The following is a 51,431-nucleotide window of genomic DNA, read 5'->3' as shown; positions in this document are numbered from 1 at the left end:
ATATTTATCAAGAACAATCGTGATCGGGTGGGCTCCGATGGTGCGTGCGCGGCGGTCACGGGACTGCGCGGGGCACCCCCCTTTGTCATTCCGGGGGCGGCCCCGGGATGACAAGCGTTGTGGCTCGTACATTCCACCAGCTGTCCCACGATCGCTGTCCACCCGCGTTCGGAGCCCCGCCCGCAGGGCCAGTCCATTTGACAAGCCGCCGGCCGTGACCCACTTGTCCCCGGCGCGACGCCCCTCCGCCAAGGGCTGATGTCGCCGATGCGTCACTCCCACAATCTCAGTCGCGGCTGGCTCTGACGAGAGGCTGAACCCCTACATGAAAGTCGTCGTCGTCGAGTCGCCGGCCAAGGCCAAGACGATCAACAAGTATCTTGGCCGCGGCTACGAGGTGCTCGCCTCCTTCGGCCATATCCGCGACCTTCCGGCCAAGGACGGCTCGGTCGATCCCGAGGCCGATTTCCGCATGCTGTGGGAGCTCGAGGAGCGCGGCTCGAAGCGCGTCTCCGAGATCGCGCGGGCGCTGAAGGGCGCCGACGGCCTCATCCTGGCGACCGACCCGGACCGCGAGGGCGAGGCCATCTCCTGGCACGTCGTCGAGGCGCTGAACAACCGCAAGGCGCTCAAGGGCATCCCGGTCGAGCGCGTCACCTTCAACGCGATCACCAAGGCCGCGGTCGACACCGCGATGCGCCAGCCCCGCCAGATCGACCAGGCCCTGGTCGACGCCTACCTGGCGCGCCGGGCGCTGGACTACCTGGTCGGCTTCAACCTCTCGCCGGTGCTGTGGCGCAAGCTGCCGGGCGCCAAGTCGGCCGGCCGGGTCCAGTCGGTGGCGCTGCGCCTCGTCTGCGAGCGCGAGGCCGAGATCGAATCGTTCCGGCCGCGCGAGTACTGGTCCCTCGTCGCCACCCTGGTGACGGCGGAGGGCGCGACGTTCGAGGCCCGTCTCGTCGGCGCCGACGGCAAGCGCATCCAGCGCCTCGATGTCGGGAACGCCGAGGAGGCCGCCGCCTTCAAGCGCGACCTCGAACTCGCGACGTTCCAGGTGGCCTCCGTCGAGGCCAAGCCCGCCAAGCGCCACCCCGCCCCGCCCTTCACCACCTCGACGCTCCAGCAGGAAGCCTCGCGAAAGCTCGGGATGGCGCCGGCCCAGACCATGCGGGTCGCCCAGAAGCTCTACGAGGGGATCGACCTCGGCGGCGAGACCGTCGGGCTCATCACCTACATGCGCACCGACGGCGTCGACATGGCGCCCGAGGCCATCGCGGATGCCCGTCGCGTGATCGGCAAGGAATACGGCGACCGCTACCTGCCGAACGTGCCGCGCAAGTACAGCACCAAGGCCAAGAACGCGCAGGAGGCCCACGAGGCCGTGCGCCCGACCGACATGGGCCGGCTGCCCAAGCAGGTCGCCCGCTCGGTCGATGCGGAGCAGGCCCGGCTCTACGAGCTGATCTGGACCCGCACCGTGGCGAGCCAGATGGAATCGGCCGAGCTCGAGCGCACCACCGTCGACGTGACCGCGAGCGTCGGCCCGCGCCGGATCGAGCTGCGCGCCACAGGCCAGGTCGTGAAGTTCGACGGCTTCCTCACCCTCTACCAGGAGGGCAAGGACGACGAGGAGGACGAGGATTCGCGTCGCCTCCCGCCGATGAAGGCGGGCGATCCGCTCAAGCGCGAGCGCATCGTCTCGACCCAGCACTTCACCGAGCCGCCGCCGCGCTACTCGGAGGCGAGCCTCGTCAAGCGCATGGAGGAGCTCGGCATCGGCCGGCCCTCGACCTACGCCGCGATCCTGCAGACGCTGCGCGACCGCGAGTACGTCAGGATCGAGAAGAAGCGCCTCGTGGCCGAGGACAAGGGCCGGCTCGTCACCGGCTTCCTCGAGAGCTTCTTCAAGCGCTACGTCGAGTACGATTTCACCGCCGACCTCGAGGGCCAGCTCGACCGGGTCTCGAACGCCGAGATCGACTGGCGCGAGGTCCTTCGTGAGTTCTGGCGCGATTTCTCCGCCGCCATCGGGGGCACCAAGGAGCTGCGCGTCACGGAGGTGCTGGAGGCCCTGAACGGGCTGCTGGGCGCCCACATCTTCCCCGAGAAGGCGGACGGCTCCAACCCGCGCACCTGCCCGACCTGCGGCTCGGGCCAGCTCTCGCTCAAGCTCGGCAAGTTCGGATCCTTCGTCGGCTGCTCGAACTATCCCGAGTGCAAGTACACCCGCCAGCTCGCGGCCTCGGGCGTCGAGGGCGACGGCGAGGGCACGTCCGAGAACGGCGGCCAGCCCGGCACGCGGGTGCTCGGCGACGACCCCGTCACCGGCCTGCCCGTGAGCTTGCGCGACGGCCGCTTCGGCCCCTTCGTCCAGCTCGGCGAGGCCTCCGCCGAGAAGGGGGCCGAGAAGCCCAAGCGCTCCTCCCTGCCGAAGGGCCTCAGCCCCGCGGCCGTGGATCTGGCCAAGGCCCTGGCGCTCCTCGCCCTCCCCCGCGAGGTCGCGCGCCACCCCGAGACCGGCGAGCCGATCCTGGCCAATCTCGGCCGCTTCGGGCCCTACGTGCAGCACGGGAAGACCTACGCCAATCTCGGCCGCGACGACGACGTGCTGGAGGTCGGGCCCAACCGCGCCATCGACCTCATCGTCGCCAAGGAGCAGGGCGGCGGGCGCCGCGGCCCGGCCTCCGATCCCGGACGGGCGCTCGGGCCGCACCCCGAGTCCGGCAAACCGATCGTGGTGAAATCGGGCAAGTACGGCCCCTACGTCACCGACGGGACCACCAACGCCACCCTGCCCAAGACCCTCTCGGCCGACGAGATCGCCCTGCCCCAGGCGCTCGAACTGATCGCGGCCCGCGAGGCCGCCGGCGGCGGGGCGAAGAAGCGGGCGCCCGCGCGCAAGGCGCCGGCGAAGAAGGCCGCGGCGAAGCCCGCCGCCAAGCCCAAGGCGGCGGCCGCCAAGAAGGCGCCGGCCAAGGCACCTGCCAAGTCTGCGGCGAAGCCGGCGGCGCGCACCAAGCCCTGAGACGGGTGCGTCGCGGCCCGGTACGGGGTCGCGGTGTCAACAAGGTTTGATCGGCCGCTCCCTTGTCCCGCGCGTTGGGGTTGCAGCATTGTATCAAACTAGACAAAGGGGTCCCCGCGCGACTTCGAGCGCCACCGAACCCATGACCGATGCAATCGGAACCGGCTTGAAGCGTGATCGGCAGAACGGGCAAGGCACAGGCGCACGCCTCCAGGGCGTCGCGAGGAAACCAGACCGTCATGGTGCTCGAGGACAATCTCCTCACGCGGCACGCGATCAGCGAAGCCCTGAGGCACGACGGGTTCAGGGTCCTCGAAGCCTATAACGCCGCCGAAGCCATGGACCTCCTGCGGACGGCTCCCGTCGACGTGCTCTTCGCCGACCTCAACCTGCCGAGCGACGACGAAGGGCTGATCGCGGCGCTCTACGCCCAGATCCAGCAGCCCGGCGTGAAGGTCATCCTGACCTCGGCGCGGCGCCGGGAGGAGGACGGGCGCCTGGACGACGACTTCGGACCCTTCGTCCCGAAGCCCTACCTCATCGCGACGGTCGTCGAGCTGATCCGCGACCATGCGCGGCGCAGATCGGCGGAGCGGGCCCTCCGCTCGCATCCCGTCGGGCTCCCGCCGATCCTCTGGAGCGATTGAGCCGCGGCGCGCTCAGGCCGCGACCCCGAGGCGCCCCGCGATGAAGCGGCGCTCCTGGGTGAGGCCGCCGAAGCCGTAGGCGTCGGCCGAGACCTCGTCCACGTGGACGTAGCTCTCCGGGTGCAGGTCGCCGAGGAGGTCGCCCATGCCGGCGAAGATCTCGGCGATGAAGGCCTCCTTCTGCTCCTTGGTGTTGGTGCCGTCGACGACCTTGATCTCGACGAAGACGCTCGACCGTCCCTGCGCCGCCAGCGAGGGCCCGCCGACGAACCAATGGGCCGGGTCGATCTGCCGGACGACCACGGCGGTGAGCTCCGGCCGCTTGCCGAGGCGCTCGGTGGAGGCGCGGACCGCGATCGCCGCCGCCCTCTGCTCGAGGTCGGAGACGGGATCCCTGGGCGAGACCAGAACGGTGATGATGGGCATGTCGGCGACTCCTCGCGTGTGGCAACGAGGCCGTTCTCGCCCGCGCCGCATCATTTGAGAAACGAGTTTTTGCACTTCCAGAGATTTGCGATACGAATGACGGAATGCGCAGCCTCGACCTCGACCAGCTCCGCGCCTTCGTGGCGGCGGCCGACCTCCGCAGCTTCACGGCGGCGGGCACCTGCCTTGGCGCCACGCAATCGGCGATCTCGCTGCGCATCGCCCGGCTGGAGGAGCGCGTCGGCCGCCGCCTGATGGCCCGCACGCCGCGCGCGGTCGGGCTGACGCCGGAGGGAACGCGCCTTCTCGCCCATGCCCGCACGATCCTGGCCGCCCATGACCGGGCGGTCGCGGAGATGGAGGGCGGCGCCGGGCGCTCGACGATCCGCCTCGCCGTCAGCGACCACGCCGCGGGCGGCCGCCTCGCCGCGGCGCTGACGGGCTTGCGCAGCGCCCTGCCGCTGCTGGCGCCGGACGTGGTCGTCGGGCTCTCGAGCGCGATGCGGGCGGCCTACGACCGCGGCGAGGCCGACGCGGCGATCGTCCGGCAGGAGAGCGGCCGGCGCGACGGAACGGCGCTGTTCGAGGATCCCCTCGCCTGGGCGGCGGCCCCGAGCCTGGACTGGGACGAGCGCGAGCCCGTCCCCCTCGTCGCCCTGCACGGTCCCTGCGGCGTGAAGACCGCCGCGACCGGCGCCCTCGACGCGGCGGGGCGCCCCTGGCGCCAGGCCTTCCTCGGCGGCTCGGTCTCCGCGCTGCAGGCGGCCGTCGCCGCGGGGCTCGGGATCGGCACCTTCGGACGCCGGCATCTGCCGGAGGGCTGCGTCGCCGTCGACCACGGCCTGCCGCCCCTGCCGACGGGGCGGGTGGTGCTGCTCAGCCGCCTCGACGGACCGACCCGCCGGATTCTCGCGAGCGCCTTCCGCGCGGCGGGCGAGCGCTGATCCGGTCGCCGTCATGCGCGTGCCATGCAGGCGTTTTAGTCCCAGGTCGATCGAGGAATGAGACAGTGAGACTGACGCGATGACCGAGCCGATGCGCACCCGCTCGCAGGCCGCCGAGGACGGCGAGGATATCGGCGCCAACCCGAGCGCCAACCCGACCTTCGGCGACGTGGTCGCGGCCCGGTTCGACCGGCGCGACCTGCTGCGCGGGCTTCTCGGCGTCGGGGCCATCGCGGCGGTGGTGACGCCCCGCGCGCTCGCCGCCGGCGCGGCCCAGGCCGCCGACGGCGCGCCGGCCCCGCTCTTTCCCTTCACGGAGCTGAAGGCGGGCACCGACGAGCGCCACCACGTCGCGCCCGGCCACGACGCCGAGGTGCTGATCCGCTGGGGTGACCCGGTGCTGCCCGGCGCGCCGGCCTTCGATCCGCAGAACCAGTCGGCCGAGGCCCAAGCCAAGCAGTTCGGCTACAACAACGACTTCGTCGGCTACTTCCCGATGCCGGGCGCCGCCGACCCTGCCGCCCACGGCCTGCTCGTCGTGAACCACGAATACACGAACGAGGAGCTGATGTTCCCCGGCCTCGGCCGGCAGGACACCAAGGGCGTCGCCTTCAAGGGCATGAACCAGGCCCTCGTCGACATCGAGATGGCCGCCCATGGCGGCTCGGTCATCGAGGTCCGCCGGGTGGACGGCAAGTGGGCGGTGGTGCCCGATTCACCCTACGCCCGCCGCATCACGGCCATGACCCCGATGACGATCTCGGGCCCCGCCGCAGGCTCGGAGCGCATGCGGACCCAGGCCGATCCGGCCGGCCGGACGGTGCTCGGCATGATCAACAACTGCGCCGGCGGCACAACGCCTTGGGGGACGTGGCTCACCTGCGAGGAGAACATCAACTACTACTTCTCCGGCAAGCTGCCCGAGGACGCGCCCGAGGCGAAGAACTACAAGCGCCTCGGCCTGCCGGCCAACGCCTATGCCTGGGGCCGCTTCCACGAGCGCTTCGACGTGACGAAGGAGCCCAACGAGGCCAACCGCTTCGGCTGGGTCGTCGAGATCGACCCGTTCGATCCGACCTCGACGCCGGTGAAGCGCACCGCCATGGGCCGCTTCAAGCACGAGGGCGCGGCGGGCATCGTCGCCAAGGGCGGCCGATACGTCGTCTACCAGGGCGACGACCAGCGCTTCGACTACGTCTACAAGTTCGTCACCGAGGCCGCCGTCGCCGCGGACCCGAAGGCCAACCGCGACATCCTCGATCGCGGCACCCTCCACGTCGCCCGCTTCGACGCGGACGGGCGCGGCACCTGGCTGCCCCTCGTCCACGGCACCGGGCCGCTGACGCCTGAGAACGGCTTCGCGAGCCAGGCCGACGTGCTGATCGAGACCCGCCTCGCCGCAGACCTGCTCGGCGCCACCAAGATGGACCGGCCCGAGGACGTCGAGGCCAATCCGAAGACGGGCAAGGTCTACGTGATGCTGACGAACAACGTCTCGCGCAAGGCCGACCAGGCCGACGCGGCGAACCCGCGCGGCGACAACCGCTTCGGGCACATCGTCGAGTTCACCCCCGACGGCGGCGACCACGCGGCCCGGGGCTTCGGCTGGGAGATCCTGGTCCGCTGCGGCGATCCCTCCATCGCCGCGGTCGGCGCGACCTTCTCCTCGGCGACGACGCGGGACGGCTGGTTCGGCATGCCCGACAACTGCTCGGTTGATGCGCAGGGCCGGCTCTGGGTGGCCACCGACGGCAATTCCGCCTCCAAGACGGGCCGCGCCGACGGCGTTTGGGCGATGGAGACGGAGGGCGCGGGCCGGGGCACCTCCAAGCACTTCTTCCGGGTACCCAACGGCGCCGAGCTGTGCGGCCCCTACTTCACCCCCGACGACACCACCTTCTTCGTCGCCATCCAGCACCCCGGCGAGGCCGACGAGGAGGACCCGAACGCGGCGCCCGCCACCTTCGAGGCACCCGCGACCCGCTGGCCGGACTTTCGCGACGGCGTGCCCCCGCGCCCGGCGGTGGTCGCGATCACCAAGCAGGGCGGCGGCCGGGTCGGGACCTGACCGGAGCGTCCCCTCCCCCTTGTGGGGAGGGGTAGGGGTGGGGGTGGTTCCGCTGGCCGCTGCAGCAGGGTCACCCAGCCACCCCCACCTCCAACTCCTCCCCACAAGGGGAGGAGAGGCGCTAAGCCAACTTCCGCTTCAGCGGCGCGTCCAGCCCGCCGACGCGGAACCAGTGATAGCCGTAGCCCTCCATCAGGATGCGGTGACGGCCGCGCTCGGCCTCGCTGCGCTTGCCCGTGAGGAGATCGATGAGCAGCGCGCCGTCCGGCCCGGCGGCGGAGGCCGACAGCGTGATCTCAACGGGGTTGGTGTCGAGGTTGTGCAGGCAGAGGACGGCGCTGCCGCGCCACTCGTAGCGCAGCCCGAGCACCGCGTCCGCGCCGGTCTCGACGACGGAGAAATCGCCCCAGCCGATCTCCGGCACCTCCTTGCGGGTGCGGATGATGCGCTCCATCCAGTTGAGGAGCGAATCCGGGTCGTGGCGCTGGGAGGCGACGTTGACGTGGGGGTAGCCGTAGGCGCCCTCCGCGATGAGCGGCATCGTCGGGCGGGCGCTCGTGGTGAAGCCGGCTTGCGCCTCGCCCGTCCATTGCATCGGCGTGCGGGCGCATTCGCGCTCCTTCAGCGTGAGGTCGTCGCCCATGCCGATCTCGTCGCCGTAGCGCATCACCGGGGTGCCGGGCATCGTGAACATGAGGCTGTAGGCGAGTTCCAGCCGGCGCTGGTCGCCGCCCAGCATCGGCGCGAGGCGGCGTCGGATGCCTCGGTCGTAGAGCTGCATGTCGGGCTCCGGCCCGAAGGCCGAAAACACCGCCTCGCGGCGCTTCTCGCTGAGGCGGCCGAGGTCGAGCTCGTCGTGGTTGCGCAGGAACATCGCCCATTGCGTCGAGGCCGGACGGTGCGCGGTCTTCTTCAGCGCCTTGACCAGGGGATCGTGGTCGCCCATGGCCAGCGCGTAGAACAGCCCCTGGTTGACGGGGAAGTTGAAGAGCATGTGCAGCCGGTCGGCATCGTCGCCGAAATAGTCCATGTCCTGGCGGGGCAGGATGTTGGCCTCGCCCAGGATGATGGCGTCGCCCTGCCGCCATTGCAGGAACTCGCGGAATTCGCGCAGCATGTCGAACTGCTCGATCGGCTCGCCCTTCACCTCGGGACCCTTCTTCGCGATGACGAAGGGCACCGCGTCCATCCGGAAGCCGGAGACGCCGAGCTCGATCCAGAAGCCCATGATCTTCAGGATCTCGGCCTGCACCGCAGGGTGGGCGGTGTTGAGGTCGGGCTGGAAGGGCATGAAGCGGTGGAAGTAATAGGCTTTCGCCCGCTCGTCGTAGGTCCAGGTCGTGGTCTGGACGCCGGGAAAGACCATGCCCTCGTCGGCGCTGGCCGGCTTCTTGTCCGACCAGACGTACCAGTCGCGATAGGGTGAGTCCGGGTCCGCGCGGGCCGCCTTGAACCAGGGATGCTGGTCGGAGGTGTGGTTGACCACGAGGTCGATCATGACCCTGAGGCCCCGCTGCTTGGCCGCATGCGTGAAGGCGACGAAATCGCCGAGCGAGCCGTAATCCGGGTCGACGCCGTAATGGTCGGCGACGTCGTAGCCGCCATCCCGCTTGGGCGAGGGCTGGAACGGCATCAGCCAGACCGCGGTGACCCCGAGCCCCTGCAGGTAGTCGAGCCGGCGCTCCAGCCCCTCGAAATCGCCGATCCCGTCGCCGTTGGAATCCTGGAAGCTGCGCACCGACAGGCAGTAGACGATGGCGTTCTTGTACCAGAGATCCTTGATCATGCAGGCGTCCCCCGAGGGCACGGAGTGCGCCCGGGGCACAACGCGGCAGCGGGCGATTGGGTCGAGCGGGTTCGCTCGCGCCGTGATCGCCGGCATGGTTTCGCGCTACCCGACCCGCCGAGGCGCGTCCCCTCCCCCTTGCGGGGAGGGGTTCGGGGTGGGGGTGGTTCCGCCTGGTGAGCGGCAGGGTCACCCCGCCACCCCCACCTCCTACGCCTCCCCACAAGGGGGAGGAGAGAGCCGCGGCGGCGGACATGCGCCATCGCCGGCGGTATGGGCGCCCGCCTCCGCCCAAGCGAAGCTTGACTTTATCGCGAGCGCGGCATGACCCTGCCGGGCGTCGAGACGATCGGGGGACCAGGATGTCGGGACTGAAGCGCGGTCGGGCCCTGGCCCTCCTCCTCTGCCTCGGGACCGCCGCGGGCGGCGCCCAGGCCGGCGGGTCGGGCGGCCGGATCGAGATCGGCAAGCCGGCGGCGGGAGCCCCGACGCTCGCGGAGATCGACGCCCTCGACCGCGCCGTGACCGAGGCCTGGGAGAAGATGCCGCTCACGCAGCGGCGCGCCCTCTTCGTGAGCGCGCCGGCGAGCCTCTATGGCGGCTACGCCGAGCGTCCCACGAACGTCTTCGCGCCCGGCGAGAAGCTCCTCACCTACGTGGAGCCGGTCGGCTACAGCTGGAAGCCGGGCGCGGACGGCACCTACCAGTTCGGGCTCACCCTGGACTTCGCGATCAAGTCGGCGGACGGCAAGATCCTCGGCGGCCAGGACGCCTTCCAGAGCTTCGATTTCACGAGCCGCTTCAAGAACCGGGAGCTGTTCCTCAGCGTGACGATGTCGATCAGCGGTGCCGAACCGGGCAAGTACATCCTGGTCTACACGCTGCGCGACAAGGGCAGCGCGAAGACCTCGACCTTCGAGCAGCCGTTCACGATCGCGCCGAAGAGCTGAGACGAGTTCCGATTGATTGGCTCGGTCGTGCGCGTACCCCTCTCCCCGCCGGGCGGGGAGAGGGCTTTGACGACCTTGTCGTCGGCAAAGCAAGGCGACAGCCGAGGGTGAGGGGGTGTTTCCGGACGAGCCTCACGCGGAGGGCCCCCTGACCCTCGCTCCACTCGCTGCATGGACGACGGGGTCCATGCAGCCCTCTCCCCGCCCAGCGGGGAGAGGAGGACGCGCACCGAACCGCGGCGATCAAGCGGATGCGGCATGAGATGCCCACCACGCGGTGACTCTCCATAAAACAGCCGCCTTGTGCACCCCATGTTCATGGGCGCCGCTCCATGAGGATGGCACGCCCGCGTCCGTGACACCGGTGCCTTGAGGCTCGATGAACGCCATCCTGATCAAGCTGTTCGCCACCGCGCTGACGCTGAGCCAGGTCACGACGCGGCCGGACGCGGTGAAGACCGCCTTCGATCCGGCCAAGGATGCGGGGGAAGTCGTGCAGATCCTGCGCGACGGCTGCGCCCACATGCGCAAGGCCTTCGACATCGAGGACATCAACCTCGACGACCTGATCTCGACCGCGATGGAGGACCCGACCGCGGTGGCGGGAGCGGGCGCGCCGAAGCTCCTGCACGGGCTCGACATCGCCGAGCTCAACACGAGCTACAAGCAGTTCTGCAAGGGCGAGAACCCGGCGAACTCGCCCTTCGACGCGGCCGAGGTGATCGCCTTCTACAACAAGGCCGCCGCCGACCTGCCGGCGGCCGAGACGCTGAAGGACCCCAAACTCCCCGGCGCCAGCCTCATCCTCGACGGCGCGGGAAAACGCTACGCCGAGGCCTTCGAGGCCAATGGCCGCCGCCTCGTGGTGCCCATCGCCGAGGTCCCGGCCATGGTGCAGAAGGCCTTCGTCGCGGCCGAGGACAAGCGCTTCGAGAGCCACCGCGGCATCGACGAGCGCGGCGTGATCCGGGCCTTCATCGGCAACCTCGCCGCGCCCGGGCGCCCGGCCGGCGGCTCGACCATCACGCAGCAGGTCGTCAAGAACCTGATGGTCGGCGACGACGTCACCTACGAGCGCAAGATCCGCGAGATGATCGTGGCCGCGCGCCTGGAGCGCGTGCTCACCAAGCCCCAGATCCTCGGGCTCTACCTCAACGCGATCTATCTCGGGCGCAATTCCTACGGCATCGAGATGGCCGCCCGCTCCTACTTCGGGAAGTCGGTGGGCCAGCTCACCGTGCCGGAGGCGGCGCTGATCGCGGGCATGCCCAAGGGGCCGAACTTCTACAGCCCGGACCGGCACCCGGAGCGGGCAAGGGAACGCCGCGCCTACGTGCTTGCCCGGATGAAGGACGAGGGCGTCATCACCGACGCCCAGCTCGCGGAAGCCGCCAACGCCCCGCTCGGCCTCAAGCCCGTCGAGACCGCGCGGCGGGACAGCGGCTACTACGTGGTCGATCACCTCGCCCGCGAGGCGCGCACCTTCGCCGGGCTCGAGTCCGTGACCTCGGCCTCCTACACCCTGCGCTCGACGATCAATGCCGGCCTCCAGCGGGCGGCCGAGACGGCCCTTCAGGACGGGCTCGCCAATTACGAGCGGGCGACGGGGCGCCAGGTCTACGAGGGGCCGGAGTTCAACCTCGCCGAGGCCGTTCGCAAGCTCGAAGGCGCCGCGCCCGCGGCGGAGGGCGCGGTGGCCGGCGTGCCGCTGATCGTCGGCGGTGAGGCGAAGGCGCCCGAGGCCAAGCCTGCTGAAGTCAAGCCTGCTGAAGTCAAGCCGGTTGAGGCCAGGCCGAGCGAGTCGAAGGCGGCGGGCGGACGCAAGGCGGCCAAGGTCGTGGCCAAAGCCGCCGAGCCCAAGACCCCCGCCCCGAAGCCCGCCTGGCAGCGCGCTCTGGGGAGCGCCCGGCCGCCCCTCTACGACGTGCATTGGCCCCTCGCCGTGGTGCTCGATCCGGGCCAGGGCCGCCCCGCGAAGGTGGGGCTCGCCGACGGCCGCACCGCGAGCCTCGATCCCGGCCCGGCGCGGGGCCGGCTGCAGCCCTACGACGTCGTCCGGGTGAAGCTGCGCGACCCGAGCGCGAAGACGCCGCGGGCCGAGATCCGCCTGCGTCCCGTCGTCCAGGGTGCGGCGCTCGTCATGGAGAACCGCACCGGCCGCATTCTCGCGATGGCCGGCGGCTTCTCCTACCCGGCGAGCCAGCTCAACCGGGTGACGCAGTCCGTGCGCCAGCCCGGCTCGACGCTGAAGCCCCTCACCTACCTCGCGGCGCTCAACGCGGGCCTGCAGCCCAACACCCTCGTCCTCGACACCGGCGTCACCCTGCCGCCGATCGGGGGCGTGGGCGATTCCTGGTCGCCCAAGAACTACGATGGCGGCGGCTCCGGGGCGACGACCCTGCGCCGGGGCCTCGAATTCTCGAAGAACCTCGTCACCGCCCGGCTTCTCCAGGGCGGCATCGCGGCCACCGCGCCGGCGAGCCTGCAGCGGGTCTGCGACCTCGCGCTGGAGGCGCAGCTCTACGCCGAGTGCGAGCGCTTCTACCCCTTCGTGCTCGGCTCCCAGCCCGTGCGGATGCTCGACCTCGCCGGGTTCTATGCCGCCGTCGCCAACGAGGGCGGCCGGCCCGCGCCGCACGTCCTCGAGGGGGTCGAGCGCGACGGCAAGCCCGTCTACCGGCGCGAGCCGCGCGAGCCCGTCCGGATCGGCTCGGCCGACCGGGTCGCCTTCTACCAGCTCAAGACCATGCTCCAGGGCGTCACCCATCACGGCACGGCCGCCGCGCTGAGCCGATCCTCTCCCTACGTCGCGGGCAAGACCGGCACCTCCGAGAACGAGAACGACGCCTGGTTCGCGGGCTTCACCAACGAGGTCACGGTGGTGGTCTGGGTCGGCTACGACAATGCCGACGGGGTTCGCCGCACGCTCGGCCGCGGCCAGACCGGCGGCAAGCTCGCGGTGCCGATCGCCGGCGCCATCCTGCAGGCGGCCTGGGCGAACGGCGTGCCGCGCACGCCGCTCGCCCCGCCCTCGCCCGAGGCGCGCCAGTACCTGGCCGACCTTCCGATCGACGCGCGCAGCGGCGAGCGCCTCGCCGACGGCGGCTTCCTGGAGCATTTCCGGATCAAGGACGGCCGCATGGCCGACACCCAGTACAAGCTTCTGCCTCGCGAGACCGAGATGGCGATGCGCTCGGAGCCCGAGGACGGCGACCTCGACGAGCCCGGTGCCGACGCCTCCGGCGACCTCTACGACAATCTCACCGGGCGCCGCGGGCGGCAGGCCGACATCTTCGATCCCTTCGGCGACGACGGGGCCGCGCGCCGCGACCGGCGCGCGCAAGGGTATGGCGGCTACCAGCCCTGGCCGGGCCAGACCCAGCGCTCGCCCTTCGGCGACGAGGAGACCTATCCGCGGCCGCGCCGCCGCGACCCGGACTACCTGTTCGGCGACGACCCGCGCTACTGACGCGGCGTCTCCCGACCGCCTTCGGGATCGCGCATCTCTCCTCCCCCCTGTGGGGAGGAGTTGGAGGTGGGGGTGGCGGGGCGACCCTGCCGCGGAGGCAAGCGGAACCACCCCCACCCCGGACCCCTCCCCACAAGGGGGAGGTGACAGGCTCAAACGGTGAGCAAGGTACCCACGTGCAGAGAAAACTTCCGGCAATCCTCCTTTGCCTCGCCCTCGCCTCCGCCGCCTCGGCCCAGGAGGGCATCAAGCTGCAGGCGCCCGACCGCATCCGCGACGTGGCCTCGATCGAATCGGCGGACCTGGCGACCCTGAAGCCCGGCACGGTCCTGTTCACGGACCACCGCGACAATCCCTCGAACCCGGAGAGCGGGCTCGTCCCCTATCTCGACTGGGGCAAGCTCCGGCCGGCCGAGCGCGCGGTGCTCGCCCCCCATGCGGCCTATGCCGAGCCGAACTACACGACGATCGTCAACGGCGTTCCGAAGCCACGACACGAGACCCTGAAGGTCTACGTGGCGCAGGGGCGCTTCGTGGTCCCCAAGCCCGCGAGCGCGATCGACCTCTCGGCCTACGCGACCCTGCCCTTCGTCTCGAAGATGGACCCGGTCATCAAGCACAAGGCCCTGAACCCGGCCGACGTGACGCCGACCAAGGACCCGGCCGCCGCCTTCGCCCGGCGCCCGGACCGGTCCTGGTGCGCGGACGGAACGGTCTGCATCGAATCGCGCTACGACCTCGAGGGCAAGCTGCCCCTCGGCGTGAAGCTCGCCAACAAGCTCGAGGAGGGCGCCGCCAAGAAGGTGGCCGAGTTCGTCTCGTTCCAGAGCGAATTGCGCGTCCTGCCGCAAGCCGAGGCGGCGGGGCTCGGCACCCTGACGAAGCTCGACACGCCGGTGGCGGGCGGGCTCGAGCAGACGATCTTCTGGGTCAACCAGATCCTGCGCTTCGGCAAGTTCCTGGCGGTCCTCCAGCCGATGCCGGGCGACGCGAGCAAGACCGTGGTGACGACCTACATGGCGCTCGCCATCAAGGCCGACGTGCTCGACCGCAAGCAGGAATATGCCCGGGTGCCGGTGCTCAAGAACCTGCTGCCGGCCCAGGTGCTGATGGGGAACTCGTCCTTCAACACCGGCACCTCGATCAGCGCCGGCCTGCCGGTCTATGCCCGCAACCGCACGGCGGCCTTCGCCGACGCGCTGGCGAAGTGAGGCCTCAGCGCGGGAAGAAGTGCAGCCCGTCGTCGGGCAGGAGGTTGCGGGCGGGCCCGCCGGTCTGCTGGCCGCGGCCCTGCTGGTAGTATTCCAGCTCCGGGCGCCGGTCGTTGTCGCTGCCCGAATCGTATTCCCAGGGCTGGCTCCAGGGCGCGCGGCCCCCGACGCTGCCGGTGGCGTCGATGTCGTAGCGCGGGCGCAGCTCGCGATAGGGCCCGGCCGCGGCCGCGAGGGGCGTGCCGGCCAGGACGATCACGAGAAGGAGCGACGGGGTTCTCACGGGGCGGCCTCGCGGGTGGGTGGCTCGGGAACGTACCCGATAACGGCAACGCTTGCCCGGGTGTTCCGTTTCGAGGCCGCACCCTTCGGCAAAGCAACAAAAAACCCGCCTCCGTTGCCGGGGCGGGTTTGTGTCGGCCGGCGAGGGCCGGTCAGTGGAGGGCGGCGCTCGATGCCGCCGTGGCGCGGGGCGCCTTCGGGCGAGCCGCCTTGGGAGCCGTCAGCTTGGGGGCCGCCTTCGGTGCCGCCTTCGCCTTGGCCTTGCCCGTCTCGGCCGCGACGGCCTTGGTGACGGCGCTCTTCACCGCGGCGCTGCGGGCGCGGTTCGCCTTGGGCTTCAGCACCTCGGCCGGGAGCGGGGCCTGTACCGCCGCGGCGGGGGCCTGGACTACCCCGCCGGAGGCCTGGACCCGGTCGGCGCGGAGCTCGGCCTCGGCCCGCAGCCAATGCGCCTCGGCGTGGCCGAACACGCGGCCCTCGCCTTCCCAGATGTAGTAGGCGCGCTCGCGCACCTGTTGCTCGAAGGGTCTCATGAGGCTCTCCTTTCGTCCCGATCCGAGGCGACGATGGGAGGGTATGGTTAATGCGGGGTTAACCTTGGCCGGACCCGCAAGACGGCGTCAGTCGAAGGAGCGGCCCTTCGCGGCGGAGCCGCCGAGGCTGATCTTCTTGGGCTGCGGGGCGGCCGCGGGCGCGGGCGTCGCCGCCTTGGGAGCCTTGAGCTGGGACTGGCCGTGGACCACCGACCCGATCTCGCCCGCGACCCGGACGAGGTCGTCGCGGCTGCAGGCCCGGGCCACCGTGAGGCCGAGCTGGTGCATGTGGCTCTTGCCGTAGAGGTAGACCGCGAGCTTCGCCCGGGTCGTCGCCGGAATCGCCTCGAGGATGCCGGGCAGGTCGTAGGCATCGGCGCGGTAGACCTCGCCCAGGAGGTCGAGGGAGACCGGGCAATCCGGGTCGGCGACGGGGCCGCTGGTCGGGTGGGCTTGCGTCATGGGGCACCTGTCTCGGCGGAGGGGGAAGCGTCGGAGGGTCTCTCGGCCGGCACCGGTAGCAGGCATCCGGTGCAGACCGAAGCGATGGCGATTCGCGCACGCTCGTGGCTGCGGGTCCAGACCGCCTCGCGCGCGGCGAAGGCGGCCTCCGGCGAGGCCGGCCGGATGCGCAGGAAGAGCGGCTCCTGCGCCTGCGCCGCGGCCGGTGCGGCGAGCGTCAGGATCGCCGCAAGGCGCAGGCTGGGAAGGCGCAGGATGGGGCGGCTCGGCACGGCTTCCTCCGCCTCCGGGACTGCGAGCGCGGCAGGATCGAGCCCATAGGGTTAACAGGCGGTGAAGCGGCCCGGCCCGGGGTGCGCACATGCCGCAGCGACGTGACGCCGGATCGACCGGGGAGCCGGACCCGGCCTAGTTGCGGCGATGGACACCAGCGCCTTCCTCGTCATGGCCGCCGCCCTCGCCTATTCGGGCTTCGTCGTGATCGCGATGCGGCGCTGCTGAACGGCCTGCCGTTTCAGCGCCGCTCGTCCTTCTCGATCACCGCGCAGGCCGTGACGAGCCCGACCGCCGCCTTGACCACGGAACAGGTGACCAGGGCCGAGCCGGCATCGACGTGGCTGTGTCGCGTCCGCGCCGCGTTCTCGCGCGCGAGCTTGGCGGCCTCGGTGATGGATGCGGTCTCGATCCCCGTGACGACGCGGCCCGCGCGCCCGACGAGCGGGAAGTAGGCTTTCGGCAGCGCCTCGCCCCGGAACTGCACCCCCACCGCGGAGAGGCCGCCGCAGGCGAGCGTCATGGTGATATCGTCGCTCGCCGCGAGCTCGGCGAAGTCCGCGCTGCGCTTGACCAGCCGCGCCTCGGTGCCCGCCACGACGCGGTCGATCAGGTCGCCGCAGGAATCGGCGCGCGCCGGTGCGGCGAGGACAAGAAGCAGGGCTGCCGGGAGGATGGTGCGCATGGCGGGAAACTAGGCGGTGGCCGGGCGTTGTCGAGGCGGTCACTCGCGCGGGGTCGCGCAGGAGGAATCAGCATGACGGATCGAGTGGAGCCGCAGGCCGGCGACCCGGACACGGTCAGCCTTAAGGAGCCGCGGTCCCGCGCCTTCTGGGCCCGGCGCTTCGAGGTGCCCGTCGAGCAGGTAGAGGCAGCCGTCGCGGCGGCCGGCAACGACCCGGCGAAGGTCGCGGCCCATCTCGGCAAGCCCTGGCCCTACGACAAGAGCGGGATCGTCTGAGGCCACGTTCGGTCGAGCGGGTCCCGCTCGCGCCCCAAGCCCGACGCTTGTCATTCGGGGGCCGCATAGCGGAGCCCGGAACCCAGAACCATAAGGTCGTTCTTCAGCTTGCCAGGCCAGCGTCTCTAGGTTCCGGGCTCGCCTGCGGCGCCCCGGAATGACGAGCGTGGGTGGGCAACAGCCCCCTTCACGACACGTGCCGCGAGATGGACGAACGCGACGGCCCGAAGGGGCGATATCAGTCTCGTCCCGGCCCCTCGCGCGCCGTCCCGGCCCTCCCCGCAGCGGTGGCCTCCCGCTCGGGCGATTCCGCCTCGGCCTGCGACCCGTCGGGCACCTGCCATCCTCTCAGCCACAGCGCGTGCTCCTCCGACCCTTGCGGGTGAGGGTTGGCGCTCTCGGGGTCGCCGCGGTAGCGGGCGCCGCGCCCCTCGTCGAGGATGGCCGTCGGCGAGGTCGAGGGGAAGGCCATTCAGCCGCCGCCGATCGGTGTCGTGACGTGGCCCGTCCCGGCGCAGTCCGGGCAAGGCTGCGCGTCGATCGTGCCGGCGCCGCGGCAGCGGCGGCACACGTTCTCACCGGTGCCCGGCACGCCGGGCGGGGCTTCGTCTCCGGGTTTGGCAGGGTCCGGCTCGGCCATGGCGCTCTCCTCCGCCCCTCGTCTCGGGAGAAGGAGAACCGCCGTTCCGGACCCTCCGTTCCCGGTCAGGGCGCGGCGCGGCGCGAGAGCGAGATGGCGTAGGTCGGCGAGCGGATCGCGAACATCGGATCGTCGGCCGGGCCGGCCACGCCCTCGGGCAGGTCGGCGACGGGATCGAAGGTGTTGGCGTCGCAGGTGGCGTTCGGCTCGATCGCGCTGACCGCGATGGTGCCGAGCTTGACCGACTTGCGGTTCTCCTCCGGCCACGTGGCCGTCGAGTCGTTCGTCGGATCGCCGGCCTCGCCCAGAACAGCGACGAGGTCGAAGGTGGCCGGGCCCTTGGCGAGGCGCTCCTTGAGCTCGTCGGCGTAGAAGCTGTCGGGCTTGGCCTTCAGCTCGTCGTCGATCAGCCCGAGCTGGCCTGCGGTCGCGACGGTCTTCAGCTTCACGATCTTGGCAGCCCCCTTGGCGTCGGTCAGCGTGTAGGCCTGGACCCCCCAGTAGTCGACGCCCGCGAAGCTCGCCGGGACGGGGCGGGCGTTGAGCCAGGCCGCCTGCTTGGTCGTCTCGGGATTGGCCGTCCCGAACGCCTTGATCTTGTCGGCATCGGGCTTGCCGTCCGGGCCGGGTGCGCGCACCCGGGCGAATTCGAGAAGCTGCTGGGGCGTCTTCGTCGAGAAGACCGGCGCCGAGATGAAGACGAAGACCATGTCGCCGGTCGTGTCGGTGAAGCGCATCGCGAAGCCCCGCGTCACGGGCTTGGCCTTGTCCGAGATGCCCGGGTTGCTGCCGCCCATGGAGAACCGCATCGTCATCGGCACCGCCTTGGCGAAGTGCGGCGCCTTGGTGAGGCTCGGCGCCTCGGCCGACGGGGTGAAGGTGCCCTTGGCGCAGACGCCCTTGGCACCGCTCGCCCGGACGCCGGGCTTGTTGCCGCCGGCGGCGAAGAGCGCATCGACGATGGCCTGGGCGTCGGCCTCCTGGGCGGAGACGGGCCCCGCGAGAAGGCAGGCGAGCGCCGCGGCACAGCCCGCGGTCATACGTGTCGACATCATGATGCCTCGTCTCCGGTGCGCGTCGTGCGTCAGGTCGGTTGATTGGATCGATTCCAGATAGACCGTGAGCACGACCGACGCACGAAGAAAAGCTTGGCGGTCACTCAAGCGTGACCCTTGGGTGGCGGGCTCGCCAGGAAGGGCGCCTGCCGCTCCCCGGCGCGCCGCGCCGCCCGGGCGTGACGGCCTCGGGGCTCCGCGAGGCCGTGCTTGACGGCGAGGAGATCGGGATCGCCCCAACGGGTGAGCAGGGCCTGGAAGGCGTCGTGGCGGGCGCGATCGAACGGCATCGGCCGGCCTCGCGCATCCCGGCATGGGTGGGGCGGATGAATCGCGGCCACCGGCACGAGGCCCGCCGGGATCGGCGCCGTCGCGGCATGGGTGCGGCCGGCGCGCAGGATCTCCGGGACGAGGTAGGCGCGCGGCCCGTCCGGCCGGGGCTCGGCGGCAAAGACCTCGATGCGGCCGATGCGGGCGCAGAGGACGCGGTCCGCATTCAGGGCGAGGAGCGCCGACGCGAGCGCGGTTCCCTGATCGAAGAACGGCCGGCCGCAGGCGGCGCGCAGGCGGGAGGTGGTCTCCGGATCGCGCGAGCGCAGGCAGGCATCGATCGCCCGCAGACGGAGACCGAGGTCGAACAGCACGCCGCCCCGATCCGCTGGGCGGGCCGCCTCATGGTCCGGGCCGAGCTCGGTGAGCAGCGTCCGGCCGTTCATGGCGCACGCGGCATCCGGCAGGCAGAGCGCGAGGGCGTGGCTCCAGCCCGAGCGGAACGCGGTCTCGTAGGCGACGGGCCGCAGACCAGGCCGCGGGTGCAGGGCGATGGCGCCGCGCCCAGTGGCAATCCCGAGGCGTTCATCGGTCAAGGCTGTTGCGGCCTCGTCCGGTTCACGTCGGAACTCTGCGAGCGCGCCGAAGCTGCCGAGGCTCAAGGAGGTCTCGGGATCGGCGAGCGCCGCCCGCAGCAGGGCGGCCACGGCATCGGCGTCGGGCGTCGTCATCGGCTGGCGCGCGTGTGGTAGGGGAAATCGGATGCCACCACTACCCCATGAGGTCGGCCCGCGCCTCTCCGCCCAGGCGGGCCAATGCCTCCGGCCTCGCGGACGAACCGCGGGTCCCCTCTCCTAGAGGGAGAGGTTGAGGGGCGTGCCTTATCCGGAGAGTTCGCGCCCCTCACCCCAACCCTCTCCCCCTGGGAGAGGGAGTCCGGCGTGGTTCGCATGTGCGCCGACGAGTCGTCGTGTGAGGCTGGCGATCGGCCAGAGGGACCGCTGTTGAAGCGATCCGAGGGATCAAGCGAAGGCCGTGTCAGCCGGCATTTCCCCGAGCGGCGCCCGGTTTGCCGCTCAGCCGCAGCCAGCGCGTCACGAGCAGGACAGACACCACTAGCAAGCCGGCGCAGAACCCCGCCCAGATCCCCTGGCCGCCGAAGCCCGCGCCCCAGGCGAGCGCTGCGCCCAGCGGTACCCCAACGCCCCAATAACCGCTCAGCGCGATGATCATCGGCACCTTGGTGTCCTGCAGCCCCCGCAAGGCGCCGAGCGCCACCGATTGGACGCCGTCCGAGATCGCGAAGAAGGCCGAGAAGATCAGGAAGCCGATGGCGACGGGAAACACCTCCGCCGCGCCGGGCGCCCCCGCATCGAGGAACAGGCCGATCAGCGTCCGCGGCGCCAGGAGCTGGAGCAGCGCGCAGAACACCATGAAGCCGAAGCCGAGGGAGAGCGCCACGGCGCCCGCCCGGCGCAGGGCCGGCCGGTCGCCGGCGCCGAGGGCGCGGCCGACCCGCACGGTCGCCGCCTGGCCGATGCCGTTGGGCACCATGAAGCAGGTCGCCGCGATCTGCAGCGTCACCGCATGGGCCGCGAGCGGGATGGTTCCGAAGGTGCCCATCGCCACCGTAGCCGCCTCGAACAGCCCCGCCTCGGCGATGCCGGTGATTCCCATCGGCAGGCCGACCCGCACGACGCGGCCGAGCCGCTCGGGATCGAAGCGCCAGAGGTCTGCCAGGAGGCGGTGGCGGCGCAGGTCGCGGTCGAGGCCGATGATCGTCACGAGGGCGAAGAGCGCCAGGAACTCGGTCACCACCGTGCCCAAGGCCACGCCGACGATGCCGAGCTTCGGCGGTCCGAACGCGAGGAAGGCGCCGAGGCCGAGATTGATCGGGAGTGCCGCGAGGCTCACGGCGAGCGGCGGTCCTGCCCTCTGCAGCGCGGCGAGCGCCCCCTTCAGCACCATGAAGGCCAGGGCGGGAAGCATCCACCATTGCAGCACCCGCATGTAGGCGCCGGCCTCCCGGGCCACGGCGGGTTCCTGGGCGAGCCGCAGGAGCAGCGCCTCGGCGTTCCACAGCAGCGGCATCAGCGCGCCCGTGACGATGAGGCTGAGCCACAGGCCCGCCTGCACCGTGCGACGCGCCTCGTCCCCGGCGCCCGCGCGATTCTCGTCCGCCGTCCGGCCGATCGCCTCCGCCACCAGGGGCGCCACCGCGGAGGTGAGCCCGATGCCGCCGATGAAGAGGAGGAGGTAGAGGCCGGTCGCGAGGGCGCCGGCGGCGATCGGCTCCGCGCCGAGTCTTCCGAGCAGCACCGTGTTCGAGGCGATCAGACCGTGCTGCGCGAGGTTGATCAGGACGAGCGGCGCCGACAGCCGCAGCGTCGCGCGCACCTCGTCCCGCCAGGGCGTGGCCGGCCGCTGCCCGAACTGGGTCGCCGCGAGGCTCGATGTCGGTGTCATTCCACCCGGCTTCCGTGCCGCGGCTCAGGAGGCCGCGGCCGGCGCCCGGTCTCCCAGGAAGCCGCCGGACTGGCGCTGCCAGAGATCGGCGTAGAGGCCGCCGCTGCGGATCAGCTCGGCATGGCTGCCCTCCTCCACGATCCGGCCGCGATCGATCACGATGAGCCGGTCGAGCGCCGCGATGGTCGAGAGGCGGTGGGCGATGGCGAGCACCGTCTTGCCGCCCATCAGCGTGTCGAGCGCGTCCTGGATCGCCGCCTCGACCTGGCTGTCCAGCGCGCTCGTCGCCTCGTCGAGGATCAGGATGGGGGCGTCCTTGAGGATGACGCGGGCGATCGCGATGCGCTGGCGCTGACCGCCGGACAGCTTCACGCCGCGCTCGCCGACATGGGCGTCGTAGCCGCGACGGCCCCTGTGGTCGGAGAGATCGAGGATGAACTCGTGGGCGTGCGCGAGCCGCGCGGCCCGCTCGACCTCGGCCGGGCTCGAGCCGGGCCGGCCGTAGGCGATGTTGTCGCGAATCGAGCGGTGCAGCAGCGAGGTGTCCTGGCTGACCATGGCGATGGAGCCCCGCAGGCTGTCCTGCGTCACCCCGGCGATGTCCTGCCCGTCGATCAGGATGCGGCCGCCCTCGAGGTCGTGGAGCCGCAGGAGCAGCGAGGTCACCGTGGTCTTGCCCGCGCCGCTGACGCCGACGAGGCCGACCTTCTCGCCGGGGCGGATCCGGAAGGACAGGTTCTCGATGATGCTGGCGTCGCCCCGGCCGTAGTGGAAGTCGACGTTCTCGAAGCGGATCTCGCCGCCCGTCACGCGGAGCGTGCGGGCCTCGGGCGCGTCGATGAGGCCGTGGGGCCGCGCGATCGTCTGCATGCTCTCCTGGATCACGCCGACATTCTCGAAGATGCCGCGCACCGTCTGCATCACCCAGCCCGACATTGCGATGAGGCGCAGGACCAGGGCGAGGCCGGCCGCGGCCTCGCCGGTGGTGAGCCCGCCGCGCTGCCAGAGCACCAGGCACATGCCGGCCGTCGAGAGGATCAGCAGGCTGTTGAGCACGCCGAGCAGGGTCGTCGTCAGGGTGACGAGCCGGAACTGGTGCAGGTAGGCCTTGGTGTGGACGTCGACGGCCCCGCGCACCGCGGCGCGCTCCTCGCGGTCGCGGGCGAAGAGCTTCACGGTCAGGATGTTGGTGTAGCTGTCGACGACGCGACCGATCAGGTGCGAGCGGGTGTCGGCGGTGGCGTGCGAGCGGGCGCGGGCGCGCGGCACGAACCAGCGCGTCAGAAGCGAGTAGGCCCCGACCCAGACCACCACCGGCAGCGCCAGCCAGACGGAGATCGAGCCGAACAGGCCGATCGCGGTGACCGCGTAGATCGCGACGTAGAGCAGCGTGTCGATGAACACGACGGCGAGCTCGCGCACCGCCGGCCCGACCTGCACGACGCGGTTCGCCAGCCGCCCGGCGAAGTCGGCCTGGAAGTACGAGAGCGAGTGGCCGAGCGTGTAGAGATGCGTGCGCCAGCGGATCTGGTTCGTCGCCTGCGGCACGAGGAGCTGGTTCGAGAGCAGCTCGTGCAGCCAGATCGAGATCGGGCGCACGACGAGCACGAAGCCCGCCGCGAGCGTGATCGCGGTCCCGTGCTGCGGCCAGAGCGTCGCCCGGTCGGCCGTGTTGAGGAGGTCGATGAACCAGCTCATCAGGAGGTAGAGCGAGGCCTCGACCGTACCGGCGACCAGCGCGATCGCGAAGAGCAGCATCAGCGCGCCCCGCATCGGCCGCAGGTAGAAGCCCGCGAAGCCGAGCACGGTCTTGGGCGGCATCCGGCCCTCGTCGAAGGGCGCGAACGGGTCGATGCGGCGCTCGAGCCAGTCGAGGAACATGGGCGTCTGCCGGTGTCTGGAGGTCCGTCGGGATGTAAGCGCCCTTGACGACCTGCCAACCCGGGGGAGATGCCGCAGATCCTCAAATCAGCGATCGGCCCGATGCTCCGCCTCGCCCTCTACCAGCCCGATATCCCGCAGAACACCGGCACCATGCTGCGGACGGCCGCCTGCCTCGGGCTTTCCGTCGAGATCATCGAGCCGGCCGGGTTCGACGTCTCCGACCGGCACCTGCGCCGCTCCGGCCTCGACTATCTCGACCACGTCGCGATCACGAGGCACCGCTCGTGGGAGGCCTTCTCGCAGTGGCGCCGTGCGGCCGGCTGCCGGCTCGTCCTCGCCACGACGTCGGGCGCCCTGCCTTATACCGGGTTCGCTTTCTCCGAAGGGGATTGCATCCTGCTGGGCCGGGAATCGGCGGGCGTGCCCGAGAGCGTCCACGAGGCGGCCGATGCCCGCGTCGTCGTGCCGATCCGCCCGGGGCTGCGTTCCCTCAACGTGGCCGTCGCCGCCGCGATGATCGCGGGCGAGGCCCTGCGACAGGTGGCCGGCCCGCCGCGATTGACGCGTTCGACCTGGGATGGGACATCCCAGCCATGACGATGCCGGACACCACCGCGCGCGCCCTCCCCGAGGCCGAGCTCGCCACGCTGAAGACGCAGGCCGCCGCTTGGTTCGCGACCCTGCGCGATCGGATCGTCTCAGCCTTCGAGGCGCTGGAGGACGAGGCCTCGGGCCCCTTCGCGCCGGAAGCGCCGGCGCAGCCCGGGCGCTTCGTGAAGACGCCCTGGGAGCGCACGGACCATAGCGGCCAGCCCGGCGGCGGCGGCACCATGGGCATGCTGAAGGGCCGCGTCTTCGAGAAGGCGGGCGTCCACGTCTCGACGGTCTACGGCGAGTTCGCGCCGGAATTCCGCGCGCAGATGCCGGGCGCCGCGGAGGATCCGCGCTTCTTCGCCACCGGCATCTCGCTGATCGCGCATCCCTGGAATCCGAACGTGCCGACCGTGCACATGAACACCCGGCTGGTGGTCACGACCAAGACCTGGTTCGGAGGGGGAGCCGACCTGACGCCGGTACTCGACCGGCGCCGGACGCAGGACGATCCCGACACTCTGACCTTCCACGCGGCCATGAGGGCGGCCTGCGATGCCCATCCGGCCGCGGATTACGACCGCTACAAGGCCTGGTGCGAGGAGTACTTCCACCTAAAGCACCGCAACGAGCCGCGCGGCATCGGCGGCATCTTCTACGACTATCACTGGACCGGGGAGCCCGAGGCCGACCTCGCCTTCACCCGCGACGTCGGCGGCGCCCTGCTCGCGGCCTACCCGGCCATCGTTCGGGCGAACTTCGAGAAGGCCTGGACGGAGGCCGACCGCCTGGAGCAGCAGGTTCGGCGCGGACGCTACGTCGAGTTCAACCTGCTCTACGACCGCGGCACCATCTTCGGACTGAAGACGGGCGGCAACGTCGCCTCGATCCTCTCCTCGCTGCCCCCGACCGTGCGCTGGCCGTGAGGGGACGCGCGTTCGGCGCTCGGTCCCCGGGCGCGAAGCAGCCCGTCGAGGCTGTGGACCGCGCGGCGGAGCGCGTAGATCTCCGCCGCGAGCGGGTCCTGGCCACGCAGCTCGCTGAAGCTCTTGTCGAGCCGCGCCTTGGCGATCTCGAGCTCGGTCAGCAGGCGGGCCGCGGCCAGTTCGGCGCCGGCCGCCAGTGCCTGACCCGGCGCGCCGGGCTCCATCCGCGCGGTCCTGAGTTCGAGAATCGTCGCCATCGGAATCTCCGCCTCTGCGCCGGCCGGGCCGTCGCGGTCTGCGGGCAAGCGTCGGACGCCTCTGTTTCCCGCAGATGTCCGGACGGGATCTCTGCCCGCGCGCGGCGTCGGTCCGTGCGCTTGCGCACGCGGCCCTGACGCTATGACGGGCACCGACCTTCCCTCACGCTTCGCGCCGCAGCAGGAGGCGGCGCTCAAGGCCATCGCCGCCTGGCGCAAGGGCGGCGGCGCCCAGGTCTTCCGCCTGTTCGGCTACGCCGGGACCGGCAAGACCACGCTGGCCCGCCGCATCGCCGACGACGTCGAGGGGGCGGTGGTGTTCGGCGCCTTCACGGGCAAGGCGGCCTCGGTGATGCGCGCGAGAGGCTGCCACGAGGCGGCGACGATCCACTCCCTGATCTACCGCACCAAGGAGAACGAGGAGGGCGGCCCGGCCTTCACCCTCAATCGCTCGGGTCCGGCGGCGAAGGCCGAGCTCATCATCATCGACGAGTGCTCGATGGTGGATTCCGACCTCGGCAACGACCTGCTCTCGTTCGGAAAGCCCGTGCTGGTGCTGGGCGACCCGGCTCAGCTTCCGCCGGTGCGCGGCGGCGGCTTCTTCACCGAGGCCGAGCCCGACGTCATGCTCACCGACGTGCACCGGCAGGCCGTCGACGACCCGATCGTGCGCATGGCGATGACCGTGCGCGAGGGCGGACAGCTCAGTCGCGGCACCTTCGGCAACAGCCGCGTTGTGGCCCGGCGCGAGCTCGAGCCGTCCCTGGTGATGGAGGCGGACCAGGTCCTGGTCGGGCTCAACAAGACGCGCCGGCTCTACAACACGCGGCTGCGCGAGCTCGCCGGCCATGTCGACCCGATGCCGGCCGTGGGCGAGAAGCTCGTCTGCCTGCGCAACGACCGCACCAAGGGCCTCCTCAACGGCTCGACCTGGACGGTGCACGCCTTGCGCGCCGCGCCGCGCCCCGACACGATCCGCCTCGACGTCGTGCCCGAGGACGACCCGGCCCTGCGGCGGCGCCCCACCGATATCAAGGTCCTGCGGGCGGTGATCCAGGGGTCGGAGGAGGAGATCCCAGCCTTCCTGCGCCGCGAGACCGACGAGTTCACCTACGGCTACGCGCTCACCGTCCACAAGGCGCAGGGCTCGCAATGGGACCGTGTGGTGCTGTTCGACGAATCCTACGCCTTCCGCGAGCACCGCGCCCGCTGGCTCTATACCGGGCTGACCCGGGCGGCGCAGGCGATCACGGTGGTGGTCTGACCGGCGCGCCGTCATGGACAGCGCCGCCGCCGGCTGGTGTAGTCACCCCGCCCGATTCGGAGAGCGGCCGTATCGCGGGCCGCCCGCGGGCTTGTCGGGGAGGCGGGCATGAGTGTGACGGGACGCTGCCGCTGCGGCGCGATCAGCTACGCGGCGGAGGGGGAGCCGGTGCACAACGCGCTGTGCCATTGCTCCGATTGCCGCCGCTCGGCCGGCGCGCCGGTCGTGGGCTGGGCCCTGTTCCCGCGCGAGCGGGTGAGCGTCTCGGGCGAGCCGGTGAGCTACGAATCCTCGCCCGGCGTGGTCCGGCAGTTCTGCGGCCGCTGCGGCACCGGCCTGTTCTACGTCAACGAGAGCCTCTTCCCCGGCCAGGTCGACATTCAGACCGGGAGCCTGGACGAGCCCGACGCGCTGCCGCCCCAGATCCGCATCCAGACCGCGGACGCTCCGCGCTGGTTCGCGGAATTCGGCGTCCTGCCCACCTTCGCGCGCTTTCCGGAGTAGCGACGGAGCGGCGCCGGGTTGGACCGGAAGGGTCGGGCGATTACCTGTCCGGTTCGAGAAGAGAGTTCGGAGCCTCCCTTGCCCCATCCCGACGACGCCCCCCGCATGCACGCGACCACCATCCTGATGGTCCGCAAGGGGGGGCGCGTCGTCATCGGCGGCGACGGCCAGGTCAGCCTCGGGCAGACCATCGTGAAGGGCAATGCGCGCAAGGTCCGGCGGCTGGCCAAGGGCTCGGTGATCGGCGGCTTCGCCGGGGCGACGGCCGACGCCTTCACCCTGTTCGAGCGGCTGGAGGCCAAGCTCGAACAATATCCCGGCCAGCTCACCCGCGCCTGCGTCGAGCTCACCAAGGATTGGCGCACGGACCGCTACCTGCGCCGGCTGGAGGCGATGATGCTCGTCGCCGACCGGGAGGTGAGCCTGCTGCTCTCCGGCGCCGGCGACGTGCTGGAGCCCGAAGGCGGCGTCATGGCGATCGGCTCAGGGGGCAACTACGCGCTCGCCGCCGCCCGCGCCCTGGAGGACGGGACGCATGACGCCGAGGCGATCGTCCGGCGGGCCATGGCCATCGCCGCGGAGATCTGCATCTACACCAATGAGAATCTCGTGATCGAGAGCCTGGAGGCGCCGGAGAGCTGACCGGCTCCGCCCCTATCGGCGGATCAGGACGACGCCGCCGATCAGGAGCCCGACTCCCAGGAGCCGGGGCAGGTCGACGGAGCGTTGCGGCAGGCCCATGCGGCTCATCGGACTTCTGGAGGCCGAACGCGAGGCCCTGACGGCATCGCCGGCCGCGATGGACACCATCAAACCTCGGCCTATTCGGTGATATGTTAACGGGGCCGCAAGCAAAGGCGAATAGAGGGGGATGTCGCCATAATCTAGGTATGTCGTGATGCGGATCCGAACAAAAATCCTCGCCTTCGTTGCAATCTGTAGTGTGACGACACTGCTCGTTGCGGGGATCAGCATCCAGACGCTCGCGACCTTCAACGCGGCGCTCGGCGAGACGAAGCAGGCCTCGACCCGCTCCCTCCACGGCGCCAACCTCAACCGCATCGTCACGGGCGTGGTCGTCGAGGCACGCGGCATCTACGCGTCGAAAGACCGGGCCGACGCCAAGAAATACGCCGAGCGCCTCCTGAAGAACCTGACGGCGATGAACGCGCTCCTCAAGGAATGGGCGCCCCTCGTGCGGGAGGGCGACCGCGCGCTATTCGACAAGCTCGTCCAGGATGCGGCGGCCTTCACGACGCTGCGCACCGAGACGGCGCGGCTGGGCACCGAGGTCGCCCCGAGCGCCGCCGCCGAGCAGGGCTTCACCGAGGCAAACCGGGCGAACCGGCAGGCCTTCCAGGACAGCATCGACGCCCTGGTCGCCCGGGCACGCGGCGAGGTCGAGGCGATCGACAAGGCGACGGACGCGCTCTACGCGGAGCGCTTCGCGCTCCTGGTGGCGCTGGCGCTGGGCGGAACCCTCGGCTGCCTCCTGATCGGCGGCTTCGTCGGAAACCGCCAGATCGCGCGCCCGCTCGGCGGCGTCGCCGCGGCGATCCGGCGCCTGTCCGAGGGCGACCACAACCTCCCGGCGGTCAAGCCGAGCCGCGACGAGATCGGCGCGATCTGGACGAGCATGCAGGTCTTCGCCGGAGCGATGCAGGAGGCCGCGCGCCTGCGCGACGGCCAGGAGCAGGCCGCCGGCGTCGCGAGCAGCCGCCGCCGCGCGGAGCGGAGCGAGCTCGCCGAGCGCTTCCAGGGCAGCGTCGGCAGCCTCGTCGGGCGCCTCTCGGGCGCGGCCCAGGAGATGGAGCGGACCGCGCACGGCATGTCGGCCAATGCCGAGAGGACCAACCGTCAGTCGAGCGCGGTGATGGCCGCCGCCAACGAGACCGCGATGAACGTCCAGGCGGTGGCCGCCGCCACCGAGGAGCTGGCCGCCACCGCGAACGAGATCGGCATGCAGGTCGCGCAGACCTCGGCCGCGGCGGCCGGCGCCGTCGAGAGCGCGCGGCGCACCAACGCCCGCGTCCAGGCCCTGTCGCAGAGCGCCTGCAAGATCGGCGACGTCGTCGCGCTCATCTCCAGCATCGCCGGCCAGACCAACCTTCTTGCCCTGAACGCCACGATCGAGGCGGCCCGGGCCGGCGAGGCGGGGCGCGGCTTCGCCGTCGTCGCGGCGGAGGTGAAGGAGCTCGCGACCCAGACCGCCCGGGCCACCGACGAGATCACGGCCCAGATTTCGGCGATCCAGGACGCCACGCGTCACACGGTGGGCGCGATCGAGGAGATCGGCACGACGATCGGCAGCGTCCACAGCATCGCGCTCGGCGTCGCGGCGGCCGTCGAGGAGCAGCAGGTCGCGACGCAGGAGATCGCCCGCAGCGTCAACGACGCCGCGCGCGGAACCCAGGCCGTCACCGAGACCATGGCGCAGGTCCAGGACGCCGCGGTCCAGGCCGGCACCGGCGCCGCCCAGGTCCTCGACGCGGCGGCCGAGCTCTCACGGCAATGCGGCGCGCTCGGTGGCGAGGTCGAGGGGTTCGTCTCGGGCATTCGGGCCGCGTGATGGGGGCGGCCGACCTGGAAAGCGGGGTCGTTCAGGCTTAGATCGAAGGACGGGGTACGGCCGCGCTTCGGCGGCCGTCCGGACGGTCCTCGCGCGGCGATACCACCATGATCGATACCGCGTTGCTCCAGCGCGCCGTGGGCGACGGCGTGATCACGCAGGAGCAATCGCTCGCCCTCCAGCGCCTGAGCCGGGAGGCGGACGGACCGCCCCGGACGGACGCGGTCCAGGACGACGAGCAGCTGCGCCTCGTCACGGGCTTCGCCGACATCTTCGTCACCATCGGCCTCGTCCTGTTTCTCGGCACCCTCGCCTTCTTCGGGGGACATGCCTTCGGGCTCGCCATCACCGCGGCCGCGGCCTGGGGCCTGGCGGAGTTCTTCACCCGTCGGCGCCGGATGGCTCTGCCGAGCATCGTGCTCCTGATCGCCTTCACGGGCGCGGGCTTCGGCGCCGTCGTCCTCGCCTTCGCCGAGGGCATCAGCCAGTGGGCGGACCGGCCCGCGATCCTGGCGACCGGCGCCCTCACCGCCGTCGGTCTGGCGGCCCTGCATTACCGCCGCTTCGCGGTACCCGTCACGATCGCGGCCGGTACGGCGGCGCTCATCGGAACCCTCGTCGCGCTGGGGCTCGCCGTCGCGCCGGATGCGGTTCAGGCCCATCTCAACGCCTTGCTGATCGTCGCCGGCGTCGCCACCTTCGCGCTTGCCATGCGCTTCGACCTCGCCGACCCGCTGCGCCTGACCCGCCGGACCGACATCGCCTTCTGGCTGCACCTCCTGGCCGCGCCCCTGATCGTCCACCCCGTCCTGGCGCGGATCGCCACGACGAGCGGAGGCCCGGCGGGCAATGCCCAGCTCGTGCTGGCGGTCGTGCTCGTTCTCGCCCTCGTCGCCTTGATCACCGACCGCCGCGCGATCCTCGTCTCGGGGCTCGCTTACGCGGGGATCGCCTTCGGCAGCCTGATGCGCGAAGCCGGGTTTGCGACGAACGCCCTGCCGCTCACCCTGCTCGCGCTGGGCGCCTTCATCCTCCTCTTGAGCGCCGGCTGGCACCCGCTGCGCGCGGGCCTCCTGCGCGCCCTCCCCCGCACCCTGGCGGCACGGCTGCCGCATCCGATCGGAGCCCGATGACCACGTTCTCCCCCCGCGAAATCGTCTCCGAGCTCGACCGCTTCATCGTGGGCCAGGCCGACGCCAAGCGCGCCGTGGCCATCGCGCTGCGCAACCGCTGGCGGCGCCAGCAGCTGAGGGGACCGCTCCGGGAGGAGGTGGCGCCGAAGAACATTCTGATGATCGGGCCGACGGGCTGCGGCAAGACCGAGATCGCCCGGCGCCTCGCCCGACTCGCCGGCGCGCCCTTCCTCAAGATCGAGGCGACCAAGTTCACCGAGGTCGGCTATGTCGGCCGCGACGTCGAGCAGATCGTGCGCGACCTCGTCGAGGTCGGCATCGGCCTCAAGCGCGAGGAGAAGCGCCGCGCGGTGAAGGCCAAGGCCGAGGCGGCGGCCGAGGCGCGCATCCTCGACGCCCTCGTCGGACCGACGGCGAGCGGGGCCACCCGGGACAGCTTCCGCCGCAAGCTCCGGGCGAGCGAGCTCGACGACAAGGAGGTCGAGATCGAGCTCGCGGGCGGCGCCGGCGGGATGCCGATGTTCGAGATCCCCGGCATGCCGGGTGCCGCCATGGGCGCGGTCAATCTGGGCGACATGCTCGGCAAGGCCTTCGGCGGCTCGAAGGGCAAGCCGCGCCGGATGAGCGTGCGCGACGCCTACGCGCCCCTGCTCGCGGAGGAATCCGACAAGCTCGTCGATGCCGAATCGCTCACGGGCGAGGCGATCCGCGAGGTCGAGGAGAACGGCATCGTCTTCCTCGACGAGATCGACAAGATCTGCGCCCGCGAGGGCCGCTCCTCGGCCGACGTCTCGCGCGAGGGCGTGCAGCGCGACCTGCTGCCGCTCATCGAGGGCACCACTGTGGCGACGAAGCACGGGCCGGTGAAGACCGACCACATCCTGTTCATCGCATCCGGCGCCTTCCACGTCTCAAAGCCCTCGGACCTGCTGCCGGAGCTGCAGGGACGCCTGCCGATCCGGGTCGAGCTGCAGCCGCTCACGGTCGAGGATTTCAAGCAGATCCTCACCACGACCGAGGCGAGCCTCCTGAAGCAGACCGTGGCGTTGATGGAGACGGAGGGCCTCACCGTGACCTTCAGCGACGACGCCGTCGATGCGCTTGCCCGGGTCGCCGTGGACGTGAACAACTCCGTCGAGAATATCGGCGCGCGAAGGCTCCAGACCGTGCTCGAGCGGGTGATCGACGAGATCTCCTTCACCGCCACCGACCGCTCCGGCGAGACGGTCGCGATCGACGCGGCCTATGTCCGCGAGCGGGTCGAGAGCCTGGCCGCCAACGCCGACCTGAGCCGGTTCATCCTCTAGGAACGCGCGGCGCCCGCGCGAGCTGGCCCGGCGTCCGCGTGGCGCCCATGGACTGGGCCATCTCGGCCGCGGTGAGGCCGGCGCCGTCGCGCTTGTCCGGGTCGGCCCCGTGGGCGAGCAGCAGGTCGACGATCTCGGTCCGGTCGAACATGGCCGCGGTCATGAGGGCGGTGCGGCCGCCCTCGATGCCGCCGTCGACCTGCGCGCCGCGATCGAGCAGCAGGCGGACCATCGCCGTGTCGCCCTTGAAGGCCGCCCCGGCGAGCGGTGTCTGGCCGCGATCGTTGGCGAGCTCCGAGTCGCCGCCGTGGTCGAGGATGACCCGGGCGGCCTCGGCCTGGCCGTTATAGGCGGCCAGCATCAGCAGGCTGTCGCCCTTGTCGTTGCGCAAATTCGGCGGCAGCCCTTGGCCAAGGAGGTCGGCGAGTTCCTCGGCATGGCCCATCCGGGCGAATTGGAAGACGCGACCCGCGAAGGCGAGGGTCGCGTCGTCGAGGACGGGCTTTTGATCGTCAGGGTTCATGCGGCGAGGTCCGGCGGCTGGCCGCCGATGTGACTCCCCCGGCGGCCGCCTGTCCAGCGCCGCCTACTCCTTGGTCACCGACATCAGCAGGCGCTCGGTCTTGGCGTCCTCGATGCGGTTGACCATGCGGCGGGCCTCGTGGACGTCGCGGACGGTCTTGGTCGCGGTGACGCAGGACTGGACGAGCATCACCACGCCCATGGCGAGGTAGCCCTTGATCCAGAAGTCCACCGGCATGAACAGGATGCCGGCGGCCACCATCGTGGCGGAGCCGAGGAACGACGCGTAGGTGAAGCTGACCCAGGCGCCGGAATGCTGTGCGTGTTCGTTGGTCATGGCGGATGTTCCCTGATGATCGCGTGAGAGCGGCGGAGTGGGTTCAGTGCGGGCCCGCCGCGGCCTTGCCGCGGAGCCGATCGAGGATGTCGGCGGCGTTCGGCCGGGTGCGCGGCCCGAAGCCTTCGCGTTCCAGGCGCTCGCCGATGGAGGCGCCGGGCTCCGCCTCTGCGAGGGCCGCCTCGGTATCAGCCGCCTCGGCCTGAAGCTCCCGCAGGCGGGCCAGCGTCGCCTCGGCCTCGCGGAGCGTCGCCCGCTCGCTCGGAGCCACGCCCGCACCGAGGCGGCGCACCGCCTCCGCCGCGGCGGCCGTCCGTCGCCCCCGCTCCAGCTCGGCCTGACGGCGCCCGGCATCGGCGACGATCCCGCGGATGCGGGCGATCTCGGCGCTGAAGCGGCCACGGGCGGTGCGAATGGCGCCGCATTCGGCCTCGAGTTCCGCGAGAGCTTCGGCGGCCTCCGAGGCCAGATCCTCGCGGCCGGCAGCGAGCGCCGCGATGGCGCGGGCCTCGAGATCCGCGGCCCGTGCCTCCACCTCGGCGAGCCGCCGGGCCTCGGCGCGGTCCCCGGCCACCGCCGTGGCGAGGGCCTGCCGGCTCCGTTCCAGCGAGGCTCGGGTCTCGCGGACCTGCTGGTCCAGAACCAGGAGGGCGTGCCGGTCGAACAATTCCTCCTGCGCGCGGGCGGCACTGCCCCGGGCAAGGATCCGCAACAGCTTCAACATCGGTGATCTCCCATCGGTGAACCGCGTTCACGGGATCGAAGTCACACGAGTTTGCACACCGTGTAAGTGCGATTTTGCACGAAGTGCAAAACCTCTGGGGCACCCGCTCTGGATCGCTTCAGGACGCTGCCGGCCCCGGCGGCGCTTCGCCGAGGCCGGCGACCCCTCACGCGGCGTCGGGCTCGCCCGTGAGGTCGAGCCGGAGCGAGACGGCCATGGCCGCGCTGACGACGAGGAAGACCGCCGCGGTCCCGAGAAGCAGCGCGTAGGTCTCCAGCCCGAGCATGACGAACAGCATTCCGAACAGGCCCGACATCAGCAGCGCGAAGGTGATGGTCACCCGTCCGTTGCGGGACACGGCGGCCGTGTAGAGGCTCGATTGCCCGATGACGAGACCCGCGCTGAGGAGAAAGGCGGGCCCATAGCCGATCCATTCGCTGAACGAGAGCAGCATGAGGGAGAACGCCACCATCGACGCGGCGACCAGCAGGTACTGCACGAGGTGGATCCGGATGCGTCCCAGGATCTCGAAGCCGAGATAGAGGGCGAAGGCGAGTCAGACGGGCAGGAGGCCGTACTTCGCGACCCGCGTGATCATGCGGTAGAGCGACACCGCCTCGATCAGGCCGACGCCGACCTCAGCGCCGTTGCCGAAGACCGATCCGGTCGCACCCCGTGATGTCACGGAGACCGGCGCCGATGCGGCATCGTCGATCTGCCAGGTCGCGGTGAAGCCCTTGCTGCCGATCTCGGTCCGGCTCGGCAGCGCGTCGCCGAGAAAGCTCGGGTCCGGCCAGGGCGAGGTCAGCGTCACCTGCGTCTGCGGCGCGGCCGTCGTCAGGCTCAGCGCTTCCGTGCCGCGCACCCGCAGGGTGGCGGTGAAGGGAAGCCTCTCACTCTCCCGGAGGTTGCTGCGGTCCACGCGGGCGACGATGAGAGCCTCGCGGCCGCAGGTCAGAAGGGGCAGCGCCGCGTCCGCGCAGCTGCGCCAGGCGGTCTTGCTGCCCGCGATCGCCACGCCGTCCTCCGGACGCAGGCCGCTCGCCTTGCTGAGGCTCATCACCAGGATCGCCTCGTCCCAGAGCAGCGCGTCGCCGCCGGTCTCGGAGGCCTTGCGGGCGAGGTCGCCCGAGGGGATATCGAAGACCCCGGTGATCGTCAGATCCGCTTCGTAGACGATCGCCCCGAACTGGCCGCGGCGCCGCTCGCTGGGCGCGAGCGTGCCGTTCGCCGCCACTGTCCTCGGTGCGATGGCGAGATGGCCCGGCTGGCGGTCGGACCGGGAGACCGGCACGAGGAGCACTGGCCCCTGGATTCGCTGGCTCGGTCCCCAGGCCTTCGCGATCTGGACCTCGACCTGCCCCTGCCGGTCCCCTCGCTCGTCGATGAGCTGCAGGATGAGCAGGCTCGGCACCATCGATGCCAGGATCAGGATGGCGAGCTGGATGAGCTTGCGTTGCAGCCGCATCGGCGGCCGCGGGCGTGACACGGTGGGTGTGGCGTCCGTCATGGGGGTTCTCCTCAAGGACCGCGCATCAGGCGGCGGTTCGGCCCGCGGCCGGGGTCAGGCCGCCGAAGCGGCGGTCGCGGCGGGCGAAATCCGCCATCGCGCGGGCGAGGTCGTGCGCGTCGAAATCGGGCCACATCCGGTCCGTGAAGTGCAGCTCGGCATAGGCCGCCTCCCAGAGCAGGAAGTCGGAGAGACGCCGCTCGCCGCCGGAGCGGATCAGGAGGTCGACGTCCCGGCGATCCTCATCCCCGCCGGCGAGGAGGCGCCCGAACGCCTCCCGCGTGGCCGGCCCTCCGCCCAGGCGATGGGCGGCGGCCAGGATGGCGTCGCGGGCCGAGTAGTCGACGGCGATGCGCAGGTGCAGGCGGGTTCCGCCCCGCGTGTCGGCCTCGGCGCGCTCGATGGCCTGGGGCAAGCCCGCGGGCAGGCGGTCGCGACGGCCGATCACGGAGAGGCGTATCCCGCGCCGCTCGAGTCGCGCCGTCTCGCAGCGCAGGTAGCCGCGCAGGAGCCCCATCATGCCGTCCACCTCGTCGGCCGGCTGGGCCCAGTTGTCGCTGGAGAAGGCGAAGAGGGTCAGCGTCCCGACACCCTGCCCCGGCGCGGCCTCCGTCACCCGGCGGACAGCCGCGACGCCCGCGCGATGGCCGAGGCTGCGCGGAAGGCCGCGCCGCTCAGCCCAGCGCCCGTTCCCATCCATGATGATCGCGACGTGGATGTTCGTTCTGTGATCGAGATGACTTTGCATTGTAAAGTTTCCGGACGAGTGAGGGCGGATTCCGAGCGTCTCTCAGGCCTGACGGCTTTCGAGGGACTGGATGGGTGAAGGGCCTTGGGCGCCGCTCAGGCGGGCTTGGTGGTCAGGGGCGTGGGATCGGGGCTCGGCGCCGCGGCCTTGGTGGCGTCCCGCACCACCGTCTCCAGCACGGCGAGGTAGTCGAGGAAGCGCCGCCGTCCCGTCGGCGTCAGGCGGCAGAGGGTCTGCGGGCGGTTGCGGTCGTAGCCCTTCTCGAGGCTCACGAGCTCGGCCTCCTGCAGCACCGCGAGGTGGCGACTCAGATTGCCGTCGGTGAGGCCGCACAGGCGCTTCAGATCGGGAAAGGCGAGCCCCTTGGGATGGGCGACGAGCGAGGCGAGCACGCTGAGGCGCGCCTTCTCGTGCATGATGCGGTCGAGGCCCTCATAGGAGAAGCGGCCGACGGATTCGTCAGCTTCCCGCATCGTCCCCTCCTCCGCTCCGGTGCATGACGACGGCCAGTATGGCTTGGCCGACGGCGAACGGCACGCCCATCAGCCAGGGCGAGAGCGACCGCCCCTCGCTGGCGACGGCGAGGCCGGCGAAGCCCGCGAGCAGGTACTAGGCCCCCACCAGGACGGCCGCGCGCGGCAGGATCCGCGCCGAGGCGAAGAGGCCGAGCCCCACCAGCACCTGCCAGAGACCGGGCAGCATCCAGACCTGGTCGGGCGCGAAGCGCGCGAGAACGACGGCGAGGCAGACCCCGGTTCCGAGGGCGGGAAGGAAGCCCTCGACGGCGTTCAGCGCGACCGCGTCGGCAAGGCCCCGGTGCATCCGCCGCGTGCGCCGCAGCGTCTCGCCGCCGATCATCAGTGCGGCGATGGCGGCCGCGCCGATCCAGAGGCCGAAATAGGCGACCGGATCGCCCGCGGGATCGGCGAGCCAGAGGGTTTGTCCGGTCGCGGCGGCGAGGGCCAGAAGGCCCGTCGCCGCGAGCGTCGCCGAACCGAGGCCGCGGAAGGCGGTGTCCTTCGCGATCTGCGTCCGGATCAGGACGATATCGGCCAGGGCCTTGTCCAAATCCCGCACCGTCTCAACCCCCGCCAACAACTTTGCAACGCAGAGTACTCTCGCCGACGTCGGTACGCAAGCGCGATTCTCGCCCCGCTTCACGCTCCGCCGGGCTTCCTCGCGCGGTCGCTTGCGCCCATATTCCAAGCATGCCCGCCCCGAAGACACCCCGTCCGTCGACCAGCAAGGCCTCGAAGCCCGAGCTGAAGCCGCTCGATCCGTTCCTGGCCGAACTCCTCAGTCCGGCCCTCAACCGGAACCGGCTGCCGCCCGTCGAGAACACGTCGCCGGCCGGGCCGGCCAAGCGTCCCGGCCGCGCGAAGAAGACGGCGCCGGGCTTCGGCGAGGCGCCGCAGGCGACCTTCGCCCACGGCAAAGCCGCCGACGTCGATCCGCGCCTCGCGCAGGCCCTGGGCTTGCGCGGGCCCGAGGACGGTCCGGCGACGGAGGAGGCGGAGGGCACCTCCCTGGCGACGGACGGCGTCTCCGCCACGGTCGACGCGCTCTCGCGGCTCCTGTCCGAGGGCAACCCGCTGTTCAAGGACGGGCAGGCCTGGGTCCCCCACCGGCCCGAGCGGCCTAAGAAGTCGGAGGGCGGCGTTCCCTTCCGCCTGCAATCGGAGTTCCAGCCCGCCGGCGACCAGCCCCGCGCCATCGCGGAGCTGGTGGGTGGGGTGAAGGCGGCCGAGCGCGACCAGGTGCTCCTCGGCGTCACCGGATCGGGCAAGACCTTCACGATGGCCAAGGTCATCGAGGAGACGCAGCGCCCGGCGCTCATCCTCGCGCCGAACAAGACGCTCGCGGCGCAGCTCTACGGCGAGTTCAAGAGCTTCTTTCCGGACAACGCGGTCGAGTATTTCGTCTCCTACTACGACTACTACCAGCCGGAGGCCTACGTCCCGCGCTCGGACACCTTCATCGAGAAGGAGAGCTCGATCAACGAGCAGATCGACCGGATGCGCCACGCCGCGACCCGGGCGTTGCTGGAGCGCGACGACGTCATCATCGTCGCCTCGGTCTCCTGCATCTACGGCATCGGCTCGGTCGAGACCTACACGGCGATGTCCTTCACCGTCAGCTTGGGCGAGCGCATCGAGCAGCGCCAGCTCGTCGCCGACCTCGTGGCGCTCCAGTACAAGCGCATCCAATCCGACTTCGCCCGCGGCACCTTCCGGGTGCGCGGCGACGTGATCGAGCTGTGGCCGGCCCACCTCGAGGACCGCGGCTGGCGCATCGGCCTGTTCGGCGACGAGGTCGAGCGGATCACCGAGTTCGACCCGCTGACTGGCAAGACCCTCAACGAGCTCAAGTTCGTGAAGGTCTACGCCAATTCCCACTACGTGACGCCGCGCCCGACGCTGCAGCAGGCGATCAAGGGCATCAAGGACGAGCTCAAGGGCCGCGTCGAGGAACTTACCCGGATGGGCCGCCTCATCGAGGCGCAGCGCATCGAGCAGCGCTGCACCTTCGACATCGAGATGATCGAGGCCACCGGCGCCTGCAACGGCATCGAGAACTACTCGCGCTACCTCACCGGCCGGAAACCCGGCGAGCCGCCGCCGACGCTCTTCGAGTACCTGCCCGACAACGCCCTCGTCTTCACCGACGAGAGCCACGTCACCGTGCCCCAGATCGGCGGCATGTACCGGGGCGACTTCCGGCGGAAGGCGACGCTCGCCGAGTACGGCTTCCGCCTGCCCTCCTGCCTCGACAACCGCCCGCTCCGCTTCGAGGAATGGGACCTGATGCGCCCGCAATCCATCCACGTCTCGGCCACGCCCGCGAAGTGGGAGATGGAGCAGACCGGTGGCGTCTTCGCCGAGCAGGTCATCCGCCCGACCGGCCTCGTCGATCCCGTCATCGAGATCCGCCCGGCCCGGACCCAGGTCGACGATCTTCTCGGCGAGGTCCGCGAGGTGGCGCAGGCCGGCTACCGCACCCTCGTGACCACGCTGACCAAGCGCATGGCCGAGGACCTCACCGAGTACCTGCACGAGAACAGCGTGCGGGTGCGCTACATGCACTCCGACATCGACACGCTGGAGCGCATCGAGATCATCCGCGATCTGAGGCTCGGCGCCTTCGACGTTCTGATCGGCATCAACCTGCTGCGCGAGGGCCTCGACATCCCGGAATGCGCGCTCGTCGCGATCCTCGACGCCGACAAGGAGGGCTTCCTCCGCTCCGAGACCTCGCTGATCCAGACCATCGGCCGTGCCGCCCGCAACGCCGACGCCCGCTGCATACTCTACGCCGACCAGATCACCGGCTCGATGGAGCGGGCGATGGCCGAGACCGAGCGGCGGCGCCAGAAGCAGCTCGCCTACAATGCCGAGCACGGCATCACGCCCCAGAGCGTGAAGCGGGGCATCGCCGACATTCTCGACAGCGTCTACGAGCGCGACCACGTCCAGGTCGATACGGGGCTCGCGAAGAACGCCATCACCGTCGGCCACAACCTCAAGGCCGTGATGGCCGACCTCGAGAAGCGGATGCGCACGGCCGCCGCCGATCTCGACTTCGAAGAGGCGGCCCGACTTCGCGACGAGCTCAAGAGGCTGCAGGCGACGGAATTGCTCGTCTCCGACGACCCCATGGCGCGCCAGGACGATGTCGAGCGCGAGGCCGGCAAGTACGGCGTCAAGCGCAGCCGGATCGTGAAGCCGAGCCTCGACGACATGGGGCCCGGAACCGACCGCGAGCTGCCGGTGGGCGGCCCGGCGCCCGCCTGGGCCGAGCGGCCGAAGGCCCGGTCGACGCAGGGCCTCGGCGGGCAGAAGCCGAAGTTCCGCGGTCGCGGCAGCGGCGGCTCCCGTTCGCGCGGCTGAGCGAGCGGAACCTACGAGGGCATCCCCGAATTTGCTCTACCTGAAGCTTTCGAGGTGCCGCGCCGCCCGGCCGTGACGGTGTGACGATGGAGAGGTCCATGCTCATGCGTTCCGCCCTTCGCCCGCCCGCCGCGGCGACCCGTTCCGCTCTCGCCGGATTCGCGATCGCCGCCCTGGCGATCGTGCCGCCGATCGGATCCGGCGCCCATGCCCAGAGCATCGAGAGCCGGCGGGACCAGCCGACACCCTCGACGCTGCCGGAGCGGACCGGGCCGTCGGACCGCCCGGTGGCCCCCGTGGCTCCGCCCGATGCGATCAATTCGAGCACCGCGATCGTCGCCTCGGACCGCAAGGGCAAGGCGGCCTACACCAATCCCCTCGACCACCTGCCGGCCGCCGACCGCACCGCGATGCGCGGCCGACGCGAGTAGCGGGCCGCAACCCGCACGCCGCCCCAAGGGTTGAGGCATCGGGCCGACGAGGCGCCGAGAGGAAGGAACGATTATGGGTCTGCTCGATCAGGTCATCGGCGGAGTGCTCGGCCAGATGATGGGCGGCGGTCGCGGCGGCCAGGGTGGCGGCATGGGCGGCGGCCTCGGCGGCGGTGCCATGTCGCCGATCGTGCAGGCGCTCCTGATGCTCCTGATGTCGAAGGGCGCCGGCGGCCTCGGCGACATCTTCGGCGGTGGCCGCGGCCCGACGCCGGGCGGAGACCCGCATCAGGAGGGTGGCCCCGATTCCTACGGACGGGGCCAGGATGACATCGGCGGCTTCGGACAGGAAAGGGGCGCCGGCCGCTCTGGCGGCCGCGAGGAACGCGGCGGCGAGTTCGGCGACCTCGCCGGGATGCTCGATGGGCCGGGCGGCGGAGCCTCGGGCGCCCGCGACGGCGGCGCTGGGCCCTATGCCCGCCTCGACCGCGACCAAGCCGATGAGCAGGGCGGCCTCGACGGATTGATCGACCGCTTCCAGCGCGGCGGCTTCGGCGACGTCATGGATTCCTGGATCGGCCCCGGCCAGAACCGCGGGATCGAGCCGAACCAGCTCGCCGAGGCCCTCGGCCCGGACACGGTGAACCAACTCCAGAGCCGCACCGGCCTCGACCGGGGCGACCTGCTCTCCCAGCTCGCACAGGCGCTGCCGGGGGTGATCGACGGCCTCACGCCGCAAGGGCGCCGCCCGAGCCCGGAAGATCGGCGGGGCTGGTAGCCTGGACGCGAAACGAGAAAGGCGCCCCTCGCGGAGCGCCTTCTCTTCGTTCCATCCGGTGAGGATGGTGGGCGCGACAGGGATCGAACCTGTGACCCCTACCATGTCAAGGTAGTCAAGCCAACCCGCCCTCCCCTAGTGAAACCGCCCATTTCCCGAGGCCGGTCAACGCATTGCGGCCCATTCCCGTGCGGTGTCGTGCAGTCCCATCAAGCCCCCCGTATAGTGGGTTTCCGGCCCATTTCCGACCCGGAGCGGGACACAAAAACCGACGCAGAAATTTCAGGATAATTTCACGTCAAGCCGCGGCGGCCCGCTTCTGGTACTCGGCATGGGTGTGGCCGTAGACCTCCAGGACCATCTTGACGGTCATGCCGAGGTACTCGCCGACCTCGTGCGGGGGAACGCCGGCCTGGAGCATCAGCGTCGCGCGGGTGTGCCGCAGGATGTGAGGCGTCGGCATGCCGAGGTCCTCGTCGGGGTTCTCGTTCCCGACGCGGTAGGAGCCGTCGATCTCGCGACGGTCGAGCCCGGCGAGCCACGCCGCGCGGCCGAAGGCGCCCCCGACGCGCTTAAGCGAGGCGCCGCGCTCGTGGACGACGTGCGTCGGCGCGCCCGGCTTGCCGTCGGCCCCGACGAACGAGCGGGACATGTCGGCCTTCCGCCACTCCAGGAGCCGGGGGAGGAGCCGGTCGTGGATGCGGCACGGCGGCTGGCGCTTGCGGCTCGGCGGCGCCTCCGGTCCCGCCCGGAACATCGTCACGGCGTTGAAGTCGAACCAGCCGTCGATCCGGTCGCGCTTCCACCGCATTCGGAGGATCGCGCCCGAGCGGCTGCCCGAATAGAAGCCGATCTCGACGAACCGCTCCATGTGGTCGTCGTGGACGTAGGCGTCCGCGGCCGCGGCTCGCCACTGCGCGACGAAGGCCGTGTCCGCGGCGAGCTCCCAGTTGGGCGTCCGCGTCGCGAGGTCCGAGGAGACCCAGCGCCAGCCCTGGGTGATTTTGAGGAGGCGGGCGTATTCTTCCTCCGTCAGCCAGTCGACGTGCGGCTGGGCCTTGGGAGGCAGTGTCACGACGGGCTTGGCGTGCAGCGTGAATTCGCGGTGCCAGTGCCCGATTGCCGCGCCCAGTGTCTGGAGCTCGCGCCCTGCGGTCGCGGGCTTAGTCGGCTTACCCTCTCCCTTCGAGCCCGGCGGCTTCCAGCGCTCCAGGCAGCGGGCCTCGACGTAGGCCCGGCATGACGCCGCCTTGACCTGGGCGAGGCTCTTGCCGCCCCAGTGCCGGAGCAGGTTCGAAATGTGGTGCCCGGTCAGGGACGCGTTCGAGCCGCCCTCCATGGCCTGGCCGTAGAACGCGAGGCATGTGGCGATGCTCACCAGGCGGGGATCCTGGTTCGTCGGGTCGTCGTCGTCGGGGACGATACGGGCCTCGTCCTCGGCCCGGCGGTCGCGCTCGATTACGTAGCGCGCGAGCTCCGCTTCAGCCTCGCCGCGATTGCCAGGGCCGTGCGCTGTGCGTCGCTTGTAGTCCCCGTCGTGGATGGCCCAGACGTTCCGGTCGAGGTCGAGCTTGAGGCGGGCGGGCTTGCGGGGGCGTGCCATGTGTCTCTCCATGCGAGGATGGCGCGCCGCGTCGTGTAGACCGCGTGCCCCGGCCTGAACCCCTGGAGCGCGCCTGTCTTGATCGCGCGCCTCAACTGGTAAGGGGAGAACAGGCAGGTGTCCCCGCTCGGGTCCATGATCTCGCGGGCATAGCAAGCGAGGTCGAGCGGGAGCAGGGCATCGAGGTCGTCCCCATAGAGGCCAGGGAGGACGGGGATCACTGCGACTACGATTTCATACGCCATGGGTCGAGAATCCCGTAGTGCGCGCCCGGACGCCAGCGGAAAGACTACGCACGGTTAAGATCGTGGCCCTGCCGGTCCCGGTCACTCGTCCTGGGCGGCGTGCGCGGCGAGGCGCAGGGCGCGCCGGTGCCAGCGGGCGGCCGCCTCTCGGTCCCCCGTGCGGCGCGCCTCGGCCTCGCACCAGGAGGCGAGGGTCATAGGGGAGAAGACGGCTTCCCGGCCCTGGCCCTCGTGAGGCGCGCCGAGGAGCATCAGGCCGCGCACGCTGTAATGCGGCTCGGCGAGAACATGGGAAAGCTCGCGTCGGGTCAACGACATGAGACGTGGTCCTTCGTAACTCGGGTGCGGGGGCGCGCGGCCCATGCAGCCATGGCCTCGTGGAGCTCAGGCGTGACGGTCACGTCCGTGCCGGTGCAGTACCACCCGCGCATGCGGGACCGCGGCTTGACGCCCGCGCGGCGCGCCAGCCGGAACGCCGTCGAGCGCGAGCAGCCCAGGGATTTCTCGATGGCGAACAACTCCACCGTCTCCCCGACCGGCGGGAGGGTGATCTCGCCCTCGACGGGAACGTGCGCGAGGAAGGTGTTGGTCGCTTGGACAAGGCGCGCCGCCCGCACGTCCCGGAGGCGCTTCTCGAACCGGGCGCCGTTCGCACGCCCGGGCGCCTCGCGCTTCTTCTCGGCGAGGACCTGCTCCCACTCCCACTCGGCGAAGTCCTGCCGGATGACATGGGCTATGTGGCTCTCGTGGAGGGCCTGGGCGGCCGGGCCGACGAGGAGCGCCCGGGCGCTCCAGGCCTCGCCGTCCCCGCCCGAGGCGACATACGCCCGGAGCGCGAGGCCCTCGTCGAGGGGACCGGCGACGAGCCGGGCGACGCCGCGAGGCAGGTGCCCGAGCCGCACGTCATTCCGCCACCAAACCTCGCAGGCGCGGGGATCGTACGGGTTCTCAGGCGCCCGGACGATCTGCAGGCGGTCGCCCTCGCGCGGCCGTACGGGCTGCCCGTCCAGGCCGTCGCGGTAGTAATCGTGATACTGCAAGCCGGCGATTTCGGTCTCGCACCAGGCTTCGCCGGCGCGGAGCCGGTCGAATTCGACGGCCATCGAGGTGCCGTCGAGGCCGTCCATGTTCGGCAGGATCATCAGTCTCTCCCTGCAAGGTCGTGCCAAAGGACTGGGAGGCTTGCCCGGGCCCAGACCCGGGCGTGCATGCAGTCGGGCAGGTCCCGGACGGTGCGCGCCGCGGCGGCCCCGTCCCGGGCGAGCAGCGCCTCGGCCAGCGCGTCGACGGCCTCGGTCTCCCGGCGCCAGGCGTCGCGGTCGAACATCACTCGGCCGCTTGCCGGAAAGGGTCGCGGGCGCGCTTCTCGGCGTCCTCGCGTTCCTCGGTGGCGACGACCATCGCGATGAGCTCGGCGTCGATGGCCGCTCCGTCGATGGCCTCGGGCGCCAAGGGCCACGTCGCGGCGTCGACGCGGGCAATGTCCGCAGCGACAAGCGTGAGCGCCACTGCCTGCGGCACGCCGGTTTCCATCGAGACGCGCGCGGCGAGGACGAGGTCCTCGAAGCCAAGCCGGGCCGGCGTGGGGAGGATGGTGCGCGGCGGGGTCGAGGCCTGCGGTTCGACGAGGACGGGCGCCTGAGGCAAGGGCGGTTCAGCCTGGGCGGGCTCGACCGGCGAGGCCTTCGCCTCGGCGGCTTTCAGCTTCGCCGCGGTCTTCACCCAATTCCTCTTGGCCTCCTCGTAGCCTTCAAGCCGCCCGCGCGCGTCAAGCCCGAGCCGTTTCCAGTGGGCGTAAAGGCTACCGGGCGAGATGCCGTAGTTGAGCGCTATGGTGGCGAGGGAGAGGGACAGGCGGTCGGCATGGTCGGCGCGGATCGTTGCGTCGTCCGGAGCGCGGCGGAGGGGATGCGGAGGACGCGCACAGATAGGGGCATTGGACACGGCGGGCTCCTGATGCTCGTTGACGACCGGGACGGGGACTGTTGTCGGGGGCGGAAGAGGTACGGGCGGCGCTAGGTCGAAGCCCGGGAAGACGGCGGTGACCGCAGCGGGGTCCTCGCCCTGCAGCGCGAGGCGCAGTGCCTCGCCTGGCGCGGGCAGGCAGTAGCGGCCGGTGGCAGGCTGGTCGTGCACCAGGGCCAGAGCGATGCGCAGGACCCGACCGACGCCGAGCTCGAACGTGGTTTGGCGCTCGCGCTGAGCGATGGCGTGCGGGTCGCCGGCACGGATGCCGTGCCCGATGCGAGAGGCGATGCCACGCTCTGCTGGACTGATGCCGACCTTGGGAAGCCCGCGCGCATTGAAGATGCCGATGCCGGCGTTCGGCGGGACGCCCGCGGCCCGCTCCCCGCGGGTCGTCGACCCCAGGACGTAGGCCGCCTCCAGGCAGACCGCGGCGTCGAGGTCCGCGTAAGTGCGCGGCCGCCGGATAGACCCGGCCTGCCCCGCGGCCGCCCGGCCAGACTGGGCGAGCGAGTTCAGCGTCCGCTTGTCGAGCCAGTGCCACCTGGCGGCCGCGGCTTCGAAGGAGTGGGTCTCGATCAACCGCGCGACGGCGACCGGCGTCGGCTTCTTGTAGACGTTGCTGTCGATGCTGCCCGTGGTCATAGCAGGCTCCCCTGGGTCCGCCTCGGATCGGCCGAGGGCATGCGGCGGACCGGCAGTCGGGGCGCGGGCATGCGCGGCGCAGGCTTGGCCACCGGCGCGACGGCGGGACGTTCGGCCGGCGGGGGCATCTGCGGCGTCGGCGCGGGCCGGGGCTCGCGGCGGACTGGCTCCGGGGCGAGGGCCTCGACCTGCGGACGAGGGGCCTTCCACGACAGGGCCGGGTTGGCCTCCTCGGCATCGCAGTCGAAGAGGTGCTGCAGGAACGGGGGCAAGTCGGCGTAGTTGGCTGGCCTACCCACGCGTGCGTCCCTCCGTCCCGAGAGAGACGATGACGCGCCGCAGCCCCATGGCCTCCAGGAGCCGGTTGCTCGCCGGGCGGCGCCCGTGGCGGACGTCGAGCAGGTAGGCGGGCGAGACGCCGAGGCGGCGAGCCACGGCGGATGCCGAACCTTCCTCCTCGATTGCGGCCCGCAGGACATCCTGCGGATCTGGAGATGAACAAGGTGGCCTCGAAGTTATCATTTTGGCCTCTGAGCTATCGCCGGCTGCGAATTTGCGGCGATTGGCGATAAGCAAAGCAGGAGTGCCCGCAAACTGCAAGGGCCATTCAATGAGACAGCTTTTCTTGTCTCATTGAACCCGCCGATAGACAGATGCTTCGACTTTCGAAGCATTCTTTCTTTTCGACGGATACTTGCTTTCAGGGTGGCGCCAGGCGCATCATGGGCGATAAGCAATCGCCCATTGGAGCCCGCCATGTTGACCCTTGCCCTGTTCCTCCTGACGCTCGCCCTGACGCTCGCCGCGGCCTGGCACCTGGCGACCGATCCCCTTCCGCAGACGGTCCCGGCGCCGGCCCCGGCTATCCCGGTCGCGGCTCTCGGCCTGACGTGGCGACGCGCCCGAGAGGTCGGGACCCGCAACGGGCCGAGGGTGCTGTGGGTCGGCGACGGTGACGCGAGCCGCTACAGCCGGGCGTACCGCCTGGCGCGGAAGTCCCTTCGGTCGGTCGGCTACTCTTGGGGAAAGGAGGAGCGCGACCGCGGGATGACGGTGCCGGTCTGCTGGGAAGATCGGTCCGTGCCCGAAGGCTTCGTCTGGAAAGCCCTCGCCGAAGCCGAAGAGGCCCTGGCGGCCGACGACGCGAAGGCGGCCAAGGCCGAGGCGCAGCGCCTGCGGGACGCGGAGCTCGAAGCGGTGCTGAGCGGCGACGCCCGCCGCGAGGACATGGCCGCGCTGAGGCGCAGCCTGGACGTCCTCCATTGGGCTTGGAGCAAGCGGAAGCGGGAGCTCGCCGAGAGCCTATTCCGGGAGCCCAAGGATGCCGGCGGCGCGCCCCGGGCGCACGTCGCCAAGCTCGCCCGGGACCTCGTCGTCGAGGTCGACTGCGCCATCGAACGCGTGCGCCAGCGCGTCGCCCGGGACCCGGCCCACGATTGGCTAACCGCCGCGCAGGACGAGGGCGTGCGCCACTGCGTCCACGCCGCGACGCGGTATCTCTCGTCCCTCGACGAGGACCGCGCCACCGTCCAGAACGATGCCGGTTGGGGCAAGAGCCACTCGCACGCGGGGCACGTCCTCGCGGCCGAGAGGGAGCTCAATGTCATCCAGGCGAGCCACGCCCTGGCAGCGGTCTGGCGGCACCGGCGCCAGATCCCGGAGGCGCTGCGTCTCGGCTGCTTCGGACGGGAGGGGATGTGATGGCCCGCCGTCGCCCCGACCCCCGGCAGGCCTCGTTCTTCGACCTGCTCCTTCCCGGTCCGGCTCCGGCGCCCGTCGTCGAGGGGGCGCCCTCGAACCGCCCCGGCGAGACGCCGATGGACCTCGCCCTGATCGAGGCGGGCCTGGCCTGCCGCTACTCGCTGTCGATGGGCTACGCTCTCCAGGACGAGACGGTGCCCTTCATCCCTCGAAGCATCGCGTTTCCGGTCACGCTGAAACGCGACCGGGACGGGACCCCCTCGCTCCACCTGTCGACCCCCGCCTGCGCCGACCTTCCCTACGTTCGCCGCGTCGAGGAGATCACGGGACTCAAGGCGACCTACGGCGCCGGCGGCTACGAGGGCAGCGGCATAGGACACCATGCCATCGACCTCGCTACCGATGAGGGCTGGGAGCGACTGGCCGAGACCATGGCGCACACGACACTGGAAGCGGTGCTGACTTGCGTCGGCCTGCACCTGTTCTGGGGTGACCTGTCCGTTCGTAACGCCAGGTTCCTGATGGAGCGCCTGGGCGTAGAGGAGCCCGCCGACCGGAGCAGGGAGGCGCTCCTGCAGATCAAGGACGGCTGGAGCGATTATGGACTGAAGGGCGGCTGGACCGCGGTCCATGCCGTCGAGGAAGGTTGGATTAAGCCGGGGTCGACGAAGGGCAAGCGGACCACTCACGCCAGTATCACGCCCGAGGGCAAGGCGCGCATGGAGCGAAGCCGGTCGGACATCGCGGCCTGAGGCAGCGCCGGATTTCCGGCGGTCAGCCGTGGATGCCCTCTATGGGGACGAGGCGGATCTCGGCCCGGAGCCCGAGGGAGGCGGCAACGGCGAGGAGGCGGTCCAAGCCCCAGGTCTCGATATCGCCGGCGCGTAGCTGCGTCCGGACCCGCTGCGAGTTCATGCCCGGCATCCGACAGGGCTTGGCGCTGGGCACTCGGGCCTTGACGCGGGCGCAGAACTCGATGGGCGAACCTTCGAAGCTTGTCGCGATCTGCGTGGCGGTCTCCCGCTCCAACTCGGTAGCTGCCTGGTGGCCGGCCTCGGCGTTGTGCCGGGCGACGAGATCGTCGCCTCTGACTTTCATCCGGTACCGGGCGGATGCCAGCCCGGCCACGATGACGGCCCGGGCCGCGTCGGCCTCGGGGTAAGCTCTTGCTGGACGGGACGCGTGCACGCGGGCGAATCCCCTGATCTCGCAAGGGAATCGTGCCATCGGGACCATGTTCCTACAATGTCCGCCCGGGACCGCGAGGGGAACGCCCTACGCCGCGAGGGGAACCGCGTGCCGCTGCGGGAGTTGCCTCGGCCCCGCTGGGCGCACCCGGACCTCGACCTCGGCCTCCAGACCGAGGGCCCTGGCGATTCGCTCCAGGCGGTCGGCGGAGCATGCGTGCTGCTCGGGGCCAGCCAGCAACCGGTAGATGGCCTGCCTCGACCAAGGCTGCCCGGTCAGCCTGCAGAGGTCGTGGCGGTCGAGGCCCTTCTCCATGACGGCGCCGACGACGGCGTCATGGAGTTTGCGCTTAAGGAGGGTTTCGAGGGCGGCGAACTGCATGCCCGAAATCGTGCCTGCGCCCCTCCAATTCGGGAAGGGGGCCAGGGGCTGGTCGTGCCCCTGGCGGTCCCGGTCAGCGGGCGAGCGTCAGGGTCACCGCGAGCCCGGCCGCGGTCGCGTCCTGCGTCGCCGGCGCCACGACGCGAAGGACCGCCCCGGGGTTGAGGAACTGGAACGCGGCCATCGCGAACACGCCGACCTTGCTGCCGGCCGCGAACGTGATGGTCCCGACTTGCACGTCGTTGACGGTGAGGCGGTAGACCGACGCGGCGGTCGTCGCGACGTCGAGGGATGCGGCGCTCCTCGGCAAACCCGGCAGGAGATAGGTCGGCCGCGGGACCGCGTACCGGCGCACCACAGCCCCGGCGCCCGGCAGGCCGGATACGTCGACGTGGAGCTCGTCGTAGGGGGAGAGGCTGACCTGGCCCCAGGCGAACGACGGCGGTCCCGGATCGGCTGGGGCGACGTCGGCGAACGCCTTGAAATAGAGGACCTCCTGTCCGGGCGTGCCCGTGTAGACGACGTCGCCCGCGGCGTAGGCGAGCCCGGCCACGTAGGGTCCGCGGAACGTCTCACTGTCCCGGCCCTTGGCGGCGACGAGTTGCAGCCGGTTGGCCACCAGGTCGGTGTCGAGGGAGACGCTCGCCACGTGCGGCAGGAGCACGATGTAGCTGCTCCCCTGCCAGGTGATGAGGTCGTCGACCGCGTAGGACGAGCCGACGATGCGCGGCCCCTTGGGGAAGAACGGCCCGGGCGGGAGCGTGGCCGAGAACGTCCTGCCAAGCGAGGTCTGGAACGTGAGCGTCCGCAGGTCGGCGGACTGCGTCGAGCCGTTGATGATGTCCGTCCCGGCGGCGGCGATGACCTCGCCGAGCCTGGTCCAGAGCGCGCGGATGTTGCCCGCGTGCTGGACGGCGCTGAGGGGCGGGTCGCCCGGGTTCCAGTCGATGAAAGCGTCGGGCATCAGACCACCTGTCCTCTAACTTGGTAGCGGATCACCGAGGCGGGGGCCGTCAAAGACGGGGCGCCTCGGATCTGCTTGACGCTCAAGATCTCCAGCGCCCCGCCCGGGGCCTCGGGATTGTCGGGGCTGATGGACCCGGACAGGTCCGGCGGCTCCGGAAACCAGATCGGGCGCTGCGTCCCGTCTCCCGTGCCGAGGGAGTTGAGCGGGTCGCCGAAGCCTCCGGACAGGTTCGGGCCGGGATTTTCCGCGTCCGTCGGGATGCCCTGCGGGGCGGTCGTGGCCTGCCTGGCGCCGCTGTTGGCGACGGTCCTAATGAGGTCGATGAGGGTGTCGGCCATGACTATGCTGCCTGGGTGAGGTCGATGCCGCGGGGTGAGCGGAGGAGCGTGCCTTGCACGCGGATCTCCCGCTCGATGAGGCGCTCGGAGATGAGGGGCAGGAGCTTGACGTCGATCTGGGTCTGCCGGGTCACCTGCGCCGACGGCGCGATGCCCTGGGCGGCCGCCCTCGCGAAGTCCGCTTCCTGTTCGACGGCGCTGCCCCGCACGAGGATGTCGCGGACGGCATAGGCGTGCCACGTCAGGTACTGGGGGGCGTAGTGCTGGACGAGGGGGTCGGCGGTGACGACGAACTCGACGTCGTCACCGGCGCTGAGGAACTCCGTGCCCCGCTCAAGGAACGGGGTCTCGACCCCGAAATAGGCGTCGCCGCCGTAGCGGTCGATGACGGCCTGGCGGGCGAAGGCCTCGACGCCGGTGCCGAGCGGGACGCCGAGCGTCAGGGTCACCGTCTCGCCGTCGGCGCCGGACCACTTTTCCACGATCTTGTGGACGCGGCCCACGCACTCCTTGGCCGGCTGGTCCCAGCGTGCGGGCAGGAGGAATCGGACCTGGTCCTCCAGGTCCACGCTCGGCAGGTCGTCGCGGTTGCACGTGAGCGTGACCTGCCAGGACACCAGGCGCCCGAGCGCCGCCCTACGCATCCGGAGAAGGGCGTGAGCGATGAGGGCCTTCCCGCGCTCGGTGTCGAAGAAGGACGCCGCCGACCGGTCCGGCATCGGTGCGCTCAGGCCGGTGTCGACCCAGTCGTCGGATAGCTCGACCACGGCGTCGAGCTGGCGGGTGAGCCTGGTGCTGTACGGCTGCTCCGTCGTGTCCCTGACCGCCTGGAAAAGCTTCCCCGCGAGGAAGGCGTACGTGCCCTCGGCGAAGCCGTTTTCGGCGGTGTCGCCCTCGACGAGGATCTCCGCGTCCTCGTCCGTGGTGTCCGGCCGGTACAGATCGCGAAGCGTCGTCTCGCCCAGGTCGAGGACGCGGCGGATGCCCCCGACGCGCTGCACCGGCACGTCGAGCGTCAGCACCACCTTCTCGCGCCGGGTCTGGTTGTAGTTGAACCTGGCCGGCCACGAACGGAAGTAAGTGGTCTGGACCTGGCGGCGCTGATACTCGTGGTAATCGGTCGTTCGGGTGGACGTGTACGTCGTCGCGGTGACGGTCCCGGCCCCGTTCGGGTTGGGCACCTGGATGTAGTAGATGCGCCGGCTCTCGACGCGCCAGACGCGGCCGGTCTCCGCGGGCGTGCCCGCCGAGTAGACCTGCTGGATCTGGGGCTGGTCGAGCGACCACCCGATGTTGGCCGACATGTCCGTGTTGCCGCCGACGGTGTAGCCCAGGAGCGAGCTCAGGGCCGGCATGCGCGAGGCGATGTCGCACACGCCGGAGGCCGTCTGCTGGATGTTGGCGAAGAGGGTCCACTTGACCTGCTCGACCGCTCCCTCGCCCTCGGTGACGGAAAGGCTCGTCGGGTCGTAGCCGTCGCCCAGGTTATGGACGCGCGCGCTCGTGGCCACGTCCACCAGGGTGACCTCGTGGCTGACGGGGTCGTGGCGGATGAACG

Annotated in this window: 52 protein-coding genes, 1 tRNA gene and 2 pseudogenes (1 of these 55 cut by a window edge); 21 read left to right on the top strand and 34 right to left on the bottom strand. The window is 71.0% G+C overall.

Going from position 1 to position 51,431, the window contains the following annotated elements:
- Positions 1–325 precede the first annotated feature (325 nt).
- Positions 326–3,025, top strand: a complete 2,700-nt coding sequence (gene topA, locus MFF55_RS23815; RefSeq protein ID WP_238246591.1) for a type I DNA topoisomerase — start codon at positions 326–328, stop codon at positions 3,023–3,025.
- A gap of 239 nt (positions 3,026–3,264) precedes the next feature.
- Complete coding sequence (locus MFF55_RS23810) at positions 3,265–3,672, top strand: response regulator (RefSeq protein ID WP_238246590.1); 408 nt, start codon at positions 3,265–3,267, stop codon at positions 3,670–3,672.
- Positions 3,673–3,684: 12 nt separating this feature from the next.
- Here MFF55_RS23810 and MFF55_RS23805 read toward each other — a convergent pair whose 3' ends face one another.
- Entirely contained in the window at positions 3,685–4,098 is a 414-nt protein-coding gene (locus MFF55_RS23805) for a tautomerase family protein (RefSeq protein ID WP_238246589.1), read from the bottom strand.
- A gap of 104 nt (positions 4,099–4,202) precedes the next feature.
- Between MFF55_RS23805 and MFF55_RS23800 the strand changes: the two genes are divergently transcribed.
- Complete coding sequence (locus MFF55_RS23800) at positions 4,203–5,042, top strand: LysR substrate-binding domain-containing protein (protein WP_238246588.1); 840 nt, start codon at positions 4,203–4,205, stop codon at positions 5,040–5,042.
- Positions 5,043–5,121: 79 nt separating this feature from the next.
- On the top strand, positions 5,122–7,110 hold the full coding sequence (locus tag MFF55_RS23795; protein WP_238246587.1) for a PhoX family protein: 1,989 nt from the start codon (positions 5,122–5,124) through the stop codon (positions 7,108–7,110).
- A gap of 121 nt (positions 7,111–7,231) precedes the next feature.
- Here MFF55_RS23795 and MFF55_RS23790 read toward each other — a convergent pair whose 3' ends face one another.
- Entirely contained in the window at positions 7,232–8,896 is a 1,665-nt protein-coding gene (locus tag MFF55_RS23790; RefSeq protein WP_238246586.1) for an alpha-amylase family protein, read from the bottom strand.
- Between the two features lie 362 nt (positions 8,897–9,258).
- On the opposite strand from MFF55_RS23790, the gene MFF55_RS23785 reads away from it, so the two are divergent.
- From MFF55_RS23785 to MFF55_RS23775, 3 genes are all read left to right on the top strand, one after another.
- Complete coding sequence (locus MFF55_RS23785) at positions 9,259–9,846, top strand: hypothetical protein (RefSeq protein ID WP_238246585.1); 588 nt, start codon at positions 9,259–9,261, stop codon at positions 9,844–9,846.
- Positions 9,847–10,225: 379 nt separating this feature from the next.
- Positions 10,226–13,315, top strand: coding sequence for a penicillin-binding protein 1A (locus tag MFF55_RS23780; protein WP_238246584.1), 3,090 nt, complete (start codon positions 10,226–10,228; stop codon positions 13,313–13,315).
- A gap of 176 nt (positions 13,316–13,491) precedes the next feature.
- Positions 13,492–14,526 carry a hypothetical protein gene (locus tag MFF55_RS23775; RefSeq protein WP_238246583.1) on the top strand — a complete coding sequence of 345 codons (1,035 nt, stop codon included), beginning with the start codon at positions 13,492–13,494 and terminating at the stop codon, positions 14,524–14,526.
- A 4-nt stretch (positions 14,527–14,530) separates the two neighbouring features.
- On the opposite strand, the gene MFF55_RS23770 is transcribed toward MFF55_RS23775, so the two are convergent.
- The 5 genes from MFF55_RS23770 to MFF55_RS23750 form a co-directional block, all read right to left on the bottom strand.
- Complete coding sequence (locus tag MFF55_RS23770) at positions 14,531–14,809, bottom strand: hypothetical protein (protein ID WP_238246582.1); 279 nt, start codon at positions 14,807–14,809, stop codon at positions 14,531–14,533.
- Between the two features lie 151 nt (positions 14,810–14,960).
- On the bottom strand, positions 14,961–15,341 hold the full coding sequence (locus tag MFF55_RS23765; RefSeq protein WP_238246581.1) for a DUF2934 domain-containing protein: 381 nt from the start codon (positions 15,339–15,341) through the stop codon (positions 14,961–14,963).
- 87 nt (positions 15,342–15,428) lie between these two features.
- On the bottom strand, positions 15,429–15,803 hold the full coding sequence (locus MFF55_RS23760) for a hypothetical protein (protein ID WP_238246580.1): 375 nt from the start codon (positions 15,801–15,803) through the stop codon (positions 15,429–15,431).
- Positions 15,800–16,075, bottom strand: coding sequence for a hypothetical protein (locus tag MFF55_RS23755; protein WP_238246579.1), 276 nt, complete (start codon positions 16,073–16,075; stop codon positions 15,800–15,802). The genes MFF55_RS23760 and MFF55_RS23755 overlap by 4 nt, the downstream gene beginning before the upstream one ends.
- Positions 16,076–16,317: 242 nt before the next feature.
- A complete protein-coding gene (locus tag MFF55_RS23750; RefSeq protein ID WP_238246578.1) occupies positions 16,318–16,761 on the bottom strand; it encodes a hypothetical protein in 444 nt (147 codons plus the stop codon).
- Positions 16,762–16,833: 72 nt separating this feature from the next.
- Between MFF55_RS23750 and MFF55_RS23745 the strand changes: the two genes are divergently transcribed.
- Complete coding sequence (locus MFF55_RS23745; protein ID WP_238246577.1) at positions 16,834–17,037, top strand: DUF3606 domain-containing protein; 204 nt, start codon at positions 16,834–16,836, stop codon at positions 17,035–17,037.
- Between the two features lie 238 nt (positions 17,038–17,275).
- On the opposite strand, the gene MFF55_RS23740 is transcribed toward MFF55_RS23745, so the two are convergent.
- From MFF55_RS23740 to MFF55_RS23715, 6 genes are all read right to left on the bottom strand, one after another.
- Complete coding sequence (locus MFF55_RS23740) at positions 17,276–17,509, bottom strand: hypothetical protein (RefSeq protein ID WP_238246576.1); 234 nt, start codon at positions 17,507–17,509, stop codon at positions 17,276–17,278.
- Positions 17,510–17,677 carry a hypothetical protein gene (locus MFF55_RS23735; protein ID WP_238246575.1) on the bottom strand — a complete coding sequence of 56 codons (168 nt, stop codon included), beginning with the start codon at positions 17,675–17,677 and terminating at the stop codon, positions 17,510–17,512.
- A gap of 65 nt (positions 17,678–17,742) precedes the next feature.
- On the bottom strand, positions 17,743–18,732 hold the full coding sequence (locus MFF55_RS23730) for a catalase family peroxidase (protein WP_238246574.1): 990 nt from the start codon (positions 18,730–18,732) through the stop codon (positions 17,743–17,745).
- A 104-nt stretch (positions 18,733–18,836) separates the two neighbouring features.
- On the bottom strand, positions 18,837–19,733 hold the full coding sequence (locus MFF55_RS23725) for a DUF6925 family protein (protein ID WP_238246573.1): 897 nt from the start codon (positions 19,731–19,733) through the stop codon (positions 18,837–18,839).
- A gap of 307 nt (positions 19,734–20,040) precedes the next feature.
- Complete coding sequence (locus MFF55_RS23720; protein ID WP_238246572.1) at positions 20,041–21,468, bottom strand: MATE family efflux transporter; 1,428 nt, start codon at positions 21,466–21,468, stop codon at positions 20,041–20,043.
- Between the two features lie 24 nt (positions 21,469–21,492).
- Positions 21,493–23,349, bottom strand: coding sequence for an ABC transporter ATP-binding protein (locus MFF55_RS23715; RefSeq protein WP_238246571.1), 1,857 nt, complete (start codon positions 23,347–23,349; stop codon positions 21,493–21,495).
- Positions 23,350–23,451: 102 nt separating this feature from the next.
- Between MFF55_RS23715 and MFF55_RS23710 the strand changes: the two genes are divergently transcribed.
- Both MFF55_RS23710 and hemF read left to right on the top strand, forming a co-directional pair.
- Positions 23,452–23,949 (top strand): tRNA (cytidine(34)-2'-O)-methyltransferase, encoded by a 498-nt coding sequence (locus MFF55_RS23710; protein ID WP_238246570.1) that lies wholly within the window; start codon positions 23,452–23,454, stop codon positions 23,947–23,949.
- Between the two features lie 2 nt (positions 23,950–23,951).
- A complete protein-coding gene (hemF, locus tag MFF55_RS23705) occupies positions 23,952–24,869 on the top strand; it encodes an oxygen-dependent coproporphyrinogen oxidase (RefSeq protein ID WP_238246601.1) in 918 nt (305 codons plus the stop codon).
- Here hemF and MFF55_RS23700 read toward each other — a convergent pair.
- Positions 24,779–25,126, bottom strand: coding sequence for a hypothetical protein (locus MFF55_RS23700; RefSeq protein WP_238246569.1), 348 nt, complete (start codon positions 25,124–25,126; stop codon positions 24,779–24,781). The genes hemF and MFF55_RS23700 overlap by 91 nt on opposite strands.
- 142 nt (positions 25,127–25,268) lie before the next feature.
- On the opposite strand from MFF55_RS23700, the gene MFF55_RS23695 reads away from it, so the two are divergent.
- The 6 genes from MFF55_RS23695 (at position 25,269) to hslU (ending at position 31,903) form a co-directional block, all read left to right on the top strand.
- Complete coding sequence (locus MFF55_RS23695; RefSeq protein ID WP_238246568.1) at positions 25,269–26,390, top strand: ATP-dependent DNA helicase; 1,122 nt, start codon at positions 25,269–25,271, stop codon at positions 26,388–26,390.
- Between the two features lie 108 nt (positions 26,391–26,498).
- Entirely contained in the window at positions 26,499–26,894 is a 396-nt protein-coding gene (locus tag MFF55_RS23690) for a GFA family protein (protein WP_238246567.1), read from the top strand.
- 105 nt (positions 26,895–26,999) lie between these two features.
- Positions 27,000–27,536: an ATP-dependent protease subunit HslV gene (gene hslV, locus MFF55_RS23685; protein ID WP_238246600.1), complete on the top strand. Its 537-nt coding sequence runs from the start codon at positions 27,000–27,002 to the stop codon at positions 27,534–27,536.
- Positions 27,537–27,792: 256 nt separating this feature from the next.
- The gene (locus tag MFF55_RS23675; RefSeq protein ID WP_238246566.1) at positions 27,793–29,463 is read left to right on the top strand and encodes a methyl-accepting chemotaxis protein; all 1,671 of its coding nucleotides are present in this window, start codon (positions 27,793–27,795) and stop codon (positions 29,461–29,463) included.
- A 107-nt stretch (positions 29,464–29,570) separates the two neighbouring features.
- The gene (locus tag MFF55_RS23670) at positions 29,571–30,596 is read left to right on the top strand and encodes a hypothetical protein (RefSeq protein WP_238246565.1); all 1,026 of its coding nucleotides are present in this window, start codon (positions 29,571–29,573) and stop codon (positions 30,594–30,596) included.
- Entirely contained in the window at positions 30,593–31,903 is a 1,311-nt protein-coding gene (gene hslU / locus MFF55_RS23665) for an ATP-dependent protease ATPase subunit HslU (RefSeq protein ID WP_238246564.1), read from the top strand. Before MFF55_RS23670 ends, hslU begins: the two co-directional genes overlap by 4 nt.
- Here hslU and MFF55_RS23660 read toward each other — a convergent pair.
- The 7 genes and pseudogenes from MFF55_RS23660 to MFF55_RS23630 form a co-directional block, all read right to left on the bottom strand.
- Positions 31,893–32,426 (bottom strand): ankyrin repeat domain-containing protein, encoded by a 534-nt coding sequence (locus MFF55_RS23660; protein WP_238246563.1) that lies wholly within the window; start codon positions 32,424–32,426, stop codon positions 31,893–31,895. The genes hslU and MFF55_RS23660 overlap by 11 nt on opposite strands.
- A gap of 63 nt (positions 32,427–32,489) precedes the next feature.
- Complete coding sequence (locus MFF55_RS23655) at positions 32,490–32,762, bottom strand: YiaA/YiaB family inner membrane protein (RefSeq protein ID WP_238246562.1); 273 nt, start codon at positions 32,760–32,762, stop codon at positions 32,490–32,492.
- 43 nt (positions 32,763–32,805) lie between these two features.
- Positions 32,806–33,486, bottom strand: a complete 681-nt coding sequence (locus tag MFF55_RS23650) for a PspA/IM30 family protein (protein WP_238246561.1) — start codon at positions 33,484–33,486, stop codon at positions 32,806–32,808.
- Between the two features lie 166 nt (positions 33,487–33,652).
- A pseudogene (gene creD, locus MFF55_RS23645) lies at positions 33,653–34,954 on the bottom strand (cell envelope integrity protein CreD).
- Between the two features lie 67 nt (positions 34,955–35,021).
- Positions 35,022–35,744 (bottom strand): di-trans,poly-cis-decaprenylcistransferase, encoded by a 723-nt coding sequence (locus tag MFF55_RS23640; RefSeq protein ID WP_238246560.1) that lies wholly within the window; start codon positions 35,742–35,744, stop codon positions 35,022–35,024.
- A 95-nt stretch (positions 35,745–35,839) separates the two neighbouring features.
- Entirely contained in the window at positions 35,840–36,217 is a 378-nt protein-coding gene (locus MFF55_RS23635) for a transcriptional regulator (RefSeq protein WP_238246559.1), read from the bottom strand.
- A pseudogene (locus MFF55_RS23630) lies at positions 36,204–36,821 on the bottom strand (hypothetical protein). Before MFF55_RS23630 ends, MFF55_RS23635 begins: the two are co-directional and overlap by 14 nt.
- Positions 36,822–36,952: 131 nt before the next feature.
- Here MFF55_RS23630 and uvrB point away from each other — a divergent pair.
- The 3 genes from uvrB to MFF55_RS23615 all read left to right on the top strand — a co-directional run bounded on the left by uvrB (position 36,953) and on the right by MFF55_RS23615 (position 40,840).
- A complete protein-coding gene (gene uvrB, locus MFF55_RS23625; RefSeq protein ID WP_238246558.1) occupies positions 36,953–39,631 on the top strand; it encodes an excinuclease ABC subunit UvrB in 2,679 nt (892 codons plus the stop codon).
- A 98-nt stretch (positions 39,632–39,729) separates the two neighbouring features.
- On the top strand, positions 39,730–40,062 hold the full coding sequence (locus tag MFF55_RS23620; protein WP_238246557.1) for a hypothetical protein: 333 nt from the start codon (positions 39,730–39,732) through the stop codon (positions 40,060–40,062).
- Between the two features lie 73 nt (positions 40,063–40,135).
- Entirely contained in the window at positions 40,136–40,840 is a 705-nt protein-coding gene (locus MFF55_RS23615; RefSeq protein ID WP_238246556.1) for a YidB family protein, read from the top strand.
- 65 nt (positions 40,841–40,905) lie between these two features.
- Here the strand turns inward: MFF55_RS23615 and MFF55_RS23610 are convergent.
- The 8 genes from MFF55_RS23610 to MFF55_RS23575 all read right to left on the bottom strand — a co-directional run bounded on the left by MFF55_RS23610 (position 40,906) and on the right by MFF55_RS23575 (position 45,733).
- Positions 40,906–40,971, bottom strand: a tRNA-Ser gene (locus MFF55_RS23610).
- Positions 40,972–41,138: 167 nt separating this feature from the next.
- Positions 41,139–42,443: a site-specific integrase gene (locus MFF55_RS23605; protein ID WP_238246555.1), complete on the bottom strand. Its 1,305-nt coding sequence runs from the start codon at positions 42,441–42,443 to the stop codon at positions 41,139–41,141.
- Between the two features lie 326 nt (positions 42,444–42,769).
- Positions 42,770–43,006, bottom strand: coding sequence for a hypothetical protein (locus MFF55_RS23600; RefSeq protein WP_238246554.1), 237 nt, complete (start codon positions 43,004–43,006; stop codon positions 42,770–42,772).
- Positions 42,997–43,830: an HIRAN domain-containing protein gene (locus tag MFF55_RS23595; protein ID WP_238246553.1), complete on the bottom strand. Its 834-nt coding sequence runs from the start codon at positions 43,828–43,830 to the stop codon at positions 42,997–42,999. The genes MFF55_RS23600 and MFF55_RS23595 overlap by 10 nt, the downstream gene beginning before the upstream one ends.
- Positions 43,830–44,015, bottom strand: a complete 186-nt coding sequence (locus MFF55_RS23590; RefSeq protein WP_238246552.1) for a hypothetical protein — start codon at positions 44,013–44,015, stop codon at positions 43,830–43,832. The genes MFF55_RS23595 and MFF55_RS23590 overlap by 1 nt, the downstream gene beginning before the upstream one ends.
- The gene (locus MFF55_RS23585; RefSeq protein WP_238246551.1) at positions 44,015–45,298 is read right to left on the bottom strand and encodes a hypothetical protein; all 1,284 of its coding nucleotides are present in this window, start codon (positions 45,296–45,298) and stop codon (positions 44,015–44,017) included. Before MFF55_RS23585 ends, MFF55_RS23590 begins: the two co-directional genes overlap by 1 nt.
- Entirely contained in the window at positions 45,295–45,597 is a 303-nt protein-coding gene (locus tag MFF55_RS23580; protein ID WP_238246550.1) for a hypothetical protein, read from the bottom strand. The genes MFF55_RS23585 and MFF55_RS23580 overlap by 4 nt, the downstream gene beginning before the upstream one ends.
- A complete protein-coding gene (locus MFF55_RS23575) occupies positions 45,590–45,733 on the bottom strand; it encodes a hypothetical protein (protein WP_238246549.1) in 144 nt (47 codons plus the stop codon). Before MFF55_RS23575 ends, MFF55_RS23580 begins: the two co-directional genes overlap by 8 nt.
- A 321-nt stretch (positions 45,734–46,054) precedes the next feature.
- Here MFF55_RS23575 and MFF55_RS23570 point away from each other — a divergent pair, with 321 nt between their 5' ends.
- Complete coding sequence (locus MFF55_RS23570; RefSeq protein ID WP_238246548.1) at positions 46,055–46,999, top strand: hypothetical protein; 945 nt, start codon at positions 46,055–46,057, stop codon at positions 46,997–46,999.
- A complete protein-coding gene (locus MFF55_RS23565; RefSeq protein WP_238246547.1) occupies positions 46,999–47,751 on the top strand; it encodes a hypothetical protein in 753 nt (250 codons plus the stop codon). The genes MFF55_RS23570 and MFF55_RS23565 overlap by 1 nt, the downstream gene beginning before the upstream one ends.
- Before the next feature lie 22 nt (positions 47,752–47,773).
- Here MFF55_RS23565 and MFF55_RS23560 read toward each other — a convergent pair whose 3' ends face one another.
- The 5 genes from MFF55_RS23560 to MFF55_RS23540 form a co-directional block, all read right to left on the bottom strand.
- Positions 47,774–48,226, bottom strand: a complete 453-nt coding sequence (locus MFF55_RS23560; protein WP_238246546.1) for a hypothetical protein — start codon at positions 48,224–48,226, stop codon at positions 47,774–47,776.
- A gap of 48 nt (positions 48,227–48,274) precedes the next feature.
- Positions 48,275–48,568, bottom strand: a complete 294-nt coding sequence (locus tag MFF55_RS23555) for a helix-turn-helix domain-containing protein (RefSeq protein WP_238246545.1) — start codon at positions 48,566–48,568, stop codon at positions 48,275–48,277.
- Between the two features lie 73 nt (positions 48,569–48,641).
- A complete protein-coding gene (locus tag MFF55_RS23550; protein WP_238246544.1) occupies positions 48,642–49,532 on the bottom strand; it encodes a hypothetical protein in 891 nt (296 codons plus the stop codon).
- On the bottom strand, positions 49,532–49,873 hold the full coding sequence (locus tag MFF55_RS23545) for a hypothetical protein (protein ID WP_238246543.1): 342 nt from the start codon (positions 49,871–49,873) through the stop codon (positions 49,532–49,534). Before MFF55_RS23545 ends, MFF55_RS23550 begins: the two co-directional genes overlap by 1 nt.
- A 2-nt stretch (positions 49,874–49,875) precedes the next feature.
- Positions 49,876–51,431, bottom strand: the 3' portion of a protein-coding gene (locus MFF55_RS23540) for a hypothetical protein (RefSeq protein ID WP_238246542.1). 502 nt of this gene lie beyond the right edge of the window; only the last 1,556 of its 2,058 coding nucleotides appear in the window; its start codon lies off the right edge, out of view; it ends in the stop codon at positions 49,876–49,878.

Source organism: Methylobacterium iners (genome assembly GCF_022179305.1).
Taxonomy (GTDB): Bacteria; Pseudomonadota; Alphaproteobacteria; order Rhizobiales; family Beijerinckiaceae; genus Methylobacterium; species Methylobacterium iners.
This window is presented reverse-complemented; position numbering and strand designations above follow the sequence as displayed.

Bases quoted from the DNA above. Each gene is read 5' to 3' on its own strand.
- MFF55_RS23715 (WP_238246571.1), bottom strand. From the start codon at position 23,349: ATGTTCCTCGACTGGCTCGAGCGCCGCATCGACCCGTTCGCGCCCTTC.
- MFF55_RS23760 (WP_238246580.1), bottom strand. From the start codon at position 15,803: ATGACGCAAGCCCACCCGACCAGCGGCCCCGTCGCCGACCCGGATTGC.
- MFF55_RS23800 (WP_238246588.1), top strand. From the start codon at position 4,203: ATGCGCAGCCTCGACCTCGACCAGCTCCGCGCCTTCGTGGCGGCGGCC.
- MFF55_RS23700 (WP_238246569.1), bottom strand. From the start codon at position 25,126: ATGGCGACGATTCTCGAACTCAGGACCGCGCGGATGGAGCCCGGCGCG.
- MFF55_RS23725 (WP_238246573.1), bottom strand. From the start codon at position 19,733: ATGACGACGCCCGACGCCGATGCCGTGGCCGCCCTGCTGCGGGCGGCG.
- MFF55_RS23765 (WP_238246581.1), bottom strand. From the start codon at position 15,341: ATGAGACCCTTCGAGCAACAGGTGCGCGAGCGCGCCTACTACATCTGG.
- MFF55_RS23640 (WP_238246560.1), bottom strand. From the start codon at position 35,744: ATGCAAAGTCATCTCGATCACAGAACGAACATCCACGTCGCGATCATC.
- hslV (WP_238246600.1), top strand. From the start codon at position 27,000: ATGCACGCGACCACCATCCTGATGGTCCGCAAGGGGGGGCGCGTCGTC.
- MFF55_RS23620 (WP_238246557.1), top strand. From the start codon at position 39,730: ATGCTCATGCGTTCCGCCCTTCGCCCGCCCGCCGCGGCGACCCGTTCC.
- MFF55_RS23810 (WP_238246590.1), top strand. From the start codon at position 3,265: ATGGTGCTCGAGGACAATCTCCTCACGCGGCACGCGATCAGCGAAGCC.
- MFF55_RS23600 (WP_238246554.1), bottom strand. From the start codon at position 43,006: ATGTCGTTGACCCGACGCGAGCTTTCCCATGTTCTCGCCGAGCCGCAT.
- MFF55_RS23650 (WP_238246561.1), bottom strand. From the start codon at position 33,486: ATGTTGAAGCTGTTGCGGATCCTTGCCCGGGGCAGTGCCGCCCGCGCG.
- topA (WP_238246591.1), top strand. From the start codon at position 326: ATGAAAGTCGTCGTCGTCGAGTCGCCGGCCAAGGCCAAGACGATCAAC.
- MFF55_RS23595 (WP_238246553.1), bottom strand. From the start codon at position 43,830: ATGATCCTGCCGAACATGGACGGCCTCGACGGCACCTCGATGGCCGTC.
- MFF55_RS23795 (WP_238246587.1), top strand. From the start codon at position 5,122: ATGACCGAGCCGATGCGCACCCGCTCGCAGGCCGCCGAGGACGGCGAG.
- MFF55_RS23695 (WP_238246568.1), top strand. From the start codon at position 25,269: ATGACGGGCACCGACCTTCCCTCACGCTTCGCGCCGCAGCAGGAGGCG.
- MFF55_RS23745 (WP_238246577.1), top strand. From the start codon at position 16,834: ATGACGGATCGAGTGGAGCCGCAGGCCGGCGACCCGGACACGGTCAGC.
- MFF55_RS23750 (WP_238246578.1), bottom strand. From the start codon at position 16,761: ATGCGCACCATCCTCCCGGCAGCCCTGCTTCTTGTCCTCGCCGCACCG.
- MFF55_RS23670 (WP_238246565.1), top strand. From the start codon at position 29,571: ATGATCGATACCGCGTTGCTCCAGCGCGCCGTGGGCGACGGCGTGATC.
- MFF55_RS23590 (WP_238246552.1), bottom strand. From the start codon at position 44,015: ATGTTCGACCGCGACGCCTGGCGCCGGGAGACCGAGGCCGTCGACGCG.
- MFF55_RS23710 (WP_238246570.1), top strand. From the start codon at position 23,452: ATGCTCCGCCTCGCCCTCTACCAGCCCGATATCCCGCAGAACACCGGC.
- MFF55_RS23550 (WP_238246544.1), bottom strand. From the start codon at position 49,532: ATGCCCGACGCTTTCATCGACTGGAACCCGGGCGACCCGCCCCTCAGC.
- MFF55_RS23720 (WP_238246572.1), bottom strand. From the start codon at position 21,468: ATGACACCGACATCGAGCCTCGCGGCGACCCAGTTCGGGCAGCGGCCG.
- hemF (WP_238246601.1), top strand. From the start codon at position 23,952: ATGCCGGACACCACCGCGCGCGCCCTCCCCGAGGCCGAGCTCGCCACG.
- MFF55_RS23585 (WP_238246551.1), bottom strand. From the start codon at position 45,298: ATGACCACGGGCAGCATCGACAGCAACGTCTACAAGAAGCCGACGCCG.
- MFF55_RS23565 (WP_238246547.1), top strand. From the start codon at position 46,999: ATGGCCCGCCGTCGCCCCGACCCCCGGCAGGCCTCGTTCTTCGACCTG.
- MFF55_RS23690 (WP_238246567.1), top strand. From the start codon at position 26,499: ATGAGTGTGACGGGACGCTGCCGCTGCGGCGCGATCAGCTACGCGGCG.
- MFF55_RS23790 (WP_238246586.1), bottom strand. From the start codon at position 8,896: ATGATCAAGGATCTCTGGTACAAGAACGCCATCGTCTACTGCCTGTCG.
- MFF55_RS23660 (WP_238246563.1), bottom strand. From the start codon at position 32,426: ATGAACCCTGACGATCAAAAGCCCGTCCTCGACGACGCGACCCTCGCC.
- MFF55_RS23545 (WP_238246543.1), bottom strand. From the start codon at position 49,873: ATGGCCGACACCCTCATCGACCTCATTAGGACCGTCGCCAACAGCGGC.
- MFF55_RS23805 (WP_238246589.1), bottom strand. From the start codon at position 4,098: ATGCCCATCATCACCGTTCTGGTCTCGCCCAGGGATCCCGTCTCCGAC.
- MFF55_RS23655 (WP_238246562.1), bottom strand. From the start codon at position 32,762: ATGACCAACGAACACGCACAGCATTCCGGCGCCTGGGTCAGCTTCACC.
- MFF55_RS23570 (WP_238246548.1), top strand. From the start codon at position 46,055: ATGTTGACCCTTGCCCTGTTCCTCCTGACGCTCGCCCTGACGCTCGCC.
- MFF55_RS23785 (WP_238246585.1), top strand. From the start codon at position 9,259: ATGTCGGGACTGAAGCGCGGTCGGGCCCTGGCCCTCCTCCTCTGCCTC.
- MFF55_RS23675 (WP_238246566.1), top strand. From the start codon at position 27,793: ATGCGGATCCGAACAAAAATCCTCGCCTTCGTTGCAATCTGTAGTGTG.
- hslU (WP_238246564.1), top strand. From the start codon at position 30,593: ATGACCACGTTCTCCCCCCGCGAAATCGTCTCCGAGCTCGACCGCTTC.
- MFF55_RS23735 (WP_238246575.1), bottom strand. From the start codon at position 17,677: ATGGCCGAGCCGGACCCTGCCAAACCCGGAGACGAAGCCCCGCCCGGC.
- MFF55_RS23730 (WP_238246574.1), bottom strand. From the start codon at position 18,732: ATGATGTCGACACGTATGACCGCGGGCTGTGCCGCGGCGCTCGCCTGC.
- MFF55_RS23615 (WP_238246556.1), top strand. From the start codon at position 40,136: ATGGGTCTGCTCGATCAGGTCATCGGCGGAGTGCTCGGCCAGATGATG.
- MFF55_RS23780 (WP_238246584.1), top strand. From the start codon at position 10,226: ATGAACGCCATCCTGATCAAGCTGTTCGCCACCGCGCTGACGCTGAGC.
- uvrB (WP_238246558.1), top strand. From the start codon at position 36,953: ATGCCCGCCCCGAAGACACCCCGTCCGTCGACCAGCAAGGCCTCGAAG.
- MFF55_RS23560 (WP_238246546.1), bottom strand. From the start codon at position 48,226: ATGGCACGATTCCCTTGCGAGATCAGGGGATTCGCCCGCGTGCACGCG.
- MFF55_RS23635 (WP_238246559.1), bottom strand. From the start codon at position 36,217: ATGCGGGAAGCTGACGAATCCGTCGGCCGCTTCTCCTATGAGGGCCTC.
- MFF55_RS23605 (WP_238246555.1), bottom strand. From the start codon at position 42,443: ATGGCACGCCCCCGCAAGCCCGCCCGCCTCAAGCTCGACCTCGACCGG.
- MFF55_RS23740 (WP_238246576.1), bottom strand. From the start codon at position 17,509: ATGGCCTTCCCCTCGACCTCGCCGACGGCCATCCTCGACGAGGGGCGC.
- MFF55_RS23555 (WP_238246545.1), bottom strand. From the start codon at position 48,568: ATGCAGTTCGCCGCCCTCGAAACCCTCCTTAAGCGCAAACTCCATGAC.